Here is a 57226-nt window from a genome sequence, read left to right as displayed (position 1 = left end):
CCTCGGGGACCAGCGCCTGTTCCTCGTAGCACAGCCACAACAAGGACCGGTGGCCCAGCAGGACCTCCTTGGCTGGATCGAGGAGGACAACGGGAGGGGGGACAGATGGCGGAGCAGGTGGACGAGGTCACGGCTTTCGACGCAGCGGCCTACAAGCGCACCACAGCCGAGCAATGGCAGGAGACGGCTCCCGCCTGGAACGCCTGGGGGCCGATCCTCGAGGAGTGGCTGGGTGAAGCCACCGAGGCCATGCTCGATCTGGTCGGCATCACCACCGGCAGCCGGGTCCTCGACGTCGCTGCTGGGGCGGGCGGGCAGACCCTGGCGGCGGCGCGTCGCGTGGGACCGACCGGGTCCATCCTGGCGACCGATATCTCGGAGAACATCCTGCGCTTCGCCGAGGCCCAGGCCCGGGCCGCCGGACTGGGCAACGTGGCCACCCGGGTGGTGGACGGCGAAGCACTCGACGTCGAGCCCGAGACCTTCGACGCGGTCATCTCCCGGCTGGGCCTCATCTACTTCCCCGACCAGCACGGCGCCCTGACCGGCATCCGCCAGGCGCTGCGCGTGGGCGGCCGGCTGGGGGTGATCGTCTTCTCGACGCCCGAGCGCAACTCGTTCTTCTCCATCCCCGTGTCGATCGTCCGCCGACGGGCGGCGCTGCCCCCGCCCCAGCCCGGACAACCCGGCCCGTTCAGCCTGGGTGCCCCCGGCGTCCTGGAGGCTGCCTTCGAGCGGGCGGGCTTCACCGCCGTGCACACCCGGCGCCTGGATGCCCCCGTGCGGATGGGCACCACCGCGGAGTGTGTGCGCTTCGAGCGGGAGTCGTTCGGCGCCCTGCACCAGATGCTGTCGGGGCTCGCCGAGGCCGAGCGCGACGAGGCCTGGGCCGAGATCGAGGAGTCCCTCCGCCAGTTCGAGACCGGCGCAGGCTTCGCCGCGCCGTGCGAACTCATCGTCGGGGTCGGCACCCGCTGACCCGCCGGGCCGGCGCCCGGGGAGCCGGGAGTGGCGGCCCGGCCCCGGGCGCAGCGGCCTAGTCGAACCGGTAGCCCCGCTCCCGCCTCGGGGTCCACACCAAGGTGTCGGTCTCCCCGCTGATGACGTCCACGGCCCCCAGGCCGTCCACTTGGGTCAGGGCGTGCTCCAGGAAATCGGCCGCCCGCCGGGGCAGCTCGATGTCGGATTCCATATCGGGCTCGTGGTCAACCTGCAGAACCACCGTAATGCGCGTCGAAGCCATGCGAAGTCCTCCTCGGTATGGTCGGGATGGGACCCGGGCGTCATGGCCCGGGCTGGGCGGACCGCAATGTGGGTCCCGCCGCTGTGGCGTCGGCCTAACGGCGTCGGCCTCTATGGCGTCAGCCTGGAATGGATCGGTCGATGCTGCGCACGCAGCGTAGCAATCGTATTTTAACGGATGGTGAACGGCCCCTGAAGCGGGGCTGAGAGTTTCCTACGCCCGCGGCCGCGGGCGCCGCCCCAGCAGGGGCTGACCCCGTCCCCGCCGCCGGCTCTGGAACACCGGCGCCGGCGGCGCCACCTTCAGGCCCTCCTGCTCGAACTCGGTCTTCAACTGCAGGCGGGAGGCGATCCGGCTGACATCCCGCTCCTGATCCGGGAGCACGAACGTGATGCCGGTGCCGGTGCGCCCCGCACGGGCGGTGCGCCCCACCCGGTGGACGTAGGCCTTCTCGTCCTCGGGCGGATCGAAGTTGATGACGTGGGTGATGCAGTCGAGGTCGAGGCCCCGGGCGGCGACATCGGTGGCCACCAGGGTCTGTACCCGCCCGGCGTCGAAGGAGGCCAGCGCCCGCTCCCGGGCAGCCTGGGTCAGGTCGCCGTGCATCGCCGCCGCCTTGATGCCGTGGGTCTTGAGCCGCTGCACCAGCCGGTCGGCGCCCCGCTTGGTCTTGACGAACACGAGGGCCCGGCCCTGCTCGGCGGTCAGCAGGTCGGACAGGGCGGTCACCTTGTTGTCCATGGTCACCGGGACGAAGCGGTGATCCATCTCGTCCACGGTCTCCTTGGGCGACACGGTCTCGTGGAGCTTGGGGTTGCGGGTGTACTGCTCTGCCAGCCGGCCGACCTCGCCGTCGAGGGTTGCCGAGAAGAACATCGTCTGGCGATCGGTGGGCACGGTGCGGGCGATGCGATCGACCTGCGGCTTGAAGCCCATGTCCAGCAGCCGGTCGGCCTCGTCGAGGACGAAGAACTGCACGGTGGCGAGGTTGACCATCCGGCGGCCCATCAGGTCGAAGAGGCGGCCGGGGGTGGCGACAATGATCTGCGAGCGGGAGGCGGTGCGGCCCTGCTCGTTCAGGCCGACGCCGCCGTAGACCGCGGTGACCTTCAGCCCCCGGGCCTTGGCGATGACGCTGATCTCCTCCGCCACCTGCGAGGCCAGCTCGCGGGTGGGGGTCAGGATCACGGCGGCGGGCTTGGGGGGCGCCCCGGCGAGGCGCTCCACCAGCGGCACCCCGAAGGCCAGGGTCTTGCCCGACCCGGTACGGCTCTTGGCCAGGATGTCGTTGCCGGCCAGGGCGTCGGGGATCACCATGGTCTGGATCTCGAAGGGCGAGACGATGCCCTTGGCCGCCAGGGCGGCGACGACCTCCTCGGAGGCGCCGAGGTCGGCGAAGGTGGTGCTGGGCTCGTCCTCGGGGAACTCGTCGTCGACGAGGTCGACGTCGGCTACCAGGGACTCGTCGAGCGACGCTTCCATCGGCTCGTCGGCGGGGGAGATGTCAGGCGACATGAGGGACTGGGTAGACACGTGCGTGTGGCTCCTTCCCGGCCCGTTGTTGGGCCGAAGGCGGTGGTCCAAGGCGAGGTTGCGATCGCCCGAGACATCCGCAAAGGAGCGACAAGCGAGAGAACCTCACGCAGCGGCGTCTTGCCTACTGCTGCAGCCAGAGTAACACGCGTTCCGGCGCGCGCCGGGGCATTTTCCCGCTCTTCGCCGAATGTTCAACCTCCCGTAACGATTCGTTCACGCGCGCCCTCTATCCTTGGGGAGCAGATGACGTGGGCACCGGGCCCGCCCCCGGGCACCCAGCCGGATCCCCAGGCCCCGCCATCGACCCCCCACTCGCGACGGCCAAGGAGCCATGGATGACCACGAACGTTGCCGGGCTGAGCACGCCGAAGCACATCGGCCTGGTGGCTCACGACCACAAGAAGCCGGACATGGTGGAGTGGGCCCGCTACAACCGCGACCTGCTCGCCGCCCACACCCTGTACGCCACCGGGACCACCGGCGCCCTGCTGGAGCTCGAGCTGGAGATCCCGGTGCAGAAGCTGAAGAGTGGCCCCCTCGGGGGCGACCAGCAGCTGGGGGCGATGATCGCCGAGGGTGACATCGACTTCCTCGTCTTCTTCTGGGACCCGCTCGAGCCGCTGCCCCACGAGCCCGATGTGAAGGCCCTGCTGCGCATCGCGGTGGTGTGGAACATCCCGGTCGCCTGCAACCGGGCGACGGCCGACTTCCTCATCTCCTCGCCCCTCATGGGGAGCGAGTACCAGCGCCACCTCCCGGACTACGCCGGCTACCTACGCCGCCGGGAGGAGACCGCCGCGCCCGGAGGCGACTCGGTGGTGCCGCTGCGCCCCCGCCGGCGCTAACCCGGCTCAAACTTTTCCGGTTGTGGGGGACATTTGTCCCACTGCCCGGGACGAATGTCCCCGACCTCAGTTGAGGGGCCGCACTCCGGGGTCAGCCCCCGATGTGGGACATCTCCACCTTGTGGAGCGGCTTGCGCTCGGGCATCTCGGTGAGCGAGGAGCGGATCTCGGAGTAGCGGTCCCCCCGCCGGGTCCAGATGCCCTTGACCACGTCGGCGAGCTCCTCGTCGGTCCGTCCGGAGCGCAGCAGGCTGCGCAGGTCGTGGCCGTCGGTGGCGAACAGGCAGGTGTACAGGCGACCCTCGGAGGACAGGCGGGCCCGGGTGCACGTCGAGCAGAACGGCTGGGTGACCGAGGAGATGACGCCCACCTCGCCCGACCCGTCCCGGTACCGGTAGCGGGAGGCCACCTCGCCCGTGTAGTTGGGGTCGACGGGCTCCAGGGGGTACTCGGCGTTGATCAGGCGGATGATCTCGGCCGAGGGCACCACATCGTCCATCCGCCACCCGTTGGTGGTGCCCACGTCCATGTACTCGATGAAGCGCAGGATGTGGCCGGTGTGGCGGAAGTACTCGGCCATCGGCAGCACGGAGTCCTCGTTGAGGCCCCGCTTCACCACCATGTTGATCTTCACCGGGTTCAGCCCGGCGGCGGCGGCGGCGTCGATGCCCTCCAGGATCTGCGACACCGGGCAGCCGACGTCGTTCATGGCACTGAAGGTCTCGTCGTTCAGCGAGTCCAGGCTGACGGTGATCCGGGTGAGGCCGGCGTCGGCCAGCGCCTGCGCCTGGCGGGAGAGCAGCGACCCGTTGGTGGTGAGGGCCACGTCCAAGCCGGGGATCTCGGTCAGCATGCGGATCAGCCGGTCGACGCCCTTGCGGACCAGCGGCTCCCCACCGGTCAGGCGGATTTTCCGCACCCCGAGGCCGTAGAAGATGGTGGCCAGGCGGGCGATCTCCTCGTAGCTGAGCAGGTTGGCTCCCTTGAGGAACTGGTAGCCCGGGCCGAAGACCTCCTTGGGCATGCAGTAGACGCAGCGGAAGTTGCACCGGTCGGTAACCGAGATGCGGAGATCCCGCACCGGCCGCCCCAGGAGGTCGACCACTGATTCCGCCGGCTGCACGTTTTCCATACCTTCAGGGTACCCGGGGTCGGCAGCTATACGTAGCTACGGGGCGGAGCCCGGTAGCGTACACCGCCGAGGGTGGCTCGGGCGAAGAGCACCGTGCTAGCCTGCCCGCATGGCTGAGGAACCGGTATGACCGAGGAACAGGCGGTATCCAAGAAGCGTCGCCGTCCAGCCCGCCGCTGGATCGTGCGGCTGGTGCGCCTGGGGGCGATCGCTGCCTTGGGCGTCTGGGTGGCCAAGCAGGTTAAGTCACGGTCCAATCCCCCCGAGGGCCTGTGGCGCGAAGGGATTTCCGGGAACGGCTCCAACGCCAATCGCCACTAGAGCGAGGCTCTGATGCGGGTGGCGGTCCTGGGGGCGGCGAGCAGCCGTGGCCTGCGGGTGGTCCGCGACTTCCTCGAGCGCCCCGATGTTTCCTCGGTGGTGATCGTCGGCCAGGACGAGCGTGACCTCGCCCGCCTGCTCGGTCCGCTCGATCCCCGCCGGGTGATCGCCGCTCCCGCTGTCTTCACCGTCGAGGGCATCGCGGGGGCGATCGCCGGTTCGAACGTCGCCGTCGCCTGCCTGGAGGGCAACCCCGAGGCGGAGATGACGGGCGCCGAGGCCGCCCTCAGCGCGGGCGTGCCCTACGTCACAGCGTGCGAGGACCCCGACATCGTGACGGCGATGCTGGCCCGACGCACGACCCGGCCGGGGGGTGGGTCCGCGGTGGTCGCCGGCATGAGCTGGACGCCGGGCCTCAGCAACCTGCTCGCCCGGGCAGCCCTGGAACGACTGGAGCATGTCCGGTCGGTGCGGATCGCCTGGTGCACCTCCCGCAACGACGAGGGCTCGGACGGGCTGGAGCGGGTTTTGGTCGGGTGGTCCGGGGTGGCCGAGATTATGCAGGACGGCACCCTCACCCACCACGACCCGGGAGCCTGGGCCGAGCGGGTGTTCTTCCCCGAACCCGTTGGCTGGCAACGGGTCCACCTGGTACGCGGGGCCGAGGTCCACACGCTGCCGCAGCGCTACCCGGGCCTCGATTCCCTGGTCGTCAAAGGAGGCATGGCGGGAGCCTCGACAACGGCGCTGGCCCATGTGGTGGCCCGGGCGTCGTCCGGGGAACCCGACCCGGTGCGGCCACTGCCCGGGGCGTCGGGGGGGGTGACCAGGCTGAAGCTCGGCACCTTGACCAGGGGGATCGCTTCGGGCCTGGGGCCGTTCAGTGCCCGCCCCACGGGCTGGTCATCCCTGCGGGTCGATGCCACCGGGCGGAGCGGCGGTGCGACCCGGGTGACAACCTTCGGCGTCGTGGACCACCTGGCCAACCTCGAGGCCGGGCCGCTGGTGGTGGCCGCCCTGCAGCTGGGGGCCGGTCAAGTGCCGGGGGCCGGGGTGCTGGCGCCCGAGGCGGCGTTCGAGCCGCTGGCGTTCCTGCGGGAGCTGGGTGAGCGGGGTGTGCGGGTGGCCCGGCTGGAGCATTGAGAGCCGGTGCAGGCCGTTCGGCAAGGTCTTCCGGCGTTCATGCACATGTCACCGCTCCTGTGGCGATCATCTAGGCACGAAAAAGCCCGTCGCTGTTGCGAGTGGGTAGCCCCTTCCCGGGCCCGGGTCCCGATGACGGTTGGGCACCGCTACCCAGGGGAAAACCAGGTTGCCCAGATCCGGCTTGGGAATACTCGTCGCATCAGTAGCAGTTGACCTCGGGTAAGGTGAATCGACTCATCCGAGCGGTGCAAAGGACGCCGTAGGCTGCTCACAAGTGAGCGTTGCCCGGGGAGCTGCAGCAGAGCCCCCGGGTCGTTTCGGCCCTCGACCAGGCGAATATCCATGCCCTCACCCCAACCCAGCCTTCGGACCGACGACGCCGTCCGGTTCATCGAGCAGCAGTCCTTCCCCGCCGCCAGCTCGGCCCGCACTGCGGCAAATGCGGCCAACGGGGCCACCTCCGGGAGCCCTGTGCTCTGCGGCCTCGAGATCGAGTGGCTCACCACCCCGCTCGGCATGCCCGACGAGCACATCCCGGTCGACACCGCCCAGGCCCTTGGCGAGATCGCTGGCGAGCTGCCCGCCGGATCCAAGGTCACCCTCGAGCCCGGGGGCCAGATCGAGCTCAGCTCACCGCCCGGGACCCCCGATCAGGTCTGCCTCGCCATGGCTCAGGACACCGCCGCCGCCCGCCAGCGGCTGACCGGGGCCGGCATCGACATGCTCAGCCTCGGCCTGGACCCGGTCCGCCCCGAGCGCCGGATCCTGGAGGCTCCCCGCTACGTCGCCATGGAGCAGTTCTTCGACCGGGGCGGCCCCGACGGGCGCTCGATGATGTGCGCCAGCGCCTCGGTGCAGGTCAACCTCGACCTCGGCCCGCCCAAGGAGCACAAGCACCGCTGGCGCACCGCCAACCTCCTCGGTCCGGTGCTGGGCGCCGCCTTCGCCAACTCCCCCTTCCGCCACGGTGCCCCCAGCGGGTGGCGATCAAGCCGGGCGGCGGTGTGGCGGGGCCTCGACCTGTCCCGCACCTCCCCGGTGCCGCTCAACGACGAGCGCACCGAGAACGCCCCCAACGCCTGGGCCCGCTACGCCCTGAACGCCCAGGTGATGCTGGTCCGGGAGCCGAGCGGTGCCTTCCTGCCCGGTCTGGACCACCTGACGTTCGGGGCCTGGATGGCCCGGGGCCATGCGCTGGGGTTCCCCGACGAGGATGACCTGGGCTACCACCTCACCACGCTCTTCCCGCCGGTCCGTCCCCGGGGCTGGCTGGAGCTCCGTTTCATCGACGCCCTCCCCGAGCCCTGGTGGCGGGTGCCCCTGTTGGTCGCCGCCGCCCTGGTCTGCGACCCCGAGGCCTCCGACACCGCCCAGCGGGTGACCGCTCCGGCCGCCAACCTGTGGGTCGAGTCCGCCCGCCACGGCCTGGACCACCCGATCCTCAACCAGACCGCCCAGGAGTGCTTCAACGCCGCCCTGCAGGCCCTCCCGCGCATCGGGGCCGATGCCGCAGCCCAGGCCACGGTCGCGGCGTACACCGACCGCTATGTCGCGCACGGCCGCTGCCCGGCCGACGACCTCCTCGATGCCTGGGCGGACACCGGCAGCTGCTACGCCGGCGTCGACCCGCACCCACTAGCGCACCCACCTGCGCACGCAGGCCCACCGCAGGGCCCCCAGAACCAGAGCCAAACCGACCCCCGCCCCGCCCACGAATCCCGGGAGCGCGTATGGACGGCCTGACTGGAAAGCAAACGGGGAAGCCAATCCTCCACCCCAAGACCAATCCCAAGACCAATCCCAAGACCAAGGACGAGGTGGCCAGCGACCTCGAGGCCGTCCGCCGGCGCTCGCTCGACCTCCTCGAGCCCCTCCCCGACGAGCACCTTCTCCGCCAGCACTCGCCGATCATGTCGCCCCTGGTCTGGGACCTGGCCCACGTCGGCAACTTCGAGGAGCTCTGGCTGCTGGAGGCGGTCGCCGGGCTGCGGGCCGGACCGAGGGACCTAGACGACATCTACGACGCCTTCAAGCACCCCCGGGCCGACCGCCCCACGCTGCCGCTGCTGGGCCCGAAGGAGGCCCGCAGCTACATCGGCACCGTCCGGGGCAAGGTCCTGGACGTCCTGGACAGCGTCGACTTCGACGGCGAGCAGCGCCTGCTGACCGACGCCTACGTCTACGGCATGGTCATCCAGCACGAGCACCAGCACGACGAGACCATGCTGGCCACCCTCCAGCTCATGGCCGACCCCGGCTACCGCCCGGACTCCACGCCCCCGCCCCCGGGTGGCCCCACCGGCCCCGAGGAGGTCCTCGTCGCCGGCGGCCCGTTCTTGATGGGCACCGACACCGAGCCCTGGGCCTACGACAACGAGCGCCCGGCGCATACGATCGACCTTCCCCCCTTCCGCATCGACACCACGCCGGTGACCAACGCCCAGTACCAGCTCTTCGTCGAGCAGGGCGGCTACGACGACCCCCGCTGGTGGAGCGCGCCGGGCTGGGAGCACCGCCAGAAGGCCGGCCTCACCGCCCCCCAGTTCTGGCGCCGGGAGGGCGCCCACGAATGGTCCCGGGTGCGCCTCGGCTGGCCGGAGCCGCTGCCCGGCGACGAGCCCGTCTGCCACGTGTGCTGGTATGAGGCCGACGCCTTCGCCCGCTGGGCCGGCAAGCGCCTCCCCACCGAAGCGGAGTGGGAGAAGGCGGCATCGGCCGGAAACGACCACCGCAAGCGGCGGTACCCCTGGGGCGACGACGAGCCCACCGACGCCTACGCCAACCTCGGCCAGCGCCACTACGGGCCGGCCCCGGTGGGCGCCTACCCCAACGGCGTCAGCCCCTGGGGCTGCCACCAGATGGTGGGCGATGTCTGGGAGTGGACCGCCTCCGACTTCGAGGCCTACCCGGGCTTCGGCTGGTTCCCCTACCCGGAGTACTCCGATGTCTTCTTCTCCAAGGGCTACAAGGTACTGCGGGGCGGGTCGTGGGCGACGCATCCCGCAGCCATCCGCTCGACGTTCCGCAACTGGGACTTCCCCATCCGCCGCCAGATCTTCGCCGGCTTCCGCTGCGCGCGGGACGCCTGAGCCGCCCCGACCGGAACGGACTTCACGATGTGCCGTCTGCTCGCCTACCTCGGCCCCGACCGCAGCCTGGAGCACCTCCTGCTCACGCCGCCCCATTCCCTGCTGCGCCAGAGCTGGGCGCCCCGCTTCCAGACCCGGGGCACGGTGAATGCCGACGGCTTCGGCGTCGGGTGGTACGTGCCGGCGGTACGCCCCGAGCCGGTGCAGTACCGGCGGGCGATGCCGATCTGGTCCGACCGCTCCTTCGCCTCCCTGGCGGGCACCGTCCTGGCACCCGCGGTCCTCGCCTCGGTGCGTGACGCCACCCCCCCGTCGCCCAGCGAGGAGACCTCCACCGCCCCCTACCTGGCCGGCCGGTGGCTGTTCGCCCACAACGGCGAGGTGCGGGGCTTTGCTGCGGGCGGCAAGGTCGCCCTGCTGGCCGCGCTCTCGGTTGAACGGGCAGCCACCATCACGGGTACCGCCGATTCCGAGGTCCTGTTCGCCCTCGCCCTCGACCAGATCGACGCCGGCGCCCCCCCGGCCGCCGCCCTCGAGGCCGTCGTGCGCCGTATCCAGACCGCCAGCCCGGGCAGCCGCCTCAACATGGTGCTGACCGACGGCGAGCACCTGGGGGCGACCGCCTGCGGGGATTCGCTGTTCGTCCTGGAAACCGGTGCCCCGCACGGCGCCCAGCACAGCACCGTCATCGCCTCCGAGCCCTACGACGACGACCCCGCCTGGGTGCGGGTGGCGGACGGCAGCGTGGTGGCCGCCACCCGGGGCGAGCCCAGCCGCACCCGCCCGATGGTGGCCGCATGAACACGGCGGTCGGTGAGGCCCTCCCCGTCGTCGTCGAGGTCCACCTCGGCCCCGACGAGATGAACGACGCCCTGCGGGCCGACGCCCGCCGGGGCCTCACCGCCACGCCCAAGGTCCTCTCACCGCTGTGGTTCTACGACGAGGTGGGGTGCCAACTCTTCGACGAGATCACCCGCCTGGACGAGTACTACCCGACCCGCCGGGAGCGGGAGATCCTGGAGGCCCACGCCGCCGACATCGCCGCTGCCACCACCGCCGCCACATTGGTGGAGCTGGGCTCGGGCACGTCGGAGAAGACCCGCCTGCTGCTCGACGCCCTCGCCGAGGCCGGCTGCCTGCGCAGCTTCGTGCCCTTCGACTGCGCCGAGACCACCCTGCGGGCGGCCGCCGATGCGGTGGCCGATGAGTATCCCGGCACGATGGTGCAGGCCGTGGTGGGCGACTTCGCCCGCCATCTCCCGGTGCTGCCCCAGGTCCGGTCGGGGCCCGGGCGGCGCATGGTCGCCTTCCTCGGGTCCACCATCGGCAACCTGGACCCCGCCGGTCGGGCGGTCATGCTGGCGGAAATCGCCGGCGGCCTGCGCCCGGGCGACTCGCTGCTCCTCGGCTGCGACCTGGTCAAGGACATCGCCCGCCTGGAGGCGGCCTACAACGACGCCCGGGGCGTCACCGCCGCCTTCAACCTCAACGTGCTCTCGGCCCTCAACCGCCAGCTGGGGGCCGACTTCGACCCGGGCGGCTTCGAACACGTCGCCTTCTTCGAGACCACCCACGAGCGCATCGAGATGCGCCTGCGGTCCCTGCGCCGCCAGGAGGTCCGGGTGTCGGGGCTCGGCCTCGACCTGGTCTTCGGAGCCGGCGAGGACATGCGCACCGAGATCTCGACCAAGTTCCGCCCGGCAACCGTCCGGGCCGAGATGGCTGCCGCCGGTCTCGAGCTCCGCCACGTCTGGACCGACGCGGCGTCCGACTTCGGGCTGTTCCTGGCCTTCAAGTAACGCCGCCAGGTACGCCGCCCACCAGGCCCACAAGACGATGACCCCCAACCGGGCGGGCCCCGGTGCCCCGCCCTCGGCCTGGGTGCAACGCTGGACCGACCTCGTCCCCGAAGGAAGCCCGGTGCTCGACGTCGCCTGCGGCGCCGGCCGCCACACCCGCTGGTTCCTGGCCCATGGCCACCCGGTGACGGCGATCGACCGGGATCTCGGCGGTCTGGGAGACCTCACCGGCTCCGGGGGCCTGGAGATCGTCGAGGCGGACCTCGAGGCCGGCGCCCCCTTCCCCCCGGCACTGCTCCAAGGACGCCGCTTCGGCGGGGTCGTGGTCACCAACTACCTCCACCGGCCGCTGCTGGGCGACCTGGTCGCGGTCGTGGACCACAACGGTGTCCTGCTCTACGAGACGTTCTCCGAGCGCCACCCCGCCCTCGGCGGCCGGCCCAGCAACCCCGACTTCCTGCTGCGCACCGGCGAGCTCCTCGAGGTGGTGCGGGGTCGCCTGGACGTGGTGGCCTACGAGGACGTGATCGACGGCCCCTCGGCCGTCCAACGCATCGCCGCGATCAGGACCAGCTGACGGTCACCGGGACCGACGTCGCCTGCACGTTCAACCCCCTCGGATTGCAGATCTCGGCGACGAAGGTGTCCGTGGCCGCCCCCGGGCGGGACACGGTGGCGGTCATCGAGCTCCCCGCCGGCACGTGGTCCACCTCCAGGCCGGTCGTGGTGTCGAAGATCGACATGCCGTAGGGCGTCGGCCCCACGTCCTGGTTGGCGTTGGCGGTCAGCACCAGGCTCCCACCCGCCGGCACGTGGGTCTGCGACGCCGACAGCGAGATGGCGTAGCCGTTGCTGGTCACCGGGCCCGGCGACGGCGTCGGTGAGGGCGGCGCCGGTGAGGGCGAGGGCGGCGGCGCCCCGGCCCCGGTCCAGCTGACCAGGACCGGCGCCGACGTGGCCTGCGCGTTGGCCCCACCCGGGTTGCAGATCTCGGCGACGAAGGTGTCGGTGCCGGCGCTCTGGTCGGTCACCTGGATGCTGAGCGTGATGCCCGACGCCACGTGGGCCACCTCCTGGCCGGTCGTGGTGTCGAAGATCGACATGCCGTAGGGGGTCGGCCCCACGTCCTGGTTGGACGTGGCGGTCAGCACCACCGGGTTGCCGGCCGGCAGCTGGCTCTGCGATGCCGACAGGGCGATGCCGTACCCGTTGGTGCTGACCGGCGGTGGCCCCGGGTTGACCGGCGGCACCGTCGGGGAGCTGGACGGGACGGGCGACGGGGATGGGGTGGGAGATGGCGACGGCGCCGGTGAGGGCGACGGGGCCGGTCCACCGCCCCCCGATCCGAGGATCGGGGTGGACACCGCGGCGACGTTGCCCCCGCCCAGCGTGCAGATCTCGGCGACGAAGCGGTCCCCGGCCTGCCCCGGGTCGAGGGTGACCGACAGCGTGGAACCGGTGCCGACGTGGCCCAGCTCGCTGCCCGTGGTGGCGTCGAAGATCGACATCCCCTCAGGGGTGGGGGTCAAGTTGACGTCGGACACCGCGGTCAGCTGGCCGGGGCTCCCCCCCGACCCGCCCGACTTCGACAGCGTCACCCCGTAGGGCGATTGGGCGAAGGTGTAGGTGTAGGCCGCTGCCCGGGCCGGGGCGCTGGACACTCCGGCGTTGGCGACGGTGATCGCCGCCGTCCCGGCGACGAGCCCGGACGGCATGGGCGGGATCGCCGCCCGGATCGTCGTGCCGCCCGACTCGCTGGCCACGGACGCCACGGCGGAGCCGAAGCGGACGGTGCTGGCAGGGGTGAAGCCGCTGCCCGTGATCGTGAGGACGCCGCCCCCGCCCGAAGCCCCGGACACCGGGCTCACCGCGGTCACCACGGGTGCCGCGGCGAGGGGAGTGGGCGATGGCGAGGGCGCAGGCGTCGTCGGGACCGGCCCGGGCGACCCGGCGCCGAAGAAGTCGCTCATCGGCGAAGCGGCGGCGTCGTTGGCGGTCAGGGCCGGGAGGTTCCAGGCCGATTCGATGGTCTTCAGCAGCGAGTAGTGGGTGTAGGCCACCGCCGAGGTGAAGCCGCGCGGGACGCTGGGCCCGATCACCAGCGTCGCCACCTTGTTCGGCCCACCGGCGTCCTCGTCCTCGTCCCAGGTGATGACCAGGACCGAGTTCTGGGTCCTGAACGCCGGCGAGTTCAAGATGACGGGCACCGCGCCGGCCAGCCAGGCGTCGCCGGCACCGACCGGGCAGTCGTGCATGTCGTCGCACATATTGGGCGTGATGAAGCCGAAACTGGGCGTGCTGGCGGTGGATGCCAGGTCCGACGGGAGCTGGGCGTAGGGCACGATGTTGGCGCACGCGGCCGGGTTGGTGCGGATGTCGTTGAAGTACATGAGGGGGTCGTGCTTTTGCATGTACGGGTAGGAGTCGCCCACGTAGCAGGGCGAGGGCATCGATTCCTCGTAGGCCTTCCAGCTCCGTCCCGACGCCTGGATCTCGTCGGCGATGTTGGGGGCGGCGACATAGCACGTGGTGCAGTCGGAGTTGACCCCGAACGTGCTGCCGCCGGCGAGTGCGAGGTAGTTCGGCAGGCTGGGGTGGGCAACCGCGGCGTAGTTGGTCGCCAGGCCGTACTGGGCGATGAGGCTGTTGATGTACGGCGCCGCACCCGGGTTGCCGGCGATCGAGGTGTTGTTTCGGTTCTCCATCACGATCATGAAGATGTGGGCGAAGTTGGGCGTGCCCGCGGCCGCGGCGCCCCCGCCGGGGAGCACGGCGCCCAGAGCCAGGCACAAGACCGCGCTGAGCAGGACCCTGCCGATGGGGCGGGTGAGTGTCATGGCGAAGGGTGCTCCCTGATGACCAGCTGTGATTCCCCCAAAGCGGCCGGTTCTACGACCGCCTCAGGTCAATCGACCCATCGGCCCGGTAGCTGAAGGAATGAGCGGATTAAAATTCCCTCAGCCGGCCGCCGTGGCCACCGTTGCCGCCGTTGCCCTGGGCTGGTTGGCGGACCGGGCGCTCGGGGATCCCGCCCGCCACCACCCGGTTGCCGGCTTCGGGATGCTGGCCACCCGTACCGAGCGCCTGGTCTGGTGGCCGAGCCGCGGCCGGGGCACCCTCTACGCCGTCACCCTCGTGGCGGGCACCGGTATGGCCGCCGCCGGCCTCGGCCGGGTGCTCCGGCGTATCCCGGGCGGGAGCGTTGCCGCCGGCACGGTGGTCCTGTGGACCACGCTGGGGGGCCGGTCCCTGGAGCGGGTGGCGGGGGAGTTGGCCGGCGCCCTGGAAGCGGGCGACCTCGGCCGTGCCCGGGCCCTCCTCCCCTCGCTGGCCGGCCGGGACCCCACCCACCTCGACGCCGCCGGGCTGTGCCGCGCGGGCCTGGAATCGGTGGCCGAGAACACCGCCGACGCCGTCGTCGGCCCGCTGCTATGGGGGGCGGTGGCCGGCGCCCCGGGCGCGGCCATGTACCGCGCGGCCAACACGCTGGACGCCATGGTCGGCCACCGCAGCCCGCGCTACGAGCGCTTCGGCTGGGCGGCGGCGCGCCTGGACGACCTCCTGACCTGGCCAGCGGCCCGCCTGGGCGCACTTCTCATGGTGGCGCTGGCTGGCAGCGTCCACGGCGACCGGGCCCGCGCCTGGGCGGTACTGCGCCGGGACGGGGCCTCGCATCCCAGCCCCAACGCCGGGCGGATGGAGGCGGCCGCGGCTGGGGCACTCGGCGTCCGCCTGGGGGGGACCAACGTGTACGGTGAGCGGGTGGAGCACCGCCCCACCCTGGGCGACGGGCCGCCCCCAGGCCCCGCCGACCTCCGCCGGGCGATCCGCCTCTCCCGGGCCACCGGCTGGGCGGCGGCCGCGTTGTGCATGCTCCTCGCAGCCGCCCGGCGCCGGTCGGGCGAATCCCGTCACCGGAGGGTGCTCTGCCGTAGCCGGTGCTCACAGAAAGCCGACGGCCGGTGACTGGCGCACTCCTCGTGGCCGGGACCTCGTCGGATGCCGGCAAGAGCGTCCTCGTCGCCGGGCTCTGCCGCTGGCTGCACCGCCAGGGTGTGGCCGTGGCGCCGTTCAAGGCGCAGAACATGTCGCTGAACTCGGCGGTCACCGAGGGGGGCGAGGAGATCGGCCGGGCCCAGGCGATGCAGGCCGCCGCCGCCGGCATCGCGCCCGAGGCGGCCATGAACCCGGTCCTGCTGAAGCCGACCACCGACCGCGCCTCGCAGGTCATCGTCATGGGGCACCCTTCCGGCGGGCCCCTCGAGGCCGCCGCCTACCAGGAGCGCGCCGCCGCGCTGCGCCCGGTGGTACTGGAGGCGCTGGCGTCCCTGCGCCGCCGCTTCGCCGCTGTCATCTGCGAGGGGGCGGGCGGCGTCGCCGAGATCAACCTCCGGGAACGCGATCTCGCCAACCTCGGCATCGCCCGGGCCGCCGGCCTCCCGGTGGTGCTGGTGTCTGACATCGAGCGTGGCGGGGTCTTCGCCGCCCTGTTCGGCTCCCTCGCCCTGCTGGACCCCGAGGACCAGGCCCACATCCGGGGCTTCGTCATCAACCGGTTCCGGGGCGATCCTGCACTGCTGGAGCCCGGGGTCCGTGAGCTCGAGCGCCGCACCGGCCGGCCGGTCCTCGGCGTCCTGCCGTGGGTGTCCGGGCTGGAGGTCGACGCCGAGGATTCCCTGGCCCTCGGCCGCCTCCCGGCACCGATCCCACCGGTGGGCCGCGGCGAGTGGCTGTCCGTCGCCGTGGTGCGCCTCCCCCGGCTCAGCAACTTCACCGACGTCGATCCGCTGGCCGTCGAGCCCGGCGTGCACGTCCGCTTCACCGCAGCGCCCGCCGAGGTCGCCACAGCCGACTGGCAATCGTGCCGGGCACCAAGGCGACCGTCGCCGACCTGGTGTGGCTGCACCAGAACGGCCTGGCCGATGCCCTCAGGGAGCGGGCGGGGGCAGGCCGCCCGACGCTCGGCATCTGCGGCGGCTACCAGATGCTGGGCCGCAGCGTGACGGACGGGGTGGAGAGCACGGCAGGCCCGGTCCCCGGTCTGGGCCTCCTTCCGGTCGCCACCGAGTTCGCCCCAGCCAAGATCCTGGGTCGGCGCACCGGCCAGGCCCCAGGCTTCGGCGACGCCGAGGTCTCCGGGTACGAGATCCGCCATGGCCGCGTCCGGCGCGAGGGCGCCGAGCCCCTCTTCACCGGTGACGAGGGGTGCCACAGCGGGGTCATCGCCGGGACGTCCTGGCACGGCCTCTTCGAGGAGGACGGGTTCCGCCGCCGGTTCCTGTGCTGGGTGGCCGGCGCCGCGGGCCGGCGCTGGAGTCCAGGGGACCGCCCGTTCGCTGGCGTGCGCGAGGCCCGCCTCGACGTGCTGGGCGACCTCGTGGCCCGGCACCTCGACACCGCCGCCGTCATGGCGATGCTCACCGCGCCACTCGCTCCGCCACCCCCGCCGGTCGTGGCCCGCCTGCGCCCGTGCTGATCCTGGTGACCGGCGGCATCCGGTCGGGCAAGAGCGAGCACGCCGAGGCGCTGGCCACCGCCACGGGTGCACCCGTCAGGTATGTCGCCACGGGCGAGGCGTCGGATGCCGAGCTCGCCGAGCGCATCGCCCGCCACCGGGCCCGCCGCCCATCCGGGTGGCAGACGGTGGAGACTTCCGACCCCCGCACGGTGCTCGGCGACCCGGGTGCCACCGTGCTCATCGACAACCTGACCGGCTGGCTCTGCCACCTCATGGCCACCGAGGGCCTCTTCACCCCCGAGGACGTCGCCGCCTGGGGCCCGGAGGGCGAGGCCGGCCGGCGGCGGGTGCTCGACGCCATCGAGAACCTGGCCCGCAGGGCGGCCGAGCGGCCGGGTACCACCATCGTGGTCGCCGACGAAGCCGGGCTGGGCGGTGTCCCGCCGGGGGCCGGAGCCCGCCGCTTCCTGGACCTGGCGGGGGAGGCGGCACGGATCCTTGTCGGGGCCGCCGGCCAGGCCTGGCTGGTGGTTGCCGGCCAGCCCCTGGCGCTAAAACCGGGCCCGCCCCCGGCGCTCCGGCCGGGCCGGCCCCTGGCGATCACGGAGCCTGCGGTCGCACCCGACCCGGCGCTGCGCCAACACGGCGACACCGAGGCGCGCCCGGGGGACCTCGACTTCGCGGTCTCAGTGGTGCCCGGCCCGCTCCGGGCCGGCATCCAAGACACCCTGGCCGAGGTCCTGGCCGGGGCGCCGGTCGATCGCTACCCGGACGAGTCCGGGGCCATCGGGGCGCTCGCCCGCCGCCACCACCGCAGCCCGGACGAGGTCCTGGTACTCAACGGCGCCGCCGAGGGCTTCTGGCTCCTGGCCGGCGCGCTCCGCCCCCGCCAGGCCGTGTGCGTGCACCCGTCGTTCACCGAGCCCGAGGCGGCTCTCCGGGCCCACGGCGTCCGCGTGGAGCGGGCGTGGCGCCGCCCGCCCCGCTGGGTGCTCGGTCCTGCCGCCATCGACCCTGCGGCCGACCTCGTCGTCACCGGGAACCCCAACAACCCCACCGGGACGATGGATGGAGCCGCCAGCCTCGCCGGGTTGGCGAGCGCGGGCCGGATCCTGGTGGTGGACGAGGCATTCATGGACCTGGTGGACGGCCCGGATGCGTCGCTCACGACCCGATCCGACCTGCCCGGCCTGGTCGTGGTGCGCAGCCTCACCAAGGTGCTGGGGATCCCCGGCATCCGGGCGGGCTACCTGCTCGGCCCGGCATGGCTTGTCGCCGCCCTGAGGGAGCACCGCCCGCCTTGGAGCGTCGGCGCACCTGCCCTGGCGCTGCTCGAAGCCTACGGGCGGGGAAGTTTTGCCACGCAGGGCATTGCAGCCGCCGTGGCCGTCGAGCGCGCCGAGCTGACCGCCCAGCTCCGGGGTTTGCCCGGCGTCGAGGTTGGGGACTCGGCTGCCAACTTCCTCCTGCTTCGGGTTCCGGGCGGCGACGTGGTCTGGCGGGCACTCCGGGCTCGGCACATCGCGGTGCGCCGGGCGGTCTCCTTCCCGGGCCTGACGCCCGACCACCTGCGGGTCGCGGTCCGCACCCGGGAGGACAACCAGGCTCTGGTCGCGGCCCTGCGGGCCGCGCTCGCTCCATCGTGAGTGCGCCGGGCGTGCGCCGTGAGTGAGCCCCCCACCGTGACCCTGGCGGTCCGTGAGGCGGACGGTCTCCTCACCGCCGCCTGCCCCCAGGAACTCCGCTGCCTGTCGTCCTCGGTACTGGGCGGCGGCCTCGGCGCCGTCCGGACCTTCGCCAACCTGCAGGTGCCGCCCGGCTACGCCCGCCTCGATCCGGAGGCCCACCTCCGGGAGGCAACCGCCCACCTGCCCGGGCCCACCGTCGCCATGATGACCGCGGCGCCGGTCGCCCGGTTCCAGGATGTGGGCCACGGCACCGCCCGGGTCGTCGCCACCGTCGGCCTGGGCCACCCCACCGCGGCGGCCGGCGCCCGCCCCGCCGGGGACACCCCGGGCACGATCAACCTCTTCATCGTCGTGTCGGTCGCCCTGACCGATGCGGGGCTCGCCGGTGCCCTGCAGACCGCGGTGGAGGCCAAGGCCCAGGCCCTCGCCCATGCCCGGGTGCCCGCCCGGAACGCCGGCGGGTGGGCCACGGGGACCGCCTCCGACGCCCTGGCCGTGGCATGTCCAGTTGCCTCCAGGAGCAGCAAAGCCGTAGCGTTCGCGGGACCGGCTACCGCACAGGGGGCCGACCTCGCCCAGGCCGTGTTCCATGCGGTCCGGCTGGGGATACTCAGGGCGGCGACCGGGTTTGCAGGGGGCGGGTCAGGAGCACCCTGATCCATCCGACACCGCCGGACGGCTGTGCGAGGGAGGTGCGAGGGATGCCCGAATCGCAGGTGCACGTGCTGGCCCGCCGCGTGGTAGCTCCGGATGGCGTCGCTGCGGAAGCGGCCCGGGCCCGCCAGGATCAGCTGGTCAAGCCGCAGGGCAGCCTGGGCCGGGTCGAGGGCTTGGGTGTGCAGCTCAGCGCCATCGCCCACCTCAGCCCGCCCCCCGTGCCCCAGCGCCCGGCGGTGCTCATCGCCGCCGGCGATCACGGCGTGCTGGCGCACGGCGTCTCGCCCTGGCCCCCGGAGGTCACCGCGGCGATGATCGCCTCGTTCTGCGCCGGCACCGCTGCGGTCAATGCCATCGCCGATGTGGTGGGTGCCGCCGTCACCGTCTTGGATGTGGGTGTGGCCTCCGAGCTTCCCAACCACCCGCGCCTGCGTAGGGCCCGGGTCCGATCGGGCACCGACGACCTCCTCTACGGCCCCGCGATGTCCCGGGACGAGGCTGCCCGGGCGGTGCTCGCGGGTGCGGCGGCCGCCGATGAGCTGCTCTTCGCGGGCGCCGATCTGCTGGTCACCGGCGACATGGGCATCGGCAACACCACAGCAGCCGCATGCCTCATCGCCGCCTTCACCGGGGCGGACGCCGCCCAGGTCACCGGACGGGGGACAGGCATCGACGACGCCACCCTGGAGCTCAAGACCAAGGTGGTCCACGAGGCGCTCCAGCGCCACCAGCCCGACCTGGCCGACCCCATCGGTGTTCTGGCCGCCCTCGGGGGCCTGGAGCATGCCGCCCTGGTCGGCCTGATCCTCGCCGGCGCTGCCCACCGGGTGCCGATCGTCCTGGACGGCGTGAGCGCGGCGGCCGCCGCCCTGGCGGGTGCCGCCCTGGCCCCGCTCACCGTCGGTTACCTGATCGCCGGCCACCGGTCGGTCGAGCCGGGCGCCACGATTGCCTTGGCGCACCTGGCCCTGGAGCCGGTGATCGACCTGGGGCTGCGCCTGGGGGAGGGCACTGGCGGGCTGCTGGCGGTTCCGGTGGTGACCTCGGCGGCTGCCACCCTGAGCCGGATGGCAACGTTTGCCGAAGCCGGCATCGGCTAGCCCGCAGCACCCGAGCGACACCCCCGAGCGACGCCCCCGAGCACAGGACTACCGATGCTGGAAGCACTCGCCTTCCTCACGGTCATCCCCGTCGGGTCGCGGGCCCGCACGCCGTCGCGGACCACCCTCATCGCCTTCCCGCTGGTCGGGCTGCTGGTCGGGGCCATGTGGGCGGTGGTGGGGTGGGCCGGGCACGCCCTGTGGGGCAGCCTGCCCGCGGCTGCCCTGGTGCTGATCGCCGATGCCGGCCTGACCGGGGCGTTGCATCTGGATGCCGTGGCCGATGTCGCCGACGGCTGGGCTTCCCGCAAGCCCGCCGAGGAGGCCCTCGCCGTGATGCGGGATCCGGCGATCGGGGCGATCGGGGCCGGCATGCTCGGGGCGACCCTCCTGGTGCGCTGGTCCTTGCTGGCTGCCCTCATCGCCCGGGCCGCCCCCGCCGGTCACTGGTGGGTGCTGGCGGTGGCGCCGGTGATCGGGCGCTGCGCCATGGTCTGGACGCTGCAGTGGGCAGGGAACCGGCCCGCCGGGGATGCGCCCCGCCCCCCGTCCCTCACCGATGCCTGGGCCGGCGCCGGGTGGCGTATCGCCGCCGGGGTGGCGGGGCTGGGAGGTGTTGTTGCCCTCGAGGCGGGCGGAGTCCGCGGCGTCCTGGCGCTGGCTCTGGCCGGGGCGGCCGCCTGGGGCGCTGCCGCCTGGGCCCGGCGGCGCTTCGGCCGCGTGGTGGGCGATGTGGTCGGCGCCGCCGGGATGGCCGCAGAGGTGGTCGCCCTCGCCGTCCTCTCGGCGGGCTCGCACTTACACTAGATAGGCCGGTACCTGTGGGCGAGGATGCTCACCCTCCCGTCGTCCGTTAAGGTTGTGCCCGCTTTGCCTACCCGGGCGTTCGTGCCCCGGGATTCATCGACCCGGAGAGACATGCAGTGAGCCCAGAGGACAACGAGGCCGGTTCGACGCCGCCCGAGGCGCAGGACGCCACGCCCGACGAGATGGCCGGAGCCGGGTCATCCGACGCCCCGGAGGAGTCAGCCGACGAGACTGCCGAGGTATTCGTCGGCGAGCCGGACGACGGAGCCAGCGAGGCCTTCGAGGACACCGAAGAGGCCGCCGACGCCGACGAGACCGAGGCCGGGACCGCAGCAGGACCGGCAGCAGGGACTGTGGCAGGGGCCACCGCCCCCGCGCCGGGGACCACCGCCCGGCCTGCGGGCAGCGGCGCCCGGCCCGTCAGCCGCCCGGGCGCTCCCCGGCCCGGCCAGCCCCGAGGCGGCCGCCCCGTAGCCCGCACCGCCCAGGGCCGGGCCGTGCAGGCCGCCCGGGCCAGCGGCACCGAGCCCAAGACCCCGCCCGCGCCCAAGCCGACGCCATCCAAGACCCCCCGCCCGGCGGGCACAGCCGGGAACGGTCCCCCCCGGGCGTCGAAGCCGGCCGCCGCCGCAGCCGATGGCGACCCTGCCCGGCCCCGGGACGCCCGGGAACGCCGGGCGAAAGAGATCGAGCGCCGCAAGGCCGCCGCCGCTGCCGCCGCCCAGGCCAAGCGCAAGCGCCAGATCATTACGTTCGCCAGCAGCGGGATCGGCGCCGTGGCGCTCGTCGTCCTCATCGTGATCCTCGCCACCGGTGGGGGCGGGACCCCGGCCACCACCAAGGTCACCACCACCGACATCCCCACCTCGACGGTGCTCTCGTCGCCGCCGGCAACCTCCCCCGGCCCGGAGACCGTCCCCTTGCCTGTGGGCTCGGTGCTGGCCCCCATCAACGCCAATCTGACCGGCCAGAGCATGGACGGCATCACGTGCGGTGCCGAGTCGGTCGTCTACCACATCCACGTCCACCTCACGATCTTCGTCGACGGGGTGGCCAAGCAGGTGCCCTACGGCGTCGGGATCCCGAACCCGCAAACCTCAACGGCCAACGGGGCGCCCTTCGTCAACAACGGGCAGTGCTTCTACTGGCTGCACACCCACGCCGCCGACGGGATCATCCACGTCGAGTCCCCGGTTTCCAAGACGTTCTCGCTCGGCGACTTCTTCGACGAGTGGGGCCAGCCGCTCAGCATGACCCAGGTGGGCCCGGCGTCAGGCCCCGTGACCATCTATTACAACGGCAAGCTCTACACCGGCACCGACCCGCGGAGCATCCCGCTCGAGAAGCACGGCCAGATCCAGATCGAGGTGGGCACCCCGCTGGTCGCCCCGGTGACGGTTACCAGCTGGGCCAACCTCTAAGACCCACACCCGCCACGCTCGGAGTTTCTTGTGACGCTGAGCCACAGCATGTCGGCGTTCCCGCCGGCGGCGACGGCCCCCAGGGCGGAGCGCCGGGGAATGCGTCAGGATGGGGGGGCCGCGGGAGCCCGGGGAGCCGGGCTGAGAGGGCGCCGACCGAACCGGCGCCGACCGCTCGAACCTGCTCCAGGTAACACTGGCGAAGGGAGGACCTCGTGAAGTTCGAACTCGACGTCATGCTGCCCGAGGACACCGCGGACCGGGTGCCGCCCCATGCCCGCAAGGTCTACGTCACGGGCTCCCGCCCGGACCTCCAGGTCCCCATGAAGGAGATCCACCTTTCGCCCACCAGCCCCACCGAGCCCAACCCACCCGTGCGCCTGTACGACACCGGGGGGGCGTACACCGACGCCGACCGGACCACCGACATCCGCCTCGGCCTGCCCCCGCTGCGCCGGCCGTGGATCCTGGAGCGGGGCGACGTCGAGGCGTCCGAAGGCCGCTCCCTGGCGATCGGCATCCCGGGCTTTGATGGTCCCCGGCCCACGCCGCTGAAGGCCCGCCCCGGCGCCACGGTCACCCAGATGCACTACGCCCGGCGGGGCCTCGTCACGCCCGAGATGGAGTTCGTCGCCCTGCGGGAGGGCATGGAGCCGGACTTCATCCGCCGGGAGGTGGCCGAGGGCCGGGCGATCATCCCCGCCAATGTCAACCACCCGGAGAGCGAGCCGATGGCGATCGGGCGCCATGTGGGCGTCAAGATCAACGCCAACATCGGCAACTCCGCCGTGCTGTCGTCGATCGACGACGAGGTCGAGAAGCTCATCTGGTCGATCTCCTGGGGCGCCGACACCGTGATGGACCTCTCCACCGGTGCCGACATCCACGCCACCCGCGAGTGGATCGTGCGCAACTCGCCCGTGCCCATCGGCACTGTGCCCATCTACCAGGCCCTCGAGAAGGTGGGCGGGGAAGCCGCGGAGCTCACCTGGGAGCTGTACCGGGACACCATCGTCGAGCAGGCCGAGCAGGGGGTGGACTACTTCACCGTGCACGCCGGCGTCCGGCTGGCCTACGTCCCCCTGACCGCCCGGCGGGTCACCGGCATCGTCTCCCGGGGCGGGTCGATCCTGGCCGCCTGGTGCCTGGCCCACCACCGGGAGAACTTCCTGTACACCCACTTCGAGGAACTGTGCGAGATCCTCGCCGCCTACGACGTCGCCTTCTCGCTGGGCGACGGGCTGCGCCCGGGCTCGATCGCCGACGCCAACGACGAGGCCCAGTTCGCCGAGCTCCGCACCCTGGGCGAGCTGACCGAGGTCGCCTGGCGCCACGACGTCCAGGTGATGATCGAGGGCCCCGGCCACGTGCCGATGCACAAGATCAAGGAGAACGCGGACCTCGAGCGCGAGGTCTGCCACGACGCCCCCTTCTACACGCTCGGCCCGCTCACCACCGACATCGCCCCGGGCTACGACCACATCACCTCGGCCATCGGGGCCGCCATGATCGGCTGGTACGGCGCTTCGATGCTGTGCTACGTCACGCCCAAGGAGCACCTCGGCCTGCCCAACCGCCAGGACGTGAAGGACGGGGTGATCGCCTACAAGATCGCCGCCCACGCCGCCGACCTGGCCAAGGGCCACCCCCAGGCCCAGGCCTGGGACGACGCCTTGTCCAAGGCCCGCTTCGAGTTCCGCTGGGAGGACCAGTTCAACCTCTCGCTGGACCCGGAGTGCGCCCGGAGCTTCCACGACGAGTCGCTGCCCGCCCAGCCGGCCAAAAAGGCGCACTTCTGCTCGATGTGCGGGCCGAAGTTCTGCTCGATGCGCATCAGCCAGGACGTGCGGGACTACGCCGCCGCCCACGGGCTGGACGACGCCGCCGCGCTTCAGGCGGGCATGGCGGAGAAGGCCGAGGAGTTCGCCGCCGGCGGGGGCCAGATCTACGTCGAGCAGTGACCCTCGATGACCGAAGCTGAGATCCTCGCCTTCGTCGGGGGGCTGCCCGGCGTAGTGGTGCAGACCGCCCGGGAGGGCGATGGCTCGCCCGAGGCGGCCTGGGGCGACAGCTTCTTCTTCTTCGACCCGAGCGGCGCCCTGCCGGAGAACCAGCGGATGCCCTTCGCCACCATTGTCACCTCGGACTACCCGGGTTGGGACGAGTTTTCCGATCTCAACCGCCCGGGCGTCTTCCGGCTCAACATCTCGGTGGGCCGGGAGGCCTACGCCGAGCTCCTCGGCCACACCCCGGCCGAGCACGCCGCCCAGGTGGCCGACTACGACTTCACGGCAGCGGACCGCCTGATGCCCCACCCGGTGTACGGCGTGCAGTCCTGGGTGTCGATCGTGAACCCGGGCGAGGCCACCAGCGAGCAGGCCCGGACCCTGTTGGCCTCCGCCCATGCGGGGGCCGCGAGCCGCACAACGTAGACCCCTGGTTCCGATGCTCAGCCGCCCCGCTTCGCCCGCCGGGCCACCGCCAGCGCCATCAGGCCCGCCACCGAGGCCAGCGCCGCCTTCCGGGCCGGCGTCGCCGTCGCCACCCGCAACGGCCGCAGCGCCGTGGGCACCTTGAACTTCACCACCTTCCAGCCCCGCCGCTCCGCTACCCGGCGCAGGTCACGGTCGGGGTTGGTGGCCACCGGGTGGCCCACCGCCTCCAGCATCGGCAGGTCGGTGATCGAGTCCGAGTAGGCCCACGAGCCGGCCAGGTCGATGCCCCGGGCCACCGCCAGCTCCGCCATCGCCGCGGCCTTGTACGGCCCGTAGCAGTAGAACTCCAGCTCGCCCACGTAGCGCCCCGCGCTGTCCACCTTCGACTTGGTGGAGATCACCCCGTCCACCCCCAGGAGCTTGCCGATGGGCTCGACCACCTCCTCGGGCGACGAGGAGACCAGGAACACGGCCCGCCGCATGGCCTGGTGCCATTCCATGAGCTCGAGGGCCTCGCGGTAGATAATCGGCCGGATGACTGCGTCGGTCGAGCGCTCGATCACCTGGCCGAAGCCGGCCCGCTCCTGGCCCCGGGACAGGTCGAGCCCCCGCAGGCGCCAGCGCTCCATGCGCGCCTCGTCCGCCCCGCGCAGCAGGTAGATCGTTTGGGCCGCGTAGCCCCGCACGAGGTTCGCGCGGGAGATGAGCCCCGCCCGGTAGAAGGCGCTGCCGAAGGCGAACCCGCTGGGGCGGGCCACCACCGTCCGGTCGAGGTCAAAGAAGGCCGCGCCGGGGGATGCACCGCCCGGTCCGCCGGGGGCGGACCCGTCAGGAGCAGCGGGCAGGGGTTCGGTCATGCTCCATCCTAAAAGCACCGCTGGCGCAGCACCGCCCGCACCGCCCGCACCCCGCCCGTCCCGAGCAAGGAGGCGGCGCCTGCTGGTCAACCGGGCGATCGCCCTCCTGGCCCTCGCCCTGGTCGCCACCGGCCTCGCCCTGCTGTCCTATCCCCTGGCCACCGACCTGTACACCGCCCGCGCCCAGGCCCGGCTGCGGGCCGAGTTCGCCGCCGGCGTGGCGGGCGCCCGGCCTGGCCCCACGGGGCCGGTGGGGCAGAGCCACGCCCTGGCGGTGATCGAGATCCCGGCCATCGGCCTGGACGAGGTGGTGGTCGAAGGCACCCAATCCGAGGACCTCCGGGCGGGGCCGGGCCACTACAGCGCCTCGCCACCGCCCTGTGGGGCGGGCAACGCCGCCATCGCCGGCCACCGCACCACCTACGGCGAGCCGTTCAACCAGCTGGACCAGCTGACGCCGGGCGAGACCATCACCCTCATCACCCGCCAGGCGACCTGTACTTACGAGGTGCTCGCCCCGCCGCCCCACCAGGCCATCCCGCGGCCCGGAGCGGCGGGATGGGTGGTGCCGCCCGATGCCTGGTCGGTGGTCGGCCCGTTGCCGGGGAACTACCTGACCCTCACGACGTGCACCCCGAAGGGGAGTGCGACCGACCGCCTGGTGGTCCGGGCGAGGGAGATCCCCTAAGGAGATCCAGTACGGGAGCGGCCCCTTACCGGTGCGACGGGGTGGTGAGCTGCTGGATGCCCTTGCTGACGCCGCCGAGGGTCTTCGCCACGCCCCCCGTGATCTGCTGGGTGGCGCTGGTCACCGTCTGGCTCACCGGGGCCAACTCCGCCGGCAGGGCGTTGGTAACCCCCGAGATGGCGGCATTGGCGAGCTGCGCCACCTGGGTCAGCTGCTGGGTCAGGATGCTGCTCACCGAGCCCACGTCGTTGAGCGTGGTGGCGATGATGGCCCCGGGGTCCGTGCCCAGCGCGCCCAGGAGGCTGGGGACCGCCGTCTGCGGGGTCACGTCGCTGGGCGCCGTCGAAGCCGACCCGGACGAGGGAGCGGCCGTCGGGGCCACCTGGGCGAGGGACACCACGGGCGACGTGCTGGATGCCTTGTAGAGGACCGACGAGAACGGCACGCTGGCGACCTGGAGCGTCGGGGCAACCGGCGCACCGCCACCGGCGAACCCCACGGCAGTGGCCGCCGGCTGGAGCGCGGCGACAGCGGGGACGAGCGTGACGGTGGTGGCCAGCACTACCCCGGCCGTGACCTCGGCCATCCGGGCCAGCGGCATGGCGACAGCCCCGGCGGTGCCCAGGCTGGCGATCATGGCGACGTCGCGCATCCGCCCAGCGGCCCGGCGCAGCGGAGCCGTGGCGGGGTGGCCCTTCAGCAGCGAGCCCAATCCGAACAGCGGCAGGAACCCGAAGGCACGAACCGGGCGGGGGGCAGCGGCGCCCGAACGGGTCGCCCGGCGGCAGGCGGCACAGCCGGCGAGGTGCGACGCCGCCTCCTGATCGCAGCGGGGTGCCTCGGGGTCGTCGGTGACCAGGCGCAGGACCCGCCGGCACGTCGCCTGGCCCTGCTCGACCGCCTCGGCCCGGGCCACCTCGGCCCGGAAGCGCAGCCGGGCACGCCGCAGCGTCGCCTCGACGCCCCGGGGGTTGGTCCCGACCACCTGGGCGATGTCGGCGTAGGACATGTCCTCCATCTCCCGCATGGCCAGGATGGTGCGCTGGCGGGGCGGGAGGGCCATCAGGGCACGGTGGACCACCGAGGCCACCATGTCCCGGGACACCGACTCCCACACGTAGTCCGGGGCGGGGATGCCCTCCAGCTCGGAAAGCTCGGTGGGGTCGGTGGGCTCCGCCGAATGGGCGCTTCGCCGGGCCTCGTCGATGCACAGGTTCTTGGCGATGCGCAGCAGCCAGTGCTCGAACTGGTACTGCCCGTTGAACCGGCCGAGCGCCTTGAGGGCCCGGGCAAAGACCTCCTGGGTCAGGTCCTCGGCGTTGGCCCGGCCGTAGGTCAGATGGGAGACGAAGGAGTAGATCCGCCGGTAGTAGCGTTCGACGAGGGCCGAGGCGGCAGCGGCGTCGCCTGCCTGCGCATCGTGGACCAGGGCCCGGTCCGGCCGGGTGTCGGCGAGGGGCTGCAGGTTGAGAAGCTGCTCTGCTACCGCCATACCCGCACCCTGTTCCTCACGACGCCTCCGGCAAGCCTCCGGCTGGCTGGCCAGCTACGGCCTGCGCCCCTACCCCCGCCCCGAGTGACCTGAGTGCTGGGCGACGCAGAAGCGAAGCGTAACATTTCCCTCCCTCAATCCGGCCTCGAAAGCGGCCAGAATTCTCCTGAAATCTTGTTCATCCTTGTGCCGGCGCTCCGCCCTTCCGCCCCCCTATCCTCGGCCGATCCCCAGAGCAACTTGACGGTTTTCTTCCCGCAAGGCAGACAAGCGAGGCCCGGGGACTGCAGAAAACGGGCTACCCCGGCCTACCGTGGCAGGCGCCCGAGGGCCATGGCCACCGCCTCCTCGGGTGACGCCGCCCGGGCGATGTCCAGGCTCCCGCCCGAGGGGGCCGTCGCCTCCCAGGTCAGCAGCCCGACCACTGCTCGGCCCATCGAGAGGGCCAGGCCGATCTCGGACAACGTGCCCGGCCCGCCCCCCACCGCGATCACCACGTCCGCCGAGCTGACGACCAGGGCGTTGCGGGCATCGCCCAGGCCGGTGGGCAGGGCGACATCGACGTACGGGTTCGCCTCCGCCCGGGTCAGGCCGGGCAGGATGCCCACCGTGAGCCCCCCGCATGCCCGGGCGCCCCGGCAGGCGGCCTCCATCACGCCGCCCCGGCCGCCGCACACCAGGACCGCCCCGGCCTGGGCCACCAGCTCGCCCACCCGCTGGCCCGCTTCGGCCACCGCGCCCGAGGGCCGGCTGGCACCGATGACGGCGACGTAGGGACCCATGGCGCCCGCAGGCTACCTGCCCGCCGGCCGCGCGGAAGTGAGGTTAGGCGCGGCGCCGCGTGGGTATAGCCACGCAGCGCGCGGGCAGCCCGCGCTGAGATAGACCTGAACGTCGGACTGAGGTAAATACAGGAGGATGGGATGGATGTAACGACCGAGCGCACGGCGCCGGGCGAACCGATCATCGTCAGGGTGTCCGGGGAAGTCGATGTCCTAACCGCCAGCGCCCTGCAGGACGCCCTGGCGGTGGCCGCGGCGGAGGGTCCCCAGGTGGTGGTCGATCTGCGCGGCGTCGACTTCCTGGACTCCACCGGGCTCAGCGCCCTGGTGTTCGGGCTCAAGCGGGCCCGGGAGCGGGGAGGGGACCTCTCGGTCGTGTGCCAGCACCGCCAGATCCTGAAGGTGCTCGACATCACCGGGCTCAGCCGGATCCTCCAGGTCTACGCCGACTTGGCGGAGGCCACCGGCGCCCTGCCCCCCACCCAGGCGGCGGGATGACGGTAGCCACCTCGTCCCGCCGGCTCACGCGCCGCCTGCGCCGGCTCCGCCTCTTCGGTCCCACCGTCATTTATAGCTGTGCCCGGGCCAGACCGACCCGGGCACAGAAGGGGAAGCGCAAGAAGCGCTAGCCGATCATCGATTCGGTCTTGCGCTTCGAGAACGCAATGGCCAGGCCCAGAATGACGACGGCCACGCCGGCGATGGTGAGCCGGACCGGATTGTTGTTCCGCAGCGAGATGACCGCCGGCAGCATCAGCAGCGAGACCAGGTTCATCACCTTGATCAGCGGGTTCAACGCCGGGCCGGCGGTGTCCTTGAACGGGTCACCCACCGTGTCGCCGATGACCGCCGCTTTGTGCGGATCGGAGCCCTTGCCGCCGTGGTGGCCGTCCTCGATGTACTTCTTGGCGTTGTCCCAGGCGCCTCCGGCGTTGGATAGGAACACCGCCATCAGCTGGCCGGTCACGATCACTGCGGCCAGGAACGCCCCCAGCGCCAGGTAGCTGATCCCGAACCCGACGATGACCGGCGAGAGGATCGCCAGGAGGGCCGGGGTGGCCAGCTCCCGCTGGGCGGCCGCCGTACAGATGGCGATCACCGGGCCGTACTCGGGCCGCTCCGTGTAGTCCATGATCCCGGGGTGCTCCCGGAACTGGCGGCGCACCTCCTGGACCACCGTGCCCGCCGATCTCCCGACTGCCCGGATGGCCAGTGACGAGAAGAGGAAGGGCACGGCACCGCCGATGAGCAGGCCGATGAAGATCTTGGGATCGGCCACGTTGATCTGGGTCAGCGGGTTGCGGAACAGCGACGACCCGGTGGCCTTGAGGTTGAACTGCTCGCCGATGGTCTCGACGAAGGAGGCGAACAGTGCGACGGCGGCGATGACCGCCGAGGCGATGGCGAAGCCCTTGGTGATCGCCTTGGTGGTGTTGCCCACCGCGTCGAGGCTCACCATGATCTTCTGCGGCTCGCCTTCGAACTCGCCCGACATCTCGGCGATGCCCGCGGCGTTGTCCGACACCGGCCCGAAGGTGTCCTCGGAGACGACGACGCCGGTGGTGGCCAGCATCCCCATGCCGCAGAGCGCCACCAGGTAGAGGGCGAACTCCAGGTGGCCCCCACCGAGGCCGATGGACACGCCGAGCACCACGGCGATGGCCACGATGGCCCACACCGTGGACTCCAGGCCGGAGCTGATGCCCGAGAGGATGGTGGTGGCCGGACCGGTGCGGGTCGATTCGGCAATCTCCTGCACGGGCGCGGTCTCGGTCGAGGTGAAGTACTCGGTCAGGCGGCTGACCACCTGCGCCAGCACCAGCCCGGCGACCACGGCCCAGAACACCTTGAGGTTGTGGACGTAGTACTGGGCCACCACGAAGGTCCCGATGACGGTGAGGACGCCGGCCACCACAAACCCCCGGTTGATCGGGGCCATGGCGGACTTGTCCTTGTCGGTGGCCCGCACGGCGTAGACGCCGACGATGGAGGCCAGCACCCCGAGGGCGCGCGCAATCAGCGGGAAGATGACCCCGAGGGCAGGGTTCAGGCCGATCGATTTGAAGGCGGCGTAGCCCAGGATGATCGACGCCACCAACGTGACCTCGTAGGACTCGAAGAGGTCGGCGGCCATGCCGGCGCAGTCGCCCACGTTGTCGCCGACGTTGTCGGCGATGGTGGCGGCGTTGCGGGGGTCGTCCTCCGGGATGCCAGCTTCCACCTTGCCCACCAGGTCGGCGCCTACGTCGGCCGCCTTCGTGAAGATGCCCCCGCCCACCCGCATGAACAGGGCCAGCAGCGAGCCGCCGAAGCCGAAGCCCACCAGGATGGCGGTGGCGGAGTTCTGGAAGGCCATGATGATGAGGGTGGCGCCCAGCAGGCCCAGGCCGACGGTGAACATGCCCGCGATGCCGCCGGTGCGGAACGCCACCTTGAGGGCAGCGGGGAGCGAGCCGTTCCGGGCGGCGGCGGCGGTCCGGACGTTGCCCCGCACGGCCAGGCTCATGCCGATGAAGCCGGTGAGCCCGGACATGATGCAGCCCAGCAGGAAGGCTCCGGTGCGGAAGATCCCGGACTGGACGAAGGACAGGGCGGTGCTGCCGTCGGGCTTCAGCACGTGGGTGGACGTGGCGAACACCAGGATCGCCAGCGGTATCAGGATGATCGCGATGGTCTTGAACTGGCGCGAGAGGTAGGCCAGCGCTCCCTCCTGGATCGCCTTGGCGATCTCCCGCATCTTGGGTGTGCCCTGGTCGGCCTTGAGGACCCCTTTCGAAAGCGAGAAGCCCACGATCAGAGCCAGCACTGCGGTGCCGATAGAGAAGAAGAGCCAGAACCACTCTGCGCTCCCCAGCTTGAACGCCTGGTACCCACCCTCCACTGCTAGCAACATGTCGACGGTTCCTCCTATTGACCAGGCGAGCCGGAGCTCTGTCGTGCCCTGTTCCGACGGCGCGAGCAACTACTCGACCCGCGCCAGCGCACCGACGGCAGGCAGCCAGAGACTGGCACTGCTGTAGGTGGATGGACTACGGGCCGGGGAAAACCCGGAGCATCATAGAGTGAATGATCCCCACCGTAAAGGAGACTGGGAACGCCACCCCGCTCAAGCAGCCGTGTTGGCCGCTCGTGCCCGCCGGAACAACCAGAACCCGGCCGCAATCACCGCCCCGGCGATCACGACGTATTCCAGGGGCCGCGTGTAGGTGAGGACGTCGGACCAGTGCCTGCCCAGGGCGTCGCCGGCGATGGCCAGGACGGCCACCCAGGGGATGCAGCCCAGCACGGTGAGGACGGTGAACCGCTTCACGTCCATGCGGGAGACCCCCGCCGGCAGTGAGATGAACGTGCGCAGCACCGGCAGCAGGCGGGAGAAGAACACCGCCGGGGGGCCGTGGCGGGCGAACCAGGCGTCGGCCCGCTCGATGTCGTGGGGTTTGACCAGGATGTAGCGCCCGTAGCGCTCCAGGAGGCTGCGGCCTCCGCTCCGCCCGACGGCGTAACTGGCCAGCGACCCGATCAGGTTGCCCAGCACCCCCACGGCGATGAGCAGGATGAGGTTGAGGTCGCCCTGCGAGACCAGGAGCCCGCCCACCGGCATCGTGATCTCGCTCGGGATGGGGATGCAGGCCGACTCGAGCACCATGAGCAGCAGGATGGCGGCATACCCGCCGGCGCCGTGGGGGATGAAGTTGACGACCCAGGTCTTGAGCGAGTCCACGAGGTGCGCCACGGGCGGAAGTCTAGGGGTTGGCAACTGAGAGCCCCCTGTGAGATTGAGGAGGGCCGGGGCGGGTCGCTTGACACTTCGACCAGAATGTCGGATGGTGCGCGCAGGCCGGGCCTGGGGCTGGTGAGGGTCGGCTGAGGACCGGCAGAGCGCCGGCCCGGGAATGGCAAGGCCGCCGACCGAGTTAGCCTGGCAGGGTGCCCCTTGCATCAGCAGCGGGGGGACCACCCCGCAACCACCGGCGGCACCGGCGCTTCAGGAGCACCCGCTCCCCGCCGATGGCTCCTTGAACCCGGACAAAGAACCCCTGCAGAAGTCCCAAAACTACAGAACCCGAAAACGGAGTGGAGCGAGAGCGAATGGCGGAGCACGCGGGCAGCCTGGTGGTGGTGGAGTCGCCAGCCAAGGCGAAGACCATCCAGAAGTACCTGGGCAAGGACTTCAAGGTCCTCGCCTCGGTGGGCCACATCCGCGACCTGCCAGAGAGCACCCTCGGCGTGGACGTCGACCACGGCTTCGCCCTCCAGTACGAGCTGGACGAGGACAAGAAGAAGGTGATCCGGGAGATCGCCGCCGCCGCCAAGAAGGCCGAGGCCGTCTACCTGGCCACGGACTACGACCGCGAGGGCGAGGCCATTGCCTGGCACGTCGCCGAGGCGTGCCAGATCCCGCCCGAGAAGCAGCGCCGGGTGACCTTCACCGAGATCACCCGCCGGGCGGTGACCGATGCGGTCGCCCACCCCCGAGACATCGACGCGCACCTGGTGGACGCCCAGCAGGCCCGCCGGGCAATCGACCGCCTGGTGGGCTACCCGGTCTCCCAGCTGCTCTGGAAGAAGATCCGCTACGGCCTCTCCGCCGGCCGGGTCCAGTCCCCCGCCCTGCGCCTGATCGTCGAGCGGGAGCGGGAGATCCGGGCATTCACCGCCACCGAGTACTGGACGCTGGCCGCCCTGCTGCGCACCGAAGCGGGCGAGCGCTTCGGTGCCACCCTGGTCCAGATCGGTGACCGCAAGGTTGCCACCAAGATCGACCGCGACAACCCGGGGGACGTCGACCGCCGGCTGGCGGCCGAGGCCGACGTCCAGGCGGTGGTCCAAGCCCTCCAGGGCGCCACCTACGCCGTCGATGACGTGCGCACCAAGGAGACCCGCCGGACCCCGCCCGCCCCCTTCATCACCTCCACCTACCAGCAGGAGGCCTCCCGCAAGCTGGGCCTCTCCGCCCGGCGGGCGATGGCGGTGGCCCAGCGCCTGTACGAGGGCGGCTACATCACCTATATGCGGACCGATTCCACCTCCATGGCCGGCGAGGCGGTCTCCGAGGCCGCCGGGCTCATCAAGTCCTCCTTCGGCGACCAGTACTGGGCCGGGCGCTACAAGCACCACGACCGCAAGGTGGCCGGCGCCCAGGAGGCCCACGAGTGCATCCGCCCCACCGCCATGTCCCGCCCCCGGCGGGAGGTGGAGGCCGCCATCCGGGAGGACGGGGGCCGGGACGCCGAGGCGATGGCCCGGGTGTACGACCTGGTGTGGAAGCGGACGGTGGCGTCGCTGATGTCACCTGCGCTGTACGACCAGGTGTCGGTGGACATCGCCGCCACCCCCCCGGGCGGCGAAGCCGTGCGGCATCTGTTCCGGGCCACCGGCTCCACGCTGCGTTTCGACGGCTTCATGCGCATCTACCTCGAGGGCACCGATGACGAGGAGGAGTCAGCCGCCGAGCGCCTGCCCGCGCTGGTTGCCCGCCAGCCCCTCGACCTGATCGAGCTGCGCCCCGAGCAGCACTTCACCCAGCCGCCGCCCCGCTACACCGAGGCCTCGCTGGTCAAGGAGCTGGAGGAGCGGGGGATCGGCCGGCCCTCCACCTACGCCTCGATCATGGGCACCCTAGTGGACGAGAAGCGGGACTACACCCACCTCAACAACCGGCGCTTTGTGCCCACCGACACCGGCGAGGTGACCACCGACTTCCTGGTGCGCTACTTCGGCGACCACTTCATGGACTTCACTTTCACCTCGGACATGGAGAACCACCTCGACGAGGTGGCCGAGGGCCGGCATGCCTACCGGCCGACGGTCGAGTCCTTCTACACCGCCCTCCAGGATCACCTCGCCAAGGGGGCCGAAGTCTCCCGGGCCGAGGTGACCAGCGAGGTGAGCGACCAGGTCTGCCCGGACTGCGGCAGCCCGATGGCGGTCAAGCTGGGCAAGCGGGGGAAGTTCCTGGGCTGCACCAACTACCCGGACTGCAAGAAAACCCTGCCGATGCCGGGCGCGGAGCGAGAGGGCCCGGAGCTGCTGGACGAGAAGTGCCCCGACTGCGGCGCCCAGCTTGCCAAGCGGATGGGCAGGTTCGGGCCCTTCGTGGGCTGCTCCACCTACCCCGAGTGCAAGTACATCCAGAAAAAGCCACGCACCTCCACCGGCATGCCCTGCCCCAAGTGCACCGCCGAGCCGTGCAAGACGTGCAAGGCCCGCCACGAGGTGGGGATCCTGATCGAGCGGGTGGGCAAGCGGGGCAAGTTCTACGGCTGCGGCCACTACCCGGCCTGCCGGCACACCCAGAATGCCGACCCTCGGGAGCCGGTACCCGGTCCTGAGGGGACGCCGCCGGAGGGAGAGCCCCCCGCCGTCGAGGTGCCCGCCGCGGTGTCCGCGGGCTAAGGCGGCAGCTCGGGGTGAGTGGCCGGGGTGTGAGCGTTCCAGAGTCCTCCGGCCCGGGCCTGTTCCTCGTGGTCGAGGGCCCCGACGGGGCGGGCAAGACCACCCAGATCGACCTCCTGGCCGAGTTCCTGACCGAGGCCGGCTCGCCGCCGGTCATCACCCGGGAGCCGGGCGGCACGCCGATCGGCCAGGCCATCCGCGACATCCTCCTCGACCCCACTCACACCAGCATGGCCCCCGAGGCCGAGGCGCTCCTGTACGCCGCCGACCGCGCCCAGCATGTCGCCCAGGTCATCCGGCCGGCGCTGGCAGCCGGCCGGGTGGTGGTCTCCGACCGGTACCTGGACTCTTCGCTGGCCTACCAGGGCCTCGCCCGGGGCCTCGGCGTGGCCCGGATCCTGGAGATCAGCACCTGGGCCACCGGCGGCCTGCTGCCCGACCTCGTCGTGTTGGTGGACACCGCCACCGAGCTGGCCCGCACCCGCTCGGCCGGCACCGACCGCCTGGAGCAGGAGCCGGAGACCTTCCACCGGAGGGTGGCCGAGGCCTACTGGGCCCTCGCCCGCACCTACGCCGACCGGTTCGCCATCGTCGATGGCACGCTGCCGGCCGGCGAGGTGGCCGCCGAGGTCCGGCGCCGGGTGGCGCCCCTCCTGGCGCCGGCGGCGGTGGCCCGGTGAGCGTGACGGCCGCCGCGCTCTGGGACCGGCTCCCCGGCCAGGAGCGGGCCGCCACCGCCCTCCGGTCGGCCGCCGGCAGCCCGGGCGATGCCTACCTGCTCACCGGGCCACCCGGGTCGGGCATCGAGATCGCCGCCCGGGTCTTCGCCGCCGCCGTCCTCTGCCCGGACCAGTGCGGTGCGTGCAGCACGTGCTCCCGGGCGCTGCGGGGCATCCACCCCGACGTCGTCATCCTGGAGCCCGAGGGCTACACCTACCCCATCGAAGCCATCCGGGAGGCGACCGCCCAGGCGGCGCTCTCGCCCATGGAGGCTGCCCGCCGGGTCCTCGTCCTCCTGGAGGCCGACCGCATCATCGAGCGCTCCCAGAACGCCCTCCTGAAGGCCCTCGAGGAGCCGAACCCCACGGTCACCTGGGTCCTGGTCGCCGGGCTGCTGGATCCCCTGCTGCCCACCATCCTCAGCCGCTGCCGCCTGGTCGAGCTGGCCGCCGTGCCCGAGGAGGCGGCCCTCGCCCAGGTGCGGGAGCGAGCCGGGGAGGCGAGCCACACCGATCCGGGCGTCGCCGTCCGGGCCTGCCGGGGCGACGCCGCCCGGGCGGTGGCCCTGGTCACCGATGCGTTGGCTGCCGCACTCCGCCAGCTCGCCATCGACGCCGCCCTGGGCACGGCCAGCCCGCTGGCCGGGGTCCGGGGAGCCCTGGAGACCGCCGGCCGGGTGCAGGCCGCCGGGCTGGCCGCCCGCCAGGCCGGGGAGCAGGCGGCGGCCGCCGAGCTGGCCGAGCTGGAGGAGGTCCTGGGCGGCGGGCCCGGGAAGGGCCGGGGAAGCGCCGCGGTGCGCAAACGGATCACCGAGCGGGCCAAGCGTGCCGCCCGGCGGGCGGAGACCGACGTGTCGATCGACTTCTGCGGGTGGTTGGCCCAGGCCTACCGGGATCTCGCCGCCCTCTCGGCCGGGGCGCCGGACAGCGCCGTCGGCGCGCCCGACCGCCTCGCCGACCTGGCCGCCGCCGCTTCCCGGCGGGCCACTGCCGCCTGGCTGCGCCTGGCGGAGGACGCCCTCGGCGCCCAGCGGGCCATCCGCGAGAACGCCCTCCCGTCGCTCGCGGTCGAGGCCGCCCTCCTGGCCCCGGCCGCACTCGGCGGCTGAGTGCGGGGCTGAGTCCGGCGCGGAGTCCGGATCAAGCGGGGTCGCTACACTTTCGGGGAGCCGCCGGGGTAGCTCAGCGGCAGAGCATTCGCTTCGTAAGCGAGTGGTCGAGGGTTCGATTCCCTCCCCCGGCTCCGAGCGCGCCCCGTAACACCCCGGAAATACCGTCCCTCCAATCTGCGTTGCCCCCGGCATCCGTATGTACCGCGTCCGCCGGTACAGCGTGAGGCACGCGAGAGGAAGGGGTGGTGGGTGGCCATGGTTGGTCCGATCCAGGGGGCCCGGATCTCTGCGCTTCCCCGGCGCAACACCCGCTACGAGGCGGACCGGACCTGCTCCATCCCCGACTGCACCACGAAACTCTCCATCTACAACCGCCGCGACACCTGCTTCGCCCACGCCGGGTTCAAGATCCCCCGGCTGCGCGGGCGCACCAAGCAACTCTCGTAGCACGCCGCCCCGAATCGCTCTTTGACTAGAATGCCGCTCGTCCCGGCCCACCAGCCGCGAGGTCCGGTGGGCCCGGTGGCGCTGGCCAGCTGAGCCGCATCTGAGCGAGGAGGGTTGATGGTCCGCAAGCTGATGCTGGGTCTCTGCCTGGCCGCCGCGACATTCGCAGTCCCCAGCACCGCCCTGGCCAAGGGGCAAGGGTCCAAGACCGCACCGGCGCAGGCCGCCGCCGCCAACACGGTGGACGCCACCGAGCAGGGCTCCAACCTGGTCTTCACGCCGGATACCATCACCGTCACCCAGGGTGGGACGGTGACGTTCAAGGACACCGGCCAGGCGGCGCACACGGCCACTGCCGACAATGGCTCCTTCGACAGCGGCAACCTCAACGCCGGAGACAGCTACACCACGCCGCCGCTCACCACCGTCGGCACCATCTCCTACAAGTGCACCTACCACGCCAGCCTCGGCATGGTGGGCACCATCAACGTCGTGGCGGGCGGCCCGGGTGCCAAGGTCCCGACGGTCACTGCCAGCGTTTCGCCTACCCCGTCGCCCAGCTTCTTCGGCAGCGGCCTCCCCAGCCCCCAGACGGCCCCCACGCCGCCGCCCAGCCAGAAGTACTTCCCGAAGGTCGGTGGCGCCCTCCTCGTCCTGCTCGTGCTCGGCCTGGGGCTGGGCTACGTGAAGCTGAAGAACAAGCTGAACGACAAGAGCTGACCCCCACACCTCGGCTGCTGGCCGACGGTTCTGTGCATGATCAACCGCTGTGCGGTCAGACGCGCAGAAATGTGATCGAGGGCCAGCGGGCGACCTGGACCGGGAAGCGGCGCCGGGGGACGAACTGCCGCTCGGGCGGACCGCCCGCGGCAGGAGGTGCCCAGCCTGGGGGTGGAGGTGGCGGATACGCCCGAGGGCACCCGCTGGTGGTGAGCCGCTAGGCCCACGCCGACGGCTGTCGGCGATCTGTGAGTGTTAGGGGGTGCTATGGGAGACTGAGCACTCAGAGATTACCTCGGAGGGCGATAATCTGCCTAAAGGGGCAACCATCACATCGGGCCTTCGCTGAAGTTTGGGCTTCGACCCCTACTTCAACGCTGTTGACAGTCTGTGAGTGTTAGAGGGTGCTATAGGGTGCCCGAAGGTACTTTCTGGCGCTCGGTGGCGCCTCTCCGCAGTGGTGGTGGTGGAAAGGATCGGTGCCGGGTACATCAAACCGGCGCACACTGGAAGACCAGCCATCCACAGGCCAGCGATCGGGCTGGTGAGCCAACCGGGAGCAACGCTATGAGCAAGACCATGAGCACGGGCTTGGTGGAGACGGGGGTGGCGGTCAGGGTCGCCCAGCGGTTCGCGGTCGACCCCATCGCCGGGTCCTACCTGGTCGAAGGCCTCGCCGCCGACTTCGCCGCCCGGGTGGCGGAGGCCGAACCCCTGGTGGCCGAGGAAGCCGGCTTCGCCCCTGCCACCCCGGCCCACGCCCGGGTCATGAGCCGGGCCGAATGGGCGGAGGCCAACATCGCCTCCACCGTGCGCCTGCTCTCGCCGCTGCTGGAGCGGGTCGAGGCCCGGATCCCGACCCCGCCGGTGGGCTCGCCTGCCGGCCTCGCCCGCCGGGCGTACGGCTCGGCCCTCGGCGCCCAGCTGGGCGGGGTGCTCGGCTTCGTCTCGCAGCGGGTGCTGGGCCAGTACGAGCTCGACCTCTCCAACGCCGGCGAGGTCTGGTTCGTGGGCCCCAACATCGTGCTCATCGAGCACCGCTTCGGATTCCTGCCGCACGACTTCCGCCTCTGGGTCGCCACCCACGAGCTGGCCCACCGGGCGCAGTTCGAGGGCAACGTCTGGCTGCGGGGCTACTTCACCGGCCTCGTCCGCTCGCTGGTCGATTCGCTCGAGCTCCAGCCGCTCATGCTCCTGGACCGGGTGATGAAGATGCGCCGGGCGGACCCCGACGACCCCACCCCGGTGGGCATCCGCCTCCTCGATGAGCACCAGCGGGAGATCTTTGACCGCCTCCAGGCCCTCATGTCGGTGGTGGAGGGCCACGGCAACTTCGTGATGGACCGGGTGGCGGTGGACCACATCCCAACGCAGCCCCGCATGCGCCGCAGCCTGTCCGGGGCGTCGCTGGACGGGCCGCTGGGCCGGATCCTGCGGCGGGTCCTCGGCCTCGACATGAAGAAGCTGCAGTACGACGAGGGCCAGCGCTTCTTCGAGGCCGTCCACGCCGTCGGGGGCCGGGACGGCGTGCGGGCCGCCTTCGCCGAGGCGGGCAACCTGCCGGACCTGGCGGAGCTCCGCGAGCCGGCGCTGTGGCTGGCGAGAGTGGCGCCCTGAGGGCTGCGGGCACGTCTGTGAGTGCGCCGGGACGCTCGCCGGGCCTCACCACTCACAGAAGTTCCACAGGCTCTCTCGAAGGCCGGACCGCCGACTTTGTCGCCGCCGAGGGGCTTCTCGTGCCCGGGCAGCGGGTGCTGGTTGCCTTCAGCGGGGGGCCGGACTCCACCGCCCTGCTGGTGGTGCTCCACGAGCTGGGCTACGACGTCGTCGCCGGCCATGTGGACCATGCCATGCGCCCCGGCTCGGCCAGTGACGCCCTCCACGCTGCCCAGACCGCCGCCCGCCTGGGCATCCCGTCCGATGTCAGGCTCCTGGATCCGCCGCCAACCACCGAAGCCCAGGCCCGGGCCGCCCGGTACGCCGCCCTCGCCGGCCTCGCCCATGACGCCGGCGCCCGTGCCATCGCCACCGGCCACACGCTGGACGACGACGCCGAGACCGTCCTGCTCCGGCTCGACCGGGGGGGCACGCCACTGGGCATCCCGCCCCGGCGCACCACCGCCGGCGGGAGCATCGTCCGGCCGTTCCTCCGGGTCCGCCGGGCCGAGACCCATGCCTTCTGCGCCCAGCGGGGCCTCCCGGTCCTGACCGACCCCACCAACAGCGACCAACGGTTCACCCGCAACCGGCTGCGGGCCACAGTGCTGCCCGGGCTGGGCGACGCCGGCATCGAGGCCCTCGCCCGCCGGGCGGGGGAAACCCGGGCCCGGAAGGCACAGCTCGACACGGAGGCCGAGGTGGCCCTGGCAGCCCTCGCCCTGCCGGTGGCCGGGGGCCTGTGCGTCGACCGCCCGGCCCTTACCGCCCTCGGCCCGCACCTCGGCCGGGCGGTCCTCCGCCAGGCGGTGGAGCAGGCCCTGGACCGGGCAATGGCCGCGGCCCGGGGCCGGGCAATGGCCGAGGCCCGGGGGCGGGCTTCGGACCTGGGCCTCACCGCCCGTCTCATCGATTGCCTCTGGACCGGCCTCGTCATCGCCGGGCGCGGCCCCCTCGCCCTGCCGGGCGGCCGCCGGGCGTGGCTGGAGGGCGACGCCCTCCTCCTCGGCATGCCGCCCCCGCCGCCGGCCCCAGACCCGTTGCCCCTCAACGTCCCTGGCCGCACGACGGCCCCGGGCTGGGGCCTCGACGTCCAGGCCGACCGCGTCGATCCGCCGCCGCCCCACGGCCCCGCCCCGGGGTGGGACCTGCTCCTGGACGCCGCCGCCCTCGACGGCCCCCTCGCCGTGCGCAGCCGGCGTCCCGGTGACCGCTACCGGCCCGCCGGGGGGAGCGGTGAGCGCAAGGTGCAGGACATGTGGGTGGACGCCAGGGTCCCCCGCGCCCTCCGGGACCGGCTGCCCCTCCTGATCTGCGGCGACCGATTAATCTGGGCGGGCGGCCAGCGGGTCGCCGAGGGCTTCGCCCTCACCACCGCCTCCCGCGCCGGCCTTCGCATCCAGGTTTTCCCTCTTTTGAACGACGGGCATCTTGTCCGTAGCATTGGCCGCTCTCGGGGGAGGTGAGCTTCTGAACGGCGATACCACGGAGCTGGGCGAGATCCTCCTCACCGAGGACGACATCCAGTCCCGGATCGCGGAGATCGCCAAGCGGATCACCGAGGACTACCGGGACCGGGGGCTCGTTCTGGTGGGGGTCCTGAAGGGGGCGTTCATCCTGATGAGCGACCTCGCCCGGCGCATCGAACTCCCCCTCGAGTTCGACTTCATGGCGGTCTCCAGCTACGGTTCGGCCACCCGCACCTCGGGTGTGGTGCGCATCCTGAAGGACCTCGACTTCGAGATCTCGGGGCGCCACGTCCTGCTGGTGGAGGACATCATCGACTCCGGGTTGACCCTCAAGTACCTGCTGAAGTACCTGTCCACCCGCAAGCCGGCCAGCCTGGAGGTGTGCGCCCTCATGCGCAAGGCCGGGATCCAGAAGGTGCCCCTCGACGTGCGCTACGAAGGCTTCGAGATCCCACCGGTGTTCGTGGTCGGCTACGGGCTCGACTACCTGCAGCGCTACCGCAACCTCCCCTACGTGGCGGTGCTGCGCGACGGGCCGGCCTCGCCCTAACCCGGCCTCCCCCTAATAGGGGACTACAGAACTCGGGCTACTCAAGGCGCCGTCGGAACGGGACGACAACGACACGGTAAGGTAGGAGATCCCCCTCTATCCAGAACAGGCCCCGCAGAGTGCCATTTGGGGCCGTGCTAGATTGGGCGTGCCGTGAAAAAGCTCGTTCGGAGCCCTATTTTCTACTTCATCATCCTGATCGCGGTCATTTGGGCTGTGGCGGCGTTCATCAGCCGCGGGGTTGGCGTCAAGAAGATCACCTACGCGCAGTTCAGAACTGACTACGCCGCGGGCCAGGTCAAGAACCTCACCGTCGAGAAGAAGGACGGCACCCTCCAGGGCACGCTGACCGACGGCACGAAGTTCAAGAGCGACTACCTGTCCACCACCGGCCTGGACACCTTCCTCGCCCAGACCCCGGGCGCCAGCGTGGACGTCAACCCGCAGAACGAGTCGGTCTGGGTCAGCCTGCTGACCAGCTTCCTGCCCTTCCTGATCATCATCGGGATCTTCTTCTTCCTGATGCAGCAGATGCAGGGGGGCGGCAACCGGGTCATGTCGTTCGGCAAGGCCAAGGCCAAGATGGTCACCAAGGACCAGCCCAAGATCACGTTCCAGGACGTCGCCGGCGTCGATGAGGCCGTCGAGGAGCTGGAAGAGATCAAGGAGTTCCTGGAGAGCCCCGCCAAGTTCCAGCAGATGGGCGCCAAGATCCCCAAGGGCGTCCTACTGTTCGGCCCGCCGGGCACTGGCAAGACGCTGCTCGCCCGGGCGGTGGCCGGGGAGGCGGGCGTGCCCTTCTTCTCGATCTCGGGCTCGGACTTCGTCGAGATGTTCGTCGGTGTCGGTGCCGCCCGGGTGCGGGACCTCTTCGAGCAGGCCAAGGCCAGCGCCCCCGCCATCGTCTTCGTGGACGAGATCGACGCCGTCGGGCGCCATCGTGGCGCCGGCCTCGGCGGCGGCCACGACGAGCGGGAGCAGACCCTGAACCAGCTCCTGGTGGAGATGGACGGCTTTGACGTGCGCACCGGCGTCATCCTGATGGCGGCCACCAACCGGCCCGACATCCTGGACCCCGCCCTGCTGCGCCCGGGCCGCTTCGACCGCCAGGTGGTCATCGACCGGCCGGACCTCAAGGGCCGGGAGTCCATCCTCAAAGTGCACGCCCGGGGCAAGCCCCTCGCCGACGACGTCGCCCTGGACACCGTCGCCAAGCGCACGCCCGGCTTCACCGGCGCCGACCTGGCCAACGTGGTCAACGAGGCCGCCCTCCTGTCTGCCCGACGCAACCGCACCGACATCACGATGGACGAGATGGAAGAGGCCATCGACCGGGTGATCGCCGGGCCGCAGCGCAAGTCCCGGGTGATCTCCGACAAGGAGAAGGTGATCATCGCCTACCACGAGTCGGGCCACGCCCTGGTGGGCTGGGCGCTGCCCAACGCCGACCCGGTGCACAAGGTCTCGATCATCAGCCGGGGCCGGGCGCTGGGCTGGACCCTCACCCTGCCGGCGGAGGACCGCTTCCTCATCTCCCGCTCCGAGCTCATCGACCAGCTGGCCATGTTCCTCGGCGGCCGGGTGGCGGAGGAGATCGTCTTCCAGGACCCCACCACGGGCGCCTCGGACGACCTGGAGCGGGCCACCAAGACCGCCCGCAAGATGGTCTGCGAGTGGGGCATGAGCGAGACCCTCGGCCCGGTGGCGCTGGGCGAGAAGGTGGACCAGCCCTTCCTCGGCCGGGACCTCTCGGCGCACCCGGACTACTCCGATCACGTCGCCGCCGAGATCGACGCCGAGATCCGCCGGCTGGTGGACGAGGCGCACGACGAGGCCCTCGAGATCCTCACCACCTACCGGGCCAACCTCGACCGCATGGTGGAGGTCCTGCTCGACAAGGAAACCATCGAGAAGAACGAGGTCGAGGAGATCTTCGGCAACGTGCCGAAGCGGGTGGCCCGGGGCGAGACCCTGCCGCTGCCCCGGCGCAAGCTGCTCCCGGACGCCGCCGCGGCGGCGATCGCCACCGAGAAGCCGGGCCTGGAACCCCCCCGCCCCGCTCCCCGCCCGCAGCCCCGTCGCGGCCCGGAGCCGGCGCCGGCCTGACCAACCCCAAGCAGGCAAGCGGCCCCCTCCGGGGGGCCGCTTTTGGTTCTCTGCGCCTTGGGGCCTCGGGGCGCCGGGGCTACCCGGGGTTCGCCCGGAAAAGTCCGAAGACGTTGCCGTGGGGGTCCTGGAACATGGCCACCTCCGGCCCACCCGGCATCGTCTCGGGCCCCATGAGCGTCTTGGCGCCCAGCTCCTCAGCCCTGGCCAGCGTGGCCCCCACGTCGGGCGAGGAGACGTACACCGTCTGGTAGGCGGGCCCCGCCGGCGGGGTGCCCATGCCGCCGTTGATGCCCCCGGCGTTGGTGTGCACCTCCCGGTAGTCGATCGGTGCGCCGGGGAACCTCTCGATCTCCCAGCCGAAGAGATCGCGGTAGAACGCCGCCTGGGCGTCGGTGTCCGGGCCCATGATCTCGAACCAGGACACGCCCAGGCCCTCGCCCGGGGAGGGCTCGGGAGCCTTACTGCCATCCGGCCGGGGGCCCACCAGGCCGATCGGGTGGCCCCAGGGGTCCACGAACATCGCCAGGGAGACGACCCCGGGGAGCTCGAAGGGTTCCAGCACCACCGATGCCCCCAGGCCGACCGCGGTGCCCATGGTGGCCACCAGATCGTCCACCGCGACGTAGATCGTCACCCCCGCGGGTGCGTCGCCCGACGGGCCGATGCCGCCGTTGATCCCGTGCCCCGCCTGGGTGTCCACCAGGGCATAGTCCATGCCGGTGTCGTCGAGGGCCCAGCCGAAGAGGCTGGTGTAGAAGCGCTCCAGCTCGTACGGCTCGGGGCCGCTGATGTTGAAGTGCACCACGGCGTTGCCCATCCAAAAGCTCCTTCCCAGCCAGACATGGCCGATCCTGCCCCCCGATCGCCCTATTCAACCGGTTGCCGGGCGAGGCTGCAGGCATGCCCGTGGCAGAATCGGGCCCATGCCCGCCGACCTGCGCCACGGTGCCGCCATTGAGGCCTGCTTCGCCGTGGAGGCCACCTACGCCCCGGACGCCGCCACCAAGCGCGCCCCCCACCGGGAGGCCCACCTCACCCGCCTGGCGATGCTGAGCGACGAGGGCGCCCTGGTGCTGGGCGGCGCCTTCGAGGACCTGAGCGCCTCGCTGCTGGTGCTGGCAGTCGGGAGCGAGGATGCCGCCCGGGCGATCGTCGAGACCGACGTGTACTGGCGCCACAAGGTGTGGACCTCCTACACGGTTCGCAAGCTGAACCGGGTCCTCTTCGAGGACGCCTGAGGGCGGCAGCCGCACGCCGGCTCGCGGATAGCACAGTGGACCAGCCCAGCATCGAGGCCGCCGTCCGGACCCTCCTCACCGCCATCGGGGAGGACGCCGGCCGGCCGGATCTCCTCGAGACCCCCGCCCGGGTCGCCCGCATGTACCAGGAGGTCTTCTCGGGCATCGGCTCGGATCCCGCCGCCGAGCTGGATGTCAGCTTCGTCTCGGAATACGACGAGCTGATCCTGCTCCGGGACATCCCGCTGGTCTCGTTCTGCGAGCACCACCTGCTCCCCTTCCTCGGGCGGGCGCACGTCGGCTACGTGCCCAACGCCCGGGGGCAGATCACCGGGCTGTCCAAGCTCGCCCGGGTGGTGGAGGTCGCCGCCCGCCGCCCGCAGGTGCAGGAACGCCTGACCGTGCAGATCGCCGACGCCCTCGCCACCCGCTTGGAACCCCGGGGCGTCATCGTGGTGGTGGAGGCGGAGCACCTGTGCATGGCCATCCGCGGGGTGCGCAAGCCCGGGGCCACCATGGTGACCTCGGTGGTCCGGGGCGCCCTGCGCACCAGCGCCGCCACCCGGGAAGAGGCCATGCGCCTGATCGCCGGCCGGTGAGCGGCTGGCGCTGCGGGGACCGCCTGCTCCCCACCGGCGAGCGCACGCTCATCATGGGCGTCCTCAACGTCACGCCCGACTCCTTCTCCGACGGGGGCCAGTTCCTGGACCCGGCCGCCGCCGTGGAGCACGCCCTGGCGATGGTCGCCGGCGGTGCGGACATCATCGACGTCGGCGGTGAGTCCACCCGCCCGGGCGCCGAGCCGGTCAGTGAGGCGGAGGAGGCGGCCCGGGTGGTCCCGGTGATCCGGGCCCTGGCCGCGCAGTCCCCGGTGGCGATCTCGATCGACACCACCAAGGCAGCCGTGGCGCAGGCAGCCCTCGAGGCCGGAGCGGTGATCGTCAACGACGTCTCCGCCCTCCGGGCCGACATGGCCATGACGCCCCTGGTCCAAGCCAGCGGTGCCGGCGTGGTCCTCATGCACATGCTGGGTGAGCCCCGCACCATGCAGGAGCACCCCCGCTATGGCGACGTGGTGAGCGACGTCACCGCCGCCCTCGCCGGCTGGGCGGTCACCGCCGAGGCCGCCGGCATCCCGCGGGAGTGCGTCGCCCTCGACCCCGGCATCGGTTTCGGCAAGACGCTCCAGCACAACCTCGCGCTCCTCCATCACCTGCGGACCCTCGGTGCACTGGGCTATCCGGTGCTGGTGGGTCCCTCCCGGAAGTCGTTCATCGGCACCGCCCTCGGCCTGGGTGTGGAGGACCGGCTGGAAGCCACGCTGGCGGTGGTCGCCTGGTGCGTCGCCCACGGGGCGGCAGTGGTGCGGGTACACGACGTGCAGGCTGCCGTCCGGGCGGTGCGCATGACCGAGGCCATCGCCTCGGTGGGGAAGGCCACCCCGCCGGCGGACCGCGTGGTGCTGCGCGGCCTCGAGGTCTTCGCCTTCCACGGCGTCCACCCGGAGGAGCAGGCCAAGGGCCAGCCGTTCCTCATCGACGTCGAGGCCTGGCTCGACCTGGCCCCCGCCGCCCACTCCGACGATCTGAGCGCGGCCTTGGACTACAGCCGCCTGGCGGCCACGCTGAGATCGGTGGCCACCCAGCAGCGCTACGACCTGATCGAAACGCTCGCCGGGCGGCTGGCTGCCGCGGTCCTGGCCGAGGCGGGTGTGACCCGGGCCGTGGTGCGGGTCGCCAAACCACAGGCCGCCCGCGCGCTGGGCGCCCGGGACATCGCCGTCGAGGTGGTGCGCACCCGGTGACCCGGGTCTACGTCGGGCTGGGCTCCAACCTGGGCGACCGGCAGGAATACCTGAGGTCGGCTGTCCAGGCCCTCGCCGCCCGGGGGTTGCCCGCGGCCGCGGTCTCGTCGGTCTACGAGAGCGACCCGCTCGGTCCGCCCCAGCCCGACTATCTGAACGCGGTGGCGGCGGTGGACTCCGCCCTGCCCCCGGCGGAGCTGCTCGGCATCTTCCATGCGGTCGAGGAGCAGCTCGGCCGCCAGCACCGGGAGCACTGGGGGCCGCGCGAGATCGACATCGATCTCCTCCTGTACGGCGACGAGGTGGTGGCCAGCGCCGCTCTCACCGTCCCGCACCCCGGTCTCACCGAGCGTTCCTTCGTCGTCGTGCCGCTGCTGGAGATCGCCCCCGATCTCGTGCTCCCCTCCGGAGCTCCGCTCCGCTCCTTCGCCAGCGCCGACCCCTGCGGTCTGCGCCGCCTCGGCCCGCTGGTCTGACCCGAGACCGCATCGAGACTGGGAGAGCTGATGCCGAAGAAGCCGAAGGCCGAGAAGGTCCCCGTCGCCCTGCAGCGCCCCCGCAGCGAGCGCGTGTTCGCCGCCGCCTTCGGCGTCGCCTTCGGGCTCCTGGCCCTGGTGAACCTCCCGGCCGCATTCCGCCATGGGGGAGCCCTCGTGCCGGAGGCGCTGGTCCTCCTGGGTGCCTTCGTGTGCCTGCGGGTCATCCGGGTGCGCTGCACGGCGGGCGAGGAGGGCCTCGCGGTGCGGAACTACCTGCGCACCCACCGGCTCGACTGGGCGGCAGTGCGGGCGATCACGGCCGACCCCCCGGTCAGCAAGCTCGACAGCTGGCGCATCCTGGTGGTGCCCGAGCAGGGCCGCCCCTTCGGCATCGACGCCTCCCGGCGGGCCTACCTGCGCGCCCCCTCCCGGGGGCCCGACGACGACCGCAAGGAGGTCGATGCCCTCCGCCGCCAGCTGCAGGCCTGGATGGCGTAGGTCCTTTCGTATACTGGGCCCGACCGGTATCCGCTACAGCAAGGGAACTGGATCGGGCGCCATGAAGATCCACACCGCCATCGCGGCCCTGCGGGCCGACCTCGCCGCCGAACGCCGGCTGGGGCGCAGCATCGGGCTGGTCCCCACCATGGGCGCCCTCCACGACGGCCACCGCTCACTGCTGCGCACCGCCCGGCAACGGGACGACGTCGTCGTCGGCACCATTTTCGTCAACCCCACCCAGTTCGGCCCCAGCGAAGACTTCGACCGCTACCCCCGCAGCTTCGAGGCGGACGCAGCGGTCATGGCGGCCGACGGCGCCGACTACCTGTTCGCCCCATCCGTGGCCGAGATGTACCCGGTGGGGGTGCCCGCCACGACGGTGCAGGTGGGCCCGATCGGTGAGGTCGGCGAGGGTCGCTGGCGCCCCGGATTCCTCACCGCCGTGGCCACCGTGTGCGTGAAGCTGTTCTCGATCACCACCCCGGACCGGGCGTACTTCGGCGAGAAGGACGCCCAGCAGCTGGCCACCATCCGCCAGGTGGTGGCCGACCTCGACCTCCCCCTGGCGGTCGTCGGCTGCCCGACGGTCCGGGAGCCCGACGGTCTGGCCCGCTCCAGCCGCAACGCCTACCTGACCCGGGAGGAGCGGCGGGCGGCCCCCGCGCTCGCCCGGGGCCTGTTCGCCGCCCGGTCGGCCGCCCGGGCCGGGGAGCGGGACGCCGCTGCCCTCACCCGCCGGGTGGCCGACGAAATCGCCTCCGAGCCCGCGTTCACCCTGCAGTACGTCGAGGTGTTCGACGCCGCCCGGTTCGTGCCGCTCGGCCGGCTGGACGCACCCGCTATCCTGGCCGCCGCCGCCCACCTCGGCGGCACCCGGCTGATCGACAACGTCGCGCTCGAGGTGGCCGCCGAGCCTGCGGGCACCGCACCGGGCGCCGCGCCGAGGGCACAATGAAGCGGACGCTGCTGTTCGGCAAGGTGCACCGGGCCACCATCACCGACGCCAACGTCAACTACGAGGGCAGCCTGAGCCTCGACCGCGACCTCATGGACGCCGCCGGCATGCTCCCCTACGAGCAGGTCTCGGTGTGGGATGTGGACAACGGCGCCCGGCTGACCACCTACCTCATCGAGGGCCCCCGGGGGTCGGGCGCCGTCGTGGTCAACGGCGCCGCAGCCCGCCTGGTCGCCACCGGCGACAAGGTGATCCTCGCCGTCTACGCCGAGATGGACGAGGCCGAGGCGGCCGCCCACCAACCCCGGGTGGTGCTGGTCGACGCCGCCAACCGGCCGATCACGCACACCCACATCGAAACCGCTCACACTCCCCCGGTTCGGGAGGACTAGACCGGGTGCTGCTGGCGATCGACACCGGCAACACCCAGACCCACATCGGGATGTTCCGGCGGGAGGCGCTGGTGGCCCAGTGGCGGATGTCCACCGAGCCCGCCCGCACCGCCGACGAGCTGGCCCTCATCTTCCAGGAGTTCCTCACGCTGGTGGGGATGTCGTTCTCCCGGGAGGTGACCGGGGTGGTGATCGGCAGCGTCGTCCCGGCGCAGACCACGGCCCTGCGCCAGATGGTGGCCCGCTACTTCCACTTCGATCCGGTGGTCGTGGAGACCGGCATCCGCACCGGGCTGCCGGTGAAGACCGAGCACCCCCGGGAAGTGGGCGCGGACCGCATCGCCAATGCGGTGGCCGCGGTGGAGCTGGTGGGGGCGCCGGCGATCGTCGTCGACTTCGGCACCGCCACCACCTTCGACTGCGTCAACGACCGGGGTGAGTTCGTCGGCGGGTCGATCGTTCCCGGGGTGGAGATCTCTGCGGGGGCGCTCTTCGACGTCGCCGCCCAGATCCAGAAGGTGGAGCTGGTGGCGCCTGCCAGTGTCATCGGCCGCTCCACGGTCGAGGCGGTGCGCTCGGGCGTGATCGTGGGCACCGCCGCCATGGTGGACGGCATGGTCGAGCGCATGACCAAGGTGCTGGGCGGCCAGACGTCGGTGCTGGCCACCGGTGGGCTGGCCGCCGCCGTGCTGCCCTCGTGTCACACGGCGATCCGCCTCGAGCCCGAACTCACCCTGGTGGGCCTGCGCCACATCTTCGAGCGCAACGTAGAGTCCCGGCCATGACCGAGGAGACGACCGGCGAGAAGACCGGCGAGAAGACCCTGCCCTACCGCTTCGACCGCACCATCGGCCTGGGCGATCTGGTCGCCCGACACAGGGGCCTGGCGGCGGGGAGCGAGACCGGCGAGGAGCACCGGGTGGCCGGGCGGGTGCAGACCGTGCGCGACATGGGCCGGGTGGCCTTCGCCGACATCGCCGACTGGGCCGGCACCGTCCAGCTCTTCGCCACCAAGGGCCGGCTCGGCGAGCGCTTCGCCGACTTCCAGAAGCTGAGCGTCGGCGACTGGGTGGGGGCCTGGGGACAGGTGATCGCCACCCGGACCGGCGAGCTGTCGATCCAGGTGGAGGGCTTCGAGATCCTGGCCCCGTCCCGGCGGCCGTGGCCGGACAAGCGCACCGGCATCACCCGGGTGGAGGCCCGCCACCGGCGCCGGTACCTGGACCTCGCCACCAGCGACCGGGCCCGGGAGATCGTCGTGGCCCGCACCACCTTGGTGGCCGAGATGCGCCGGGCCCTCACCGAGGAAGGCTACGTCGAGGTCGAGACCCCCATGCTGCACCCGATCCCGGGCGGCGCCCTCGCCAAGCCGTTCGTCACCCACCACGAGGTGCTCGGCGCCGATCTCTACCTGCGCATCGCTCCGGAGCTGTACCTGAAGCGCCTGCTGGTGGGGGGCATGGAGAAGGTCTTCGAGATCAACCGCAACTTCCGCAACGAGGGCGTCTCCACCCAGCACAATCCCGAGTTCACCATGCTGGAGGCCTACCAGGCCTTCGGCGACTACACCGACATGGCGGCGCTGCTCGAGCGGCTCATCAGCCGGCTGGCGGTGGCGGTCACCGGCCAGACGACGGTGTTCTTCGGGGAGGGCATCGATCTGGAAGCCCCCTACCGCCGCGCCCGCCTCGTGGAGCTGGTCCGGGAGGCGGGGGCCGACCCCGACGGTGACCTCATCGCCGACTGCGAGCGCCTCGGCATCTCGCTCGACCCGGCCTGGGGCTGGGGCAAGCGCCTGGTGGAGATCTACGAGAAGAAGGTGGAGCACACCCTCATCCAGCCCACCTTCGTCATGGACTTCCCCCGGGAGGTCTCCCCGCTTGCCCGCCCGCACCGCACGGACCCGCGCTTCACCGAGCACCTGGAGCTGGTGATCGCCGGCATGGAGATTGCCCCTGCCTACTCGGAGCTCAACGATCCCGATATCCAGCGGGCGGCGTTCGTCGCCCAGGCGGAGGGCCGGGCCGGGCCGGCCGACGAGGCCCACCGCCTGGACGAGGACTACCTGGCTGCGCTCGAGTACGGGATGCCGCCCGCCGGGGGCCTGGGGTTGGGCGTGGACCGCCTGGCGATGATCCTCACCGACAGCCACTCGATCCGGGACGTCATCCTCTTCCCGGCCCTGCGCCCGGAGGACTGACGCGGGCCCTCACTGGCCCTGTGGGAAGTAGTCGACCGCCTCGTAGATCGACGGCGGCTCGGCCTGCGGGAGCTGGCTCGGGTCCATGCCCATCGCCTGGGCCATCTCCACGATGGTCGGGATGAGCCGGTCCTGCGCGAAGGCGTTCAGATCCGCCTCGCTCGCCCACACGTCCACCACCCGGAATTTCCCGCCCTCTTCATAAATGGTGTGCGAGATGCAGCCCGTGGGCGCGCCCCCCGCCACGATCTTGGCCGCCACCGCTTGAATCTGCTCCCGGGTTGTCCCGTCCGGAAGCGTCTGAGTCGCTACGATTGGCATGGAAACTCCTCCCTCCGCTAGTTCACCCGCCGCCGATCGTACACCGAATCTCCCTTGGGAGGGACGTGGTTAGACGACCAACGACGCTAGGGGGAAAGAAGTAATCAGCGCCGCTCTGGCGGCGTCCGCCGGCCGGCGGTCACCCCACTCACGCCCGCCCGCGGGCGCCCCGCAGGTCGTCCACCCCCACCACCAGGTCCTTGTCGCCCCGCTGCCCACCGGAGATGTACAGGCTGGTGATGTTGATGCCGGAGTCCGCCAACCGCCGGGCGAACCTGCCCAGCTCGCCGGGCTGGTCCTCGAGGGTGACGGTCATGACCTCCTGCACCTTGCGGATCGCCCAGCCCTCCTCGGAGAGTGCCTCGATGGCCCGGTCGGCGTGGTCCAGGACCAGGTGGATGTAGCCCTGACGCTCGAAGGTGAAGGCGGCGGCGGCCACGATGTTGACCTGCGCCCGGCCGAGCAGTTCGCCCAGGGCCGCCACCATCCCGGGGCGGTCTTCTGCCTCGACGACGATCTCCGTCGGCATTGGGAAATCCTAACCCCACCCGGGCACCGCGGGCCCCCCGGACCCCTCCAGCTTCGGCGGGGATCACCCGATAAGTGGAGGAGAAGGCCCCCAACGGGAACCGCTGGGGGGAATAGATGTGCGAGCCGGAGGGTTGAGGAGGTTACGGAGAGGCCTGCGGCGGGCACAACTTGAGCGCTGGCTGTCGGATCTGAGTTCCCACAGGGCCCCTCCGTATAATGGGCTCCTGGGGGAGGGGCCCCGCCACCCAGGGCCTAGCACCGTCCGTCGGCCCAGTCTTAAAGGAAGGTAGCCATGTTTGAGCGCTTCACAGATCGGGCTCGGCGAGTGGTTGTTCTTGCTCAAGAGGAAGCGCGACTGCTCAACCACAACTACATCGGCACCGAGCACATCCTGCTCGGCCTAATCTCCGAAGGCGAGGGCGTCGCCGCCAAGGCACTGGAGTCCCTGGGCATCTCGCTGGAGGCTGTGCGCCAGCAGGTCGAGGAGATCATCGGCACCGGCTCGTCCTCTCCCCAGGGCCACATTCCCTTCACGCCCCGGGCCAAGAAGGTCCTCGAGCTCTCGCTGCGGGAGGCCCTGCAGCTGGGCCACAACTACATCGGCACCGAGCACATCCTGCTCGGCCTGATCCGCGAGGGCGAGGGCGTCGCCGCCCAGGTGCTCCAGAAGCTGGGTGCCGACCTGGGGCGGGTCCGCCAGCAGGTCATCCAGCTCCTGTCGGGCTACGGCTCCACCCAGGAGCCCCGCTCGGGCGAGCAGGCCACCCCCAGCGGCTCGCCGATCCTGGACCAGTTCGGCCGTAACCTCACCGCCCTGGCGTCCGGCAACAAGCTGGACCCGGTCATCGGGCGGGAGAAGGAGATCGAGCGGGTCATGCAGGTGCTGTCCCGGCGGACGAAGAACAACCCCGTCCTCATCGGCGAGCCCGGCGTCGGCAAGACCGCCATCGTCGAGGGCCTGGCCCAGCGCATCGTGAAGGGCGAAGTGCCCGAGACGCTCACCAACAAGCAGATCTACACGCTGGACCTGGGCGCCCTGGTGGCCGGGTCCCGCTACCGGGGCGACTTCGAGGAGCGGCTGAAGAAGGTGCTCAAGGAGATCCGCACCCGGGGCGACATCATCCTGTTCATCGACGAGCTGCACACCCTGGTGGGTGCCGGCGCCGCCGAGGGAGCCATCGACGCCGCCTCGATCCTGAAGCCGATGCTGGCCCGGGGCGAGCTGCAGACCATCGGTGCCACCACCCTCGACGAGTACCGCAAGCACCTGGAGAAGGATGCGGCCCTCGAGCGCCGGTTCCAGCCGATCACGGTGAAGGAGCCGACCGTCGCCCACACCATCGAGATCCTGAAGGGCCTGCGGGACCGCTACGAGGCCCACCACCGGGTCCAGATCACCGACCAGGCAGTGGTGGCCGCGGCCAACCTGGCCGACCGCTACATCTCGGACCGGTACCTGCCGGACAAGGCCATCGACCTCATCGACGAGGCCGGCTCCCGGCTGCGTATCCGCCGGATGACCGCCCCGCCCGACCTGCGGGAGGTGGACGAGAAGATCGCCGAGGTGCGGGTCCGCAAGGAAGCCGCTATCGAGGCCCAGGACTACGAGCGGGCTGCCCGGCTCCGGGACCAGGAGAAGCAGCTCATGGCCGAGCGGGACGTCAAGCAGGCCGAGTGGCGTGACTCCGAGGGCCAGGTGCTGGCCCAGGTGGACGAGGAGGAGATCGCCGCCGTGCTCTCGACGTGGACGGGCATCCCGGTCTACAAGCTGACCGAGGAGGAGACCGCCAAGCTCATCCGCATGGAAGAGGAGCTCCACCAGCGCATCGTGGACCAGGACCCCGCCGTGCGGTCGGTGTCGCAGTCCATCCGCCGGACCCGGGCGGGCCTCAAGGACCCCAAGCGACCCTCGGGCTCGTTCATCTTCCTGGGGCCGTCGGGCGTCGGAAAGACCGAGCTCTCCAAGGCGCTGGCGTCGTTCCTGTTCGGTGACGAGGACGCCCTGATCCAGCTGGACATGTCGGAATACATGGAGAAGCACACGGTCAGCCGGCTGATCGGCTCGCCGCCGGGCTACGTCGGCTACGACGAGGGCGGCCAGCTCACCGAGGCAGTGCGCCGCCGGCCCTTCTCCGTGGTGCTCTTCGACGAGATCGAGAAGGCCCATCCGGACGTCTTCAACACCCTGCTCCAGATCCTGGAGGACGGGCGGTTGACCGACGCCCAGGGCCACACGGTGGACTTCAAGAACACCGTGATCATCATGACCTCCAACCTGGGCACGCACTCGCTGCGCAAGGCGTCGCTCGGCTTCGCCCCCACCAACGACGAGGTGACCTACGAGCGGATGAAGGAAAAGGTCATGCAGGAGCTGAAGCACAGCTTCCGCCCCGAGTTCCTGAACCGCATCGACGAGGTCATCGTGTTCCGGGAGCTGTCCCGGGCCAACGTCAAGGACATCGTGGACCTCATGATGAAGCGGGTGCAGAGCCAGCTGGAGAGCCAGGACGTCTCGATCGAGCTGACCGATGCCGCCAAGGACCACCTCGCCGAGCAGGGCTACGACCCGTCCCTCGGTGCCCGGCCGCTGCGCCGTGCCATCCAGCGCCTGGTCGAGGACCCGATCTCGGAGAAGATCCTGTGGAAGGAGTTCGGCGCCGGGCAGACCATCCTGGTGGACGCTGGCGACGACCCGGACAACGAAGGCAAGCGCAAGCTCATCTTCAAGGCCGAGCCCCGGCCGGCCGCACCCGAGTCGCCCCCGATGGAATTGGCGGGCACGGGCACGGACGCCTAGCCGCTCTCCTGCCGAAGCTTCAAACCGGACCCCTTCGGGGGTCCGGTTCCATTTCCGGGGTTCCCCGCTCCGGTGAGCAACACCGGTGAACAATCCTCGACAGAAACTTGTGGAAACAGCCGCCACTATGGCGGCGCAATCCACAAGTTTCCTTCGGGATCCTCGGTTCGGGATCCTCCGTCAGGCGGATCCGGGGCCCGGCGTGCGCCTACCTGCCCGGGATGCTGTGCCGGCCCCGCTCGCTGTCGTACCAGAGCGCGAACGCCCCGCCCGCCAGGAACAGCACCGCCAGCGCACCCAGCGGCAGTACCGGCACGTCGGGGCCGGTGACCGGGAGGATGGGTGCTTTGGTGGTCGACAGGGCCAGCGGCGAGCTGACCGCCACGGACTCGCCCTGGGCGTTGCACGGTGCGGTGGCGGGTGCGTTGCGGGTATCCCCGCTGTAGGTCGCCACGCTGCGGTAGACACCGGTGGCGGTGGGCGTGAACGGGCCGGAGTTGTAGGTGCCCGTGCCCGTCACCGGGACGGTCGAGGTGAACACCGGTGGCCCGGCGCAGTTGGTGTCGCGCGGCGAGTAGATGGCGAAGCCCACGGTGCCGGTGGGCGAGATCCCGCCCGTGAGGGTCGCGGTGTCGCTGATGGGCTTGCCGAGGGTCACGGTGGGCGACATCTGAGTGTTGATCCCAAGGCTGACCGGGAACACGGTCGTGTGGCTGGACCCGCAGCACGAGGCGCTGTTGTTCAAGTCGGTGTGCCATCCGCCGGCGTTGGCTAGCTGGTAGGTCTGGATGCCGGCCGCATTCGGGTCGGCATCATGGGCCGGGGTCCGGAGCACGTTCACCGAGAACAGCAGGACGCAGGCGCCGCCAACCCCGGTGGTCGCATTGGTGGCGGTCAGGGTGATGGCCGCTCCCAGGAACCGCACCTCACCGGTGGCCGGGTCGGTGGGCGAGATGGTGTAGACCTGCCCGGCGCACTGGGTGCCGGGCGCTCCGTTTGCCACGGCGCTGAGGCCGAACACGCCGGGGTCGGCAGACGCCGCCGGGCACGGGGGCGTGGCGCCCGTGGGCAGCACACCGCACGCCGGGGTGAGCGTGATGCCGTTCGCCGGGATGGTGATGTTGCCGTCCTGGGGGTCGGAGACGTTGATGAGCTTGATGAAGGCCAGCACGTTGGTGCTCCCGACGGTTGCGGTGATGGGGAAGGTGGGACCGATGCCCAGCGCCGCCCCGTTGACCGACTGACCGGCCGCGGGCAGGACACCTCCCAGGCCCACGGCCCCGAGCGTCGCGAGGACGAGCACCGCGGTCGCAGCTGCCAGCCGCCGCTGCAGGTCTGGTCCGAACTGCCTGCGGGCCGCGTGCCTGGCCATCATGCCTCCCTCACCCCGGGTCATCCGCCAATCTGATTCACGCTGAACAAGCTACTACCCCGAGCAAGCATTTCCTATTCATCTGCCTTATTTGGACGGTCTGAGGTACCCCACCGCCGTCCGGCTGGCAGTATCTCCCGGTGGTGCCTGCGCAAGAGGCCATCGAGACGCGAAACTAGGGCCGTATGCTCCGTTGTGGTCCCTGCGGGGCCGAGGTGTCCCCTTGGGCGGCCCGCTGCGTCGTGTGCGGCTCCGGCATCGAGGAGGCCGTCGAGTACCCCGACGTGCTTCCTCCCCCGGTGCCGCCGATGCCGCGCGCCGTCCCCTCCGCCTCGGAGCCCGAGCCAGAAGAGGCCGGGCCCACCGCCGTCGGGCCTGAGGTCGTCGACCCGACCGAAGCCGGGCCTGGCGCTCTTGGCATACCCGGATCCGGGATTCCCGATCCTGAGTCCCTGCCCGGGGCGGGTGCGGGTCACGAGCCGTCCCCAACCGAAGCACCTGGGACGCAGGCCGAGACGGTGGCGATGCCGGCCGACCAACCGGGGGCGCCAACCGAGCCCCACGATCCCCACGATCCCCACGATCCCCACGTGGAGCTTGCGCCCCCGTCCGAGGAGCAAGCACCCGAGCCCGAGGCAGTGCCAGCCGCCGCCGCGCTGCCGCCCGGCTGGCCCTTCGCCCGGCGGATCGAACCAGCCCCGACGCCGGATCCCACGCCGGGCACGGATTCCCCGGGAGCTTCGGCACCCGAGTCCGAAGCTGCCGGTGGCCCCTTTGGCCGCATGTCCGGCCCGGCGGCGCCCGGCGGAGGGCGCCCATACGGACCGCCTTCGCTGCCTCCGTCCTGGGCGCCTTCCGTCGACGGCTCATCCGGCCCGCCCCCCACCCGGCCCGCCAGCTCGATGTTCGGGCGCACCACGGTGGCTCCACCCACACCCACGCCGCAGCCCGAAGCACCCGCC

The 57226-nt window shown here is 71.7% G+C and carries 52 protein-coding genes, 1 tRNA gene, 2 pseudogenes and 1 riboswitch (1 of these 56 only partly in view); of the genes and pseudogenes, 42 read left to right on the top strand and 13 right to left on the bottom strand.

The features are described from left to right. Together VFW71_12820 and VFW71_12815 are read left to right on the top strand one after the other, a co-directional pair. Positions 1-29: the 3' portion of a hypothetical protein gene (locus tag VFW71_12820; GenBank protein ID HEU5003641.1), read on the top strand. The gene continues 499 nt to the left of window position 1, outside the view; 29 of the gene's 528 nt are visible here — the last part of the coding sequence; its start codon lies off the left edge, out of view; the stop codon is at positions 27-29. Positions 30-105: 76 nt separating this feature from the next. Then, positions 106-978, top strand: a complete 873-nt coding sequence (locus VFW71_12815; protein ID HEU5003640.1) for a class I SAM-dependent methyltransferase — start codon at positions 106-108, stop codon at positions 976-978. 58 nt (positions 979-1036) lie between these two features. Here VFW71_12815 and VFW71_12810 read toward each other — a convergent pair whose 3' ends face one another. Further along, positions 1037-1192 (bottom strand): hypothetical protein, encoded by a 156-nt coding sequence (locus VFW71_12810; protein HEU5003639.1) that lies wholly within the window; start codon positions 1190-1192, stop codon positions 1037-1039. 264 nt (positions 1193-1456) lie between these two features. Then, positions 1457-2776, bottom strand: a complete 1320-nt coding sequence (locus VFW71_12805; GenBank protein ID HEU5003638.1) for a DEAD/DEAH box helicase — start codon at positions 2774-2776, stop codon at positions 1457-1459. 338 nt (positions 2777-3114) lie between these two features. Between VFW71_12805 and VFW71_12800 the strand changes: the two genes are divergently transcribed. Then, positions 3115-3624 (top strand): methylglyoxal synthase, encoded by a 510-nt coding sequence (locus VFW71_12800; GenBank protein ID HEU5003637.1) that lies wholly within the window; start codon positions 3115-3117, stop codon positions 3622-3624. Positions 3625-3715: 91 nt separating this feature from the next. Here the strand turns inward: VFW71_12800 and moaA are convergent, their stop codons facing one another. After that, on the bottom strand, positions 3716-4756 hold the full coding sequence (gene moaA / locus VFW71_12795; protein ID HEU5003636.1) for a GTP 3',8-cyclase MoaA: 1041 nt from the start codon (positions 4754-4756) through the stop codon (positions 3716-3718). Positions 4757-4882: 126 nt separating this feature from the next. Here moaA and VFW71_12790 point away from each other — a divergent pair, with 126 nt between their 5' ends. The 7 genes from VFW71_12790 to VFW71_12760 all read left to right on the top strand — a co-directional run bounded on the left by VFW71_12790 (position 4883) and on the right by VFW71_12760 (position 11688). Next, positions 4883-5077: a hypothetical protein gene (locus VFW71_12790; GenBank protein HEU5003635.1), complete on the top strand. Its 195-nt coding sequence runs from the start codon at positions 4883-4885 to the stop codon at positions 5075-5077. A 12-nt stretch (positions 5078-5089) separates the two neighbouring features. After that, on the top strand, positions 5090-6220 hold the full coding sequence (locus VFW71_12785; protein HEU5003634.1) for a hypothetical protein: 1131 nt from the start codon (positions 5090-5092) through the stop codon (positions 6218-6220). A 345-nt stretch (positions 6221-6565) separates the two neighbouring features. Next, the gene (gene egtA, locus VFW71_12780) at positions 6566-7966 is read left to right on the top strand and encodes an ergothioneine biosynthesis glutamate--cysteine ligase EgtA (protein ID HEU5003633.1); all 1401 of its coding nucleotides are present in this window, start codon (positions 6566-6568) and stop codon (positions 7964-7966) included. Continuing rightward, positions 7954-9312 carry an ergothioneine biosynthesis protein EgtB gene (gene egtB / locus VFW71_12775; protein HEU5003632.1) on the top strand — a complete coding sequence of 453 codons (1359 nt, stop codon included), beginning with the start codon at positions 7954-7956 and terminating at the stop codon, positions 9310-9312. Before egtA ends, egtB begins: the two co-directional genes overlap by 13 nt. Positions 9313-9339: 27 nt before the next feature. Continuing rightward, positions 9340-10113: an ergothioneine biosynthesis protein EgtC gene (gene egtC / locus VFW71_12770; protein HEU5003631.1), complete on the top strand. Its 774-nt coding sequence runs from the start codon at positions 9340-9342 to the stop codon at positions 10111-10113. A gap of 59 nt (positions 10114-10172) precedes the next feature. Further along, positions 10173-11111, top strand: a complete 939-nt coding sequence (gene egtD / locus VFW71_12765; protein ID HEU5003630.1) for an L-histidine N(alpha)-methyltransferase — start codon at positions 10173-10175, stop codon at positions 11109-11111. 37 nt (positions 11112-11148) lie between these two features. Beyond that, positions 11149-11688, top strand: a complete 540-nt coding sequence (locus VFW71_12760) for an SAM-dependent methyltransferase (GenBank protein ID HEU5003629.1) — start codon at positions 11149-11151, stop codon at positions 11686-11688. Here the strand turns inward: VFW71_12760 and VFW71_12755 are convergent. Continuing rightward, the gene (locus tag VFW71_12755) at positions 11675-13948 is read right to left on the bottom strand and encodes an alkaline phosphatase family protein (GenBank protein ID HEU5003628.1); all 2274 of its coding nucleotides are present in this window, start codon (positions 13946-13948) and stop codon (positions 11675-11677) included. The two genes, VFW71_12760 and VFW71_12755, sit on opposite strands and share 14 nt — an antisense overlap. A gap of 133 nt (positions 13949-14081) precedes the next feature. Here VFW71_12755 and VFW71_12750 point away from each other — a divergent pair, with 133 nt between their 5' ends. The 10 genes and pseudogenes from VFW71_12750 (at position 14082) to VFW71_12705 (ending at position 24674) form a co-directional block, all read left to right on the top strand. Further along, on the top strand, positions 14082-15077 hold the full coding sequence (locus VFW71_12750; GenBank protein HEU5003627.1) for a cobalamin biosynthesis protein: 996 nt from the start codon (positions 14082-14084) through the stop codon (positions 15075-15077). Next, positions 15074-16587: pseudogene (locus tag VFW71_12745) on the top strand (cobyric acid synthase). Before VFW71_12750 ends, VFW71_12745 begins: the two are co-directional and overlap by 4 nt. Then, positions 16581-17063: pseudogene (locus VFW71_12740) on the top strand (bifunctional adenosylcobinamide kinase/adenosylcobinamide-phosphate guanylyltransferase). The pseudogenes VFW71_12745 and VFW71_12740 overlap by 7 nt, the downstream one beginning before the upstream one ends. Before the next feature lie 99 nt (positions 17064-17162). Next, positions 17163-18215 (top strand): aminotransferase class I/II-fold pyridoxal phosphate-dependent enzyme, encoded by a 1053-nt coding sequence (locus tag VFW71_12735; GenBank protein ID HEU5003626.1) that lies wholly within the window; start codon positions 17163-17165, stop codon positions 18213-18215. Positions 18216-18233: 18 nt separating this feature from the next. Continuing rightward, the gene (locus tag VFW71_12730; GenBank protein ID HEU5003625.1) at positions 18234-18914 is read left to right on the top strand and encodes an adenosylcobinamide amidohydrolase; all 681 of its coding nucleotides are present in this window, start codon (positions 18234-18236) and stop codon (positions 18912-18914) included. Between the two features lie 44 nt (positions 18915-18958). Beyond that, complete coding sequence (gene cobT / locus VFW71_12725; protein ID HEU5003624.1) at positions 18959-20014, top strand: nicotinate-nucleotide--dimethylbenzimidazole phosphoribosyltransferase; 1056 nt, start codon at positions 18959-18961, stop codon at positions 20012-20014. 54 nt (positions 20015-20068) lie between these two features. Further along, on the top strand, positions 20069-20821 hold the full coding sequence (locus VFW71_12720) for an adenosylcobinamide-GDP ribazoletransferase (protein HEU5003623.1): 753 nt from the start codon (positions 20069-20071) through the stop codon (positions 20819-20821). A gap of 116 nt (positions 20822-20937) precedes the next feature. Beyond that, a complete protein-coding gene (locus VFW71_12715) occupies positions 20938-22242 on the top strand; it encodes a hypothetical protein (protein ID HEU5003622.1) in 1305 nt (434 codons plus the stop codon). A gap of 110 nt (positions 22243-22352) precedes the next feature. After that, a riboswitch (TPP riboswitch) is annotated at positions 22353-22467 on the top strand. 11 nt (positions 22468-22478) lie between these two features. After that, positions 22479-24203 (top strand): phosphomethylpyrimidine synthase ThiC, encoded by a 1725-nt coding sequence (gene thiC, locus VFW71_12710; protein HEU5003621.1) that lies wholly within the window; start codon positions 22479-22481, stop codon positions 24201-24203. A gap of 6 nt (positions 24204-24209) precedes the next feature. Then, on the top strand, positions 24210-24674 hold the full coding sequence (locus VFW71_12705; GenBank protein ID HEU5003620.1) for a DUF6194 family protein: 465 nt from the start codon (positions 24210-24212) through the stop codon (positions 24672-24674). Between the two features lie 17 nt (positions 24675-24691). On the opposite strand, the gene VFW71_12700 is transcribed toward VFW71_12705, so the two are convergent. After that, positions 24692-25534, bottom strand: coding sequence for an HAD family hydrolase (locus tag VFW71_12700; GenBank protein ID HEU5003619.1), 843 nt, complete (start codon positions 25532-25534; stop codon positions 24692-24694). On the opposite strand from VFW71_12700, the gene VFW71_12695 reads away from it, so the two are divergent. Beyond that, complete coding sequence (locus VFW71_12695) at positions 25533-26222, top strand: class E sortase (GenBank protein HEU5003618.1); 690 nt, start codon at positions 25533-25535, stop codon at positions 26220-26222. The genes VFW71_12700 and VFW71_12695 overlap by 2 nt on opposite strands. A 25-nt stretch (positions 26223-26247) precedes the next feature. Here the strand turns inward: VFW71_12695 and VFW71_12690 are convergent, their stop codons facing one another. Both VFW71_12690 and VFW71_12685 read right to left on the bottom strand, forming a co-directional pair. Beyond that, entirely contained in the window at positions 26248-27714 is a 1467-nt protein-coding gene (locus tag VFW71_12690) for a sigma-70 family RNA polymerase sigma factor (protein HEU5003617.1), read from the bottom strand. A 308-nt stretch (positions 27715-28022) separates the two neighbouring features. Beyond that, positions 28023-28496, bottom strand: a complete 474-nt coding sequence (locus tag VFW71_12685; GenBank protein ID HEU5003616.1) for a TIGR00725 family protein — start codon at positions 28494-28496, stop codon at positions 28023-28025. A gap of 141 nt (positions 28497-28637) precedes the next feature. On the opposite strand from VFW71_12685, the gene VFW71_12680 reads away from it, so the two are divergent. Further along, the gene (locus VFW71_12680) at positions 28638-28994 is read left to right on the top strand and encodes an STAS domain-containing protein (GenBank protein ID HEU5003615.1); all 357 of its coding nucleotides are present in this window, start codon (positions 28638-28640) and stop codon (positions 28992-28994) included. Between the two features lie 127 nt (positions 28995-29121). Here VFW71_12680 and VFW71_12675 read toward each other — a convergent pair whose 3' ends face one another. Then, the gene (locus VFW71_12675) at positions 29122-31389 is read right to left on the bottom strand and encodes a sodium-translocating pyrophosphatase (protein HEU5003614.1); all 2268 of its coding nucleotides are present in this window, start codon (positions 31387-31389) and stop codon (positions 29122-29124) included. 213 nt (positions 31390-31602) lie between these two features. Continuing rightward, a complete protein-coding gene (locus tag VFW71_12670; GenBank protein HEU5003613.1) occupies positions 31603-32229 on the bottom strand; it encodes a DedA family protein in 627 nt (208 codons plus the stop codon). A 356-nt stretch (positions 32230-32585) separates the two neighbouring features. Between VFW71_12670 and topA the strand changes: the two genes are divergently transcribed. The 10 genes from topA (at position 32586) to ftsH (ending at position 43671) form a co-directional block, all read left to right on the top strand. After that, positions 32586-34892: a type I DNA topoisomerase gene (topA, locus tag VFW71_12665; GenBank protein ID HEU5003612.1), complete on the top strand. Its 2307-nt coding sequence runs from the start codon at positions 32586-32588 to the stop codon at positions 34890-34892. A gap of 29 nt (positions 34893-34921) precedes the next feature. Then, a complete protein-coding gene (tmk, locus tag VFW71_12660) occupies positions 34922-35572 on the top strand; it encodes a dTMP kinase (GenBank protein HEU5003611.1) in 651 nt (216 codons plus the stop codon). Further along, on the top strand, positions 35569-36720 hold the full coding sequence (locus VFW71_12655) for a hypothetical protein (GenBank protein HEU5003610.1): 1152 nt from the start codon (positions 35569-35571) through the stop codon (positions 36718-36720). Before tmk ends, VFW71_12655 begins: the two co-directional genes overlap by 4 nt. Before the next feature lie 62 nt (positions 36721-36782). Then, positions 36783-36854: transfer RNA gene (locus VFW71_12650), tRNA-Thr, on the top strand. A gap of 118 nt (positions 36855-36972) precedes the next feature. Continuing rightward, positions 36973-37170 carry a hypothetical protein gene (locus VFW71_12645; protein HEU5003609.1) on the top strand — a complete coding sequence of 66 codons (198 nt, stop codon included), beginning with the start codon at positions 36973-36975 and terminating at the stop codon, positions 37168-37170. A 117-nt stretch (positions 37171-37287) separates the two neighbouring features. Continuing rightward, positions 37288-37890, top strand: a complete 603-nt coding sequence (locus VFW71_12640) for a plastocyanin/azurin family copper-binding protein (protein ID HEU5003608.1) — start codon at positions 37288-37290, stop codon at positions 37888-37890. A gap of 579 nt (positions 37891-38469) precedes the next feature. After that, on the top strand, positions 38470-39507 hold the full coding sequence (locus VFW71_12635) for a zinc-dependent metalloprotease (GenBank protein ID HEU5003607.1): 1038 nt from the start codon (positions 38470-38472) through the stop codon (positions 39505-39507). Between the two features lie 119 nt (positions 39508-39626). Continuing rightward, on the top strand, positions 39627-41012 hold the full coding sequence (gene tilS, locus VFW71_12630) for a tRNA lysidine(34) synthetase TilS (GenBank protein ID HEU5003606.1): 1386 nt from the start codon (positions 39627-39629) through the stop codon (positions 41010-41012). Continuing rightward, entirely contained in the window at positions 40978-41565 is a 588-nt protein-coding gene (hpt, locus tag VFW71_12625) for a hypoxanthine phosphoribosyltransferase (GenBank protein HEU5003605.1), read from the top strand. Before tilS ends, hpt begins: the two co-directional genes overlap by 35 nt. A 153-nt stretch (positions 41566-41718) precedes the next feature. Then, on the top strand, positions 41719-43671 hold the full coding sequence (gene ftsH / locus VFW71_12620) for an ATP-dependent zinc metalloprotease FtsH (GenBank protein HEU5003604.1): 1953 nt from the start codon (positions 41719-41721) through the stop codon (positions 43669-43671). Positions 43672-43750: 79 nt separating this feature from the next. On the opposite strand, the gene VFW71_12615 is transcribed toward ftsH, so the two are convergent. Then, positions 43751-44491: a VOC family protein gene (locus VFW71_12615; protein ID HEU5003603.1), complete on the bottom strand. Its 741-nt coding sequence runs from the start codon at positions 44489-44491 to the stop codon at positions 43751-43753. 106 nt (positions 44492-44597) lie between these two features. On the opposite strand from VFW71_12615, the gene VFW71_12610 reads away from it, so the two are divergent. From VFW71_12610 to lysS, 9 genes are all read left to right on the top strand, one after another. Next, a complete protein-coding gene (locus tag VFW71_12610; GenBank protein ID HEU5003602.1) occupies positions 44598-44912 on the top strand; it encodes a YciI family protein in 315 nt (104 codons plus the stop codon). Then, complete coding sequence (gene folE / locus VFW71_12605) at positions 44909-45511, top strand: GTP cyclohydrolase I FolE (protein HEU5003601.1); 603 nt, start codon at positions 44909-44911, stop codon at positions 45509-45511. The genes VFW71_12610 and folE overlap by 4 nt, the downstream gene beginning before the upstream one ends. Continuing rightward, positions 45508-46716 (top strand): dihydropteroate synthase, encoded by a 1209-nt coding sequence (folP, locus tag VFW71_12600; protein ID HEU5003600.1) that lies wholly within the window; start codon positions 45508-45510, stop codon positions 46714-46716. Before folE ends, folP begins: the two co-directional genes overlap by 4 nt. Beyond that, positions 46713-47192 (top strand): 2-amino-4-hydroxy-6-hydroxymethyldihydropteridine diphosphokinase, encoded by a 480-nt coding sequence (gene folK, locus VFW71_12595; protein HEU5003599.1) that lies wholly within the window; start codon positions 46713-46715, stop codon positions 47190-47192. The genes folP and folK overlap by 4 nt, the downstream gene beginning before the upstream one ends. Positions 47193-47222: 30 nt before the next feature. Next, positions 47223-47693, top strand: coding sequence for a PH domain-containing protein (locus VFW71_12590; protein HEU5003598.1), 471 nt, complete (start codon positions 47223-47225; stop codon positions 47691-47693). A gap of 61 nt (positions 47694-47754) precedes the next feature. Then, entirely contained in the window at positions 47755-48651 is an 897-nt protein-coding gene (panC, locus tag VFW71_12585; GenBank protein HEU5003597.1) for a pantoate--beta-alanine ligase, read from the top strand. Further along, entirely contained in the window at positions 48648-49043 is a 396-nt protein-coding gene (gene panD, locus VFW71_12580) for an aspartate 1-decarboxylase (protein ID HEU5003596.1), read from the top strand. The genes panC and panD overlap by 4 nt, the downstream gene beginning before the upstream one ends. A 5-nt stretch (positions 49044-49048) precedes the next feature. Further along, entirely contained in the window at positions 49049-49828 is a 780-nt protein-coding gene (locus tag VFW71_12575) for a type III pantothenate kinase (GenBank protein ID HEU5003595.1), read from the top strand. Beyond that, positions 49825-51243, top strand: coding sequence for a lysine--tRNA ligase (gene lysS / locus VFW71_12570; protein HEU5003594.1), 1419 nt, complete (start codon positions 49825-49827; stop codon positions 51241-51243). Before VFW71_12575 ends, lysS begins: the two co-directional genes overlap by 4 nt. 9 nt (positions 51244-51252) lie before the next feature. Here the strand turns inward: lysS and VFW71_12565 are convergent, their stop codons facing one another. Both VFW71_12565 and VFW71_12560 read right to left on the bottom strand, forming a co-directional pair. Further along, positions 51253-51564 (bottom strand): hypothetical protein, encoded by a 312-nt coding sequence (locus VFW71_12565; GenBank protein HEU5003593.1) that lies wholly within the window; start codon positions 51562-51564, stop codon positions 51253-51255. 148 nt (positions 51565-51712) lie between these two features. Further along, entirely contained in the window at positions 51713-52093 is a 381-nt protein-coding gene (locus VFW71_12560) for an ACT domain-containing protein (GenBank protein ID HEU5003592.1), read from the bottom strand. A gap of 294 nt (positions 52094-52387) precedes the next feature. Here VFW71_12560 and VFW71_12555 point away from each other — a divergent pair, with 294 nt between their 5' ends. After that, complete coding sequence (locus VFW71_12555) at positions 52388-54892, top strand: ATP-dependent Clp protease ATP-binding subunit (GenBank protein HEU5003591.1); 2505 nt, start codon at positions 52388-52390, stop codon at positions 54890-54892. Positions 54893-55100: 208 nt separating this feature from the next. On the opposite strand, the gene VFW71_12550 is transcribed toward VFW71_12555, so the two are convergent. After that, positions 55101-56267 (bottom strand): Ig-like domain-containing protein, encoded by a 1167-nt coding sequence (locus tag VFW71_12550; GenBank protein ID HEU5003590.1) that lies wholly within the window; start codon positions 56265-56267, stop codon positions 55101-55103. Positions 56268-57226 lie beyond the last annotated feature (959 nt).

The organism is Actinomycetota bacterium (assembly GCA_035765775.1).
Taxonomy (GTDB): domain Bacteria; phylum Actinomycetota; class CADDZG01; order JAHWKV01; family JAOPZY01; genus DASTWV01.
This window is presented reverse-complemented; position numbering and strand designations above follow the sequence as displayed.

Excerpts from the sequence above, each read along its gene's own strand:
- VFW71_12815 (HEU5003640.1), top strand. The coding sequence starts at position 106 with ATGGCGGAGCAGGTGGACGAGGTCACGGCTTTCGACGCAGCGGCCTAC.
- VFW71_12810 (HEU5003639.1), bottom strand. The coding sequence starts at position 1,192 with ATGGAATCCGACATCGAGCTGCCCCGGCGGGCGGCCGATTTCCTGGAG.
- VFW71_12800 (HEU5003637.1), top strand. The coding sequence starts at position 3,115 with ATGACCACGAACGTTGCCGGGCTGAGCACGCCGAAGCACATCGGCCTG.
- moaA (HEU5003636.1), bottom strand. The coding sequence starts at position 4,756 with ATGGAAAACGTGCAGCCGGCGGAATCAGTGGTCGACCTCCTGGGGCGG.
- VFW71_12790 (HEU5003635.1), top strand. The coding sequence starts at position 4,883 with ATGACCGAGGAACAGGCGGTATCCAAGAAGCGTCGCCGTCCAGCCCGC.
- VFW71_12785 (HEU5003634.1), top strand. The coding sequence starts at position 5,090 with ATGCGGGTGGCGGTCCTGGGGGCGGCGAGCAGCCGTGGCCTGCGGGTG.
- egtA (HEU5003633.1), top strand. The coding sequence starts at position 6,566 with ATGCCCTCACCCCAACCCAGCCTTCGGACCGACGACGCCGTCCGGTTC.
- egtB (HEU5003632.1), top strand. The coding sequence starts at position 7,954 with ATGGACGGCCTGACTGGAAAGCAAACGGGGAAGCCAATCCTCCACCCC.
- egtC (HEU5003631.1), top strand. The coding sequence starts at position 9,340 with ATGTGCCGTCTGCTCGCCTACCTCGGCCCCGACCGCAGCCTGGAGCAC.
- egtD (HEU5003630.1), top strand. The coding sequence starts at position 10,173 with ATGAACGACGCCCTGCGGGCCGACGCCCGCCGGGGCCTCACCGCCACG.
- VFW71_12760 (HEU5003629.1), top strand. The coding sequence starts at position 11,149 with ATGACCCCCAACCGGGCGGGCCCCGGTGCCCCGCCCTCGGCCTGGGTG.
- VFW71_12755 (HEU5003628.1), bottom strand. The coding sequence starts at position 13,948 with ATGACACTCACCCGCCCCATCGGCAGGGTCCTGCTCAGCGCGGTCTTG.
- cobT (HEU5003624.1), top strand. The coding sequence starts at position 18,959 with ATGCCCGAATCGCAGGTGCACGTGCTGGCCCGCCGCGTGGTAGCTCCG.
- VFW71_12720 (HEU5003623.1), top strand. The coding sequence starts at position 20,069 with ATGCTGGAAGCACTCGCCTTCCTCACGGTCATCCCCGTCGGGTCGCGG.
- thiC (HEU5003621.1), top strand. The coding sequence starts at position 22,479 with ATGCTGCCCGAGGACACCGCGGACCGGGTGCCGCCCCATGCCCGCAAG.
- VFW71_12705 (HEU5003620.1), top strand. The coding sequence starts at position 24,210 with ATGACCGAAGCTGAGATCCTCGCCTTCGTCGGGGGGCTGCCCGGCGTA.
- VFW71_12695 (HEU5003618.1), top strand. The coding sequence starts at position 25,533 with ATGCTCCATCCTAAAAGCACCGCTGGCGCAGCACCGCCCGCACCGCCC.
- VFW71_12700 (HEU5003619.1), bottom strand. The coding sequence starts at position 25,534 with ATGACCGAACCCCTGCCCGCTGCTCCTGACGGGTCCGCCCCCGGCGGA.
- VFW71_12690 (HEU5003617.1), bottom strand. The coding sequence starts at position 27,714 with ATGGCGGTAGCAGAGCAGCTTCTCAACCTGCAGCCCCTCGCCGACACC.
- VFW71_12685 (HEU5003616.1), bottom strand. The coding sequence starts at position 28,496 with ATGGGTCCCTACGTCGCCGTCATCGGTGCCAGCCGGCCCTCGGGCGCG.
- VFW71_12680 (HEU5003615.1), top strand. The coding sequence starts at position 28,638 with ATGGATGTAACGACCGAGCGCACGGCGCCGGGCGAACCGATCATCGTC.
- VFW71_12675 (HEU5003614.1), bottom strand. The coding sequence starts at position 31,389 with ATGTTGCTAGCAGTGGAGGGTGGGTACCAGGCGTTCAAGCTGGGGAGC.
- topA (HEU5003612.1), top strand. The coding sequence starts at position 32,586 with ATGGCGGAGCACGCGGGCAGCCTGGTGGTGGTGGAGTCGCCAGCCAAG.
- VFW71_12640 (HEU5003608.1), top strand. The coding sequence starts at position 37,288 with ATGGTCCGCAAGCTGATGCTGGGTCTCTGCCTGGCCGCCGCGACATTC.
- VFW71_12635 (HEU5003607.1), top strand. The coding sequence starts at position 38,470 with ATGAGCACGGGCTTGGTGGAGACGGGGGTGGCGGTCAGGGTCGCCCAG.
- VFW71_12615 (HEU5003603.1), bottom strand. The coding sequence starts at position 44,491 with ATGGGCAACGCCGTGGTGCACTTCAACATCAGCGGCCCCGAGCCGTAC.
- VFW71_12610 (HEU5003602.1), top strand. The coding sequence starts at position 44,598 with ATGCCCGCCGACCTGCGCCACGGTGCCGCCATTGAGGCCTGCTTCGCC.
- VFW71_12590 (HEU5003598.1), top strand. The coding sequence starts at position 47,223 with ATGCCGAAGAAGCCGAAGGCCGAGAAGGTCCCCGTCGCCCTGCAGCGC.
- panC (HEU5003597.1), top strand. The coding sequence starts at position 47,755 with ATGAAGATCCACACCGCCATCGCGGCCCTGCGGGCCGACCTCGCCGCC.
- panD (HEU5003596.1), top strand. The coding sequence starts at position 48,648 with ATGAAGCGGACGCTGCTGTTCGGCAAGGTGCACCGGGCCACCATCACC.
- lysS (HEU5003594.1), top strand. The coding sequence starts at position 49,825 with ATGACCGAGGAGACGACCGGCGAGAAGACCGGCGAGAAGACCCTGCCC.
- VFW71_12565 (HEU5003593.1), bottom strand. The coding sequence starts at position 51,564 with ATGCCAATCGTAGCGACTCAGACGCTTCCGGACGGGACAACCCGGGAG.
- VFW71_12560 (HEU5003592.1), bottom strand. The coding sequence starts at position 52,093 with ATGCCGACGGAGATCGTCGTCGAGGCAGAAGACCGCCCCGGGATGGTG.
- VFW71_12555 (HEU5003591.1), top strand. The coding sequence starts at position 52,388 with ATGTTTGAGCGCTTCACAGATCGGGCTCGGCGAGTGGTTGTTCTTGCT.
- VFW71_12550 (HEU5003590.1), bottom strand. The coding sequence starts at position 56,267 with ATGATGGCCAGGCACGCGGCCCGCAGGCAGTTCGGACCAGACCTGCAG.